Here is a 57,671-nt window from a genome sequence, read left to right on the forward strand (position 1 = left end):
CAGATCTACGCAGATTATTATAAAAATCCTTTTAGATCTGCCTAAATCTGCAGAATCTGCGTGAAACAAACTTTGCGACTTCGTGACTTTGCGAGCATTTCAGCCAGCTTTACCCAAAGCTTTGCGAACTTAAAATGTGTTCATAGTATATAAAAAAAACCTTCGCGCTCTTTGCGTTAAAAAAAAGCTTTGCGTTAAAACACACAATGCAGGCTACAGCCCAGCAATCAAAGCCTGCATCAAATCACTGGCTTTATGGTGTTTTAGCGTACTAGTATTTTGTCCCGACCATAAACAAATCAAATCGGTTCTTCCCTGTGCTAGAGCGGCGTTTTTTAAAGGTGCTATAAATTTGGTCTGAAGCGGAAAAGGAAGCACTTCGGTTTCAAAAGGAACAGCATCAGATATTTTATTGGTGATCATTCGTCCCATTCTGCCTGTCAGTGATTTGGAAACGGTTGTTGAAAGATTCGGATGATCAAAAATCATTTTTTTATGAACAGGAGTGGCACCAGATTCATCGGTTACCATAAAAGCGGTTCCTAATTGTACGGCATCGGCACCGAGAGCCATGGCGGAAGCAATTCCTTTTGCGTCAATAATTCCACCTGCGGCAATTATAGGTGTTTTGGTTTTCGCTTTTAATTGCTGAACCAGCGTGAATAAACCCGTAAAAGAATCTTGCGCTGGTTTTAAAAATGAAGGTCTATGTCCGCCCGCTTCAAATCCGGCAGCGATAATAGCATCAACTTCGGCATCTTCAAGAGCAAGTGCTTCTTCAAGAGTTGTTGCTGCACCAATGGTTTTTATACCTAATTTTCGACTTTCTTGCAGAATTTCTTTAGACGGAATTCCGAAAATAAAACTGAAAACAGCGGGTTTAAGTTCGAACAAAACTTCGACCTGTTTTTCAAATTTAGAAGCTATATCAGAAGATAAATCAGGAAGCGGAATCTTTAATTCATCAAAATAAGGTTTATAAAGCTGTTTTATTTTTTCCAGTTTTTCAGCAGGATAATTTACGAGGCTTTTATCGACATCATTCACCCATAAATTGATATTGTAAGGTTTAGAAGTCGCCAGTTTAATTTCTTTTCCTGCTTCGCGAATTTCATCAGGAGTTAGCGTATAAGCTCCATAACTCCCTAATCCGCCTGCGTTGCTAACAGCAGCCAAGAGAGCGGCAGTCGAAAAACCACCTCCCATGGGGCCTTGTAATATTGGGTATTCAATACCTAGTAATTGTGTTATTTTAGTTTTCATGCCTGAACTTGTTTGTAGTAGAAAAGTAAAATTACTAAATATTTAAAGAGATTATCTTTTAATTATTTGTATCGTTTTTAAAGTAAGAAACAAAAAAAGAAAGCCTGTTTTTTCAGGAATGAAATTTTACGGTTGAGTCGTAAAAAATGATTATTCGGTTATATAAAAAAAGATAGAAGCCTTTATTTAAAGAATTTTGCATAAAGCTTAATTACTATTTTATGAATTCACCTCTTACTATAATCGCCGCAACTAATTTTTCTGCCATTGCCAATAATGCCGTTGCTTATGCTGCCGGACTTGCAAAAGCTACGGGTGCAAAATTGGTTTTATTTAATTCATTTTCGCTGAGTGTGCACAGTGCCAACTCACATATTACCGCAGATGCAATGCAGAAACAAATTGACAAAGCAATTTCTAGACTGGAAAATTTAGCCAAAGAATTGGCAGATTTGTTTCAAATTGAAACGTCAGCAATCTGCACGTATTCTTTTTTAGAAGATGAGCTTCCGAGAATTATAAAAGAAACAAATGCTGATGTTGTGGTTATGGGAATGGCAGAACGTTCTTTTGAGCAGGAATTATTAGGAAATTCGACTACTTCTGCAATTAAAAACCTTCATATTCCAGTTTTGGCGGTTCCAGAAAATGCTCGTTTCCTGAATATAAAAAAGGTTTTATACGCTTGCGACAGTCTAAGTTTTTCGGCTATCAAAAAATTCAGCTGGATTAAAAATACATTAGGAGATTTTGATGCTGAGATTGAGTTTTTCAGCGTAGACGACAAGCTAGACGATTTGAAAGAAGAACAGCATAGAGTTTTAATGAATTCTAATATTGAAAAAGAATTTGAAGATGTTAAATATTTGTATAAAACAGTAAGATCGAATGCTGTAATTAACGAAATTAGGAAAGAAATCAAAAATTATGAAGCTGATCTATTAATTATGGTGCCTCAAAAATATGGTTTTTGGGATTCTCTAGTACACAGAAGCAAGACTAGGATTTTAGCAACAGGTCTAGATATCCCTTTATTGTCGTTTCCGAATTATTAAAGATTAATTTGATTTAAAAAATAATCATATAAAAATTGGGTGCTTTTTTTGAATAAATAGTATCAAAATAAAGTTTAACAGATTTATTTTTGATTTTATCAATTCGATAATTTTTAGAGTCTATTGCCGAGTATCAAAATTATATCTTAATGTTTCTGTCATTTTTGTTAATTATTCTTAATTATCTACTTGTTTCAGATATTTTTAAATTAATTTTGTGGCACTCTAAAAACGAAATGCAGATCGCTTTTTATCAGTTAAACAAAAGCTATAATAGAAAATTTTGTACAGACTAAAACAGCATTATATAACTTTAAAAGTAGAATAAACTAAGATTTATACCGAGTAATACCGAGAGAACGCTTTGTGTAGGTTTTTGATTTATTTTAATTGGATTTTGTATAATATTTTTAGCCTGTTCAGTTTTTGAAAAAATAATATTTTCTCATAAAATTAATGATCAGTAGGATTTAATCCGCTTTTGAAGGAATGAAAATTTGCTTTTCCCACCAGATCTAAATGAACTGTAAAAAAGCAAAAAAATAAGTATTTAAGCATGAGGTTCTAAGAGTAGAAAGCTTAAAAAAAACAAAAACAAAATGGGAGCAGTAATTACAGCTATAGGTGGTTTCGTGCCATCATCAATCCTGACCAATAAAGAGATTTCAGAAACAGTTGATACATCTGAAGAATGGATCATAAAAAGAACTGGAATTAGAGAACGTAGAATTGCAGACGACGATACAGCAACATCTGATCTTGCCGCTGCTGCGATTGAAAATCTTGTCGAAAATTATAATGTAGATCGTGGCGAAATTGAAGCTTTGCTTGTAGCAACAGCAACTCCAGATCACATTTTAGCCCCAACAGCAAGTATTGTCTGCGATAAAAGCGGACTTACAAATGCTTTTGGAATTGACATGAATGCAGCTTGCAGCGGATTTTTGTATGCGCTGGAAATGGGAGCAAACATGATAGAAAGCGGACGCTACAAAAAATTAATTATCGTTGGAGCAGATAAAATGAGCTCTATCGTAGATTATGAAGACCGTAATACTTGTATTCTTTTCGGAGACGGAGCAGGAGCGGTTTTATTAGAAAAATCAGAATCTGACGCTGGTTTAATGAAAACGATTCTAAAAACTGACGGAAGTGGTGTTTCTTCTCTAGCTGTTCCAGCGGGAGGTTCTAGAAATCCAACGTCTATGCAGAGCCTTTTGCACAGAACACATTATTTAAAACAAGACGGAGCTTTTGTATTTAAAAAAGCAGTTTCTGCCATGAGCCAAGTTTCGCAAGATGCGTTGATAAAAAATGAATTAGAAGCTAGCGAAATTGACTGGGTAGTGCCACATCAGGCTAATTTAAGAATTATTAATGCTGTTGGCGAAAGTTTAAATATTGATTCTGATAAAGTTAAAGTAAATATCGACCGTTACGGAAACACAACTTCTGCAACAGTTCCGTTATGTTTATGGGACTTCAAGGACGATTTCAAAGAAGGACAGAATGTATTGATCACTACTTTTGGTGCCGGATTTTCTTGGGGTGCAACGTGCTTGAAATGGGGCGTTATGCGTGAGAAAAATCCAGTTGCCACAATAAAAGCAGACAACAAACAAGAAGGTGTTCTGGTAGAACATTAAAAATAGGATTTTTTAATTTTTACAGTCGAGGGAATTAATGGGTAGAAAGAACCAAAATAAAAAATCGGGCAAGAATTTTTTCTATAAATATTATAGAGTTATTGTAATTCCGGCTGTTTTTTTGGTGTATTTTTCTTCGTATTATTGGCTAAATCCTTATCGAACTTTTGATGAAAAGGATTTAATTGATATCGATCAGACCTTTGATATTTTCATCATTTTAGTGTATTGCGCCATCTTAACCGAGCTTACACTTTTTATAGGCAGAAAACTTAATTATTATATTAGTTGGGAGCAAAATCCGGTATTTAGAGCAATAGCGCAGTTTATTTGCCTAATTGCCGGAAACAGTCTCTTAAATCTTATCTTTTCTAGTGTTTGGGATTATTTTTATCCGTGTACAGCACTAGAAGAAAATGATTTGGTTACCATTTGGCAGTCTAAAATTATGGCTGCAATAATTTCTCTTTTAATGAGCGCCATTCATACTGGAATATTTTTATTGAACAGATGGCGAATTAATGCCGAGGAAACGGCAGAATTAAAAATAAAAGCCTCAGAACTTCAAGAATCCGTAACAAGATCAAAACTAGAGTCTTTAAAAATGCAGTTAGATCCGCATTTTGTATTCAATAATTTTAGTACGCTCACAGAACTGATTTATGAGGACCAGAAGGAAGCAGCTTCGTTTCTTGAAAATATAACGAGAGTATATCGTTATATGATTTCGAACTCCAATAAAGATACGATTACGGTAAAAGAAGAAATCGAATTCTTGAATGCGTATTTTTATTTATTGAAGAAAAGATTGGGCGATAAAATCGATTTGAAAATTGAGATCGATTCTCCTTCTTTAGCGCTTCATTTACCTCCATTAACGTTGCAGTTATTGGTAGAAAATGCCGTAAAACACAATATGGCAACTTTAGCCAATCCGCTTACGATTTCTGTTTTTTCAGATTCTGGAGATATTATTGTTCGAAATAACTTGCAGCGAACAGCTGGAAAAAGTCTGGTTTCTACCGGAATTGGAAATAAAAATATTGAATTTCGCTATAAAATTTTATCTGAAAGAATGCCGATTTTTAGTGAATCAAACGACTATTACGAAGTACGTCTGCCATTAATTTAAGAGTTATGAAAATTTTAATTGTAGAAGATGAAAGCATTAACGCCAGCCGATTAAAAAGGCTGTTAGAAGAGCTGGAACCCAATTGTGAAATCGTCGCGATTATTGATACTGTCGTAGATACAGTGGCTTGGCTGAACTCCAATCCGTGTCCTGATTTAATTACAATGGATATCCGTTTAGCGGACGGACTAAGCTTTTCTATTTTTGATGAAATAAATATCACTTGCCCTGTAATTTTTACTACCGCTTACGACGAATATGCCATTCGTGCTTTCAAAGTAAACAGCATCGATTATTTGATGAAACCCATCGAAAAAACCGAATTGGAGTTTGCTTTAACAAAATTCAAATCTTTAAACAAAAACGAAACTAGCGTTACCAATATTACTGGAATTCTAAAAGAACTTATTCAAAAACCAGTATTCAGAATGCGCTTTTTAGTAACGTATCGTGACGGCTATAAAAGTGTAGACGTTTCTGATATCGACTTTATTTATTCTGAATTTAAAACCAGTAATTTATTTTTGAAATCGGGTGTAATTATCTCGATTCCGCAAACCATGGAAGAATTGGAACAAGAACTCGATCCGAATATCTTTTTCCGTGCCAACCGCCAGTTTTTCATTCGTGCAGAAAGTATCAAATCTATTGCGAACTACTTCAACGCAAAACTAAAAATCCAATTAAAACTCGATCCCGAACGCGAGGTAATCATCAGTAGGGAAAAAACGCCTTTCTTTAAACAGTGGATGGATCGATAGTTTTTTAAGCTTCTAAGGTTCTGAGGTGCTAAGATGCTAAGTTTTTTTCGCCACGACTCGAACGATAGTGACAGGCGAAGCAATTCACGAATTTTATTTTGCACGCGAAGCTTTTTTGCCACAAATTCCACAAATTTTCGCTAATTTTTTCCTGTATTTACTCTCATTTTTGTCATTTCGACGGAGGAGAAATCTCTACAAGTAGCTCCGCAATCTATACCCAATCTTTGTAGAATTTCTAGCGGAGATTTCTCCTCCGTCGAAATGACAAACGTTGTGTTTTACCATTCTGACTGATAAAATTCGAGAAATTATTCGTCAGCAATTTTAACGCAAAGCATTAATTAGCGAAAATTCGTGAATTGCTTCGCCTGTCACTATCGTTCTAGTCGTGGCGAAAAAAAAACTTAGCGTTTTAGTGCCTTCGTGGCAAAAACAAAAACCTTAGCCCCTTAGCATCTCAGTACCTTAGAGCCTTAAAAAAAAACTCCGTTTCAGTATCAAAAAATGCCGTTTGGGTAACTTTCTCCCATAAAAATGCCGTTTTACGCTGTTATTTTGCTGCCAAATTCCACATATTCATTTAAAATGAAAAGTAAAATGACAAAACAATTTTTTAAAAATAATAAAGCAATTGGCAGAATTGCAATTTTATTGATAACCCTTTCCCTTTCTTCATGCGGAAAAAGTGGAGAAGGACAAATGGCTCCTCCAAAGCCAGAAGTAGACTTCTTGCAGACGAGTTCTGTAACAGGAGAAGTAGAAAAAAAATATCCAGGAACAGTAGAAGGTACCGTAAACGTTGATATAAAAGCTCAAGTATCTGGTTACTTAGAAGCGATATATGTAAAAGAAGGAGATTATGTTACCAAAGGACAATCTCTTTTTAAAATTAAAGGCGATGTCTACGCCGAACAAGTAAACAACAGCCGTGCAGCTTATAAAAGCGCTTTGGCGAATCAGGCAAATGCTAAATTGGAAGTAGAGAAAATCAAGCCTTTGGTTGAAGGAAAAGTATTTTCGGACATGCAGTTAAAAACCGCACAAGCCAATTACGAAGCAGCAACTGCACAAGTAGCACAGGCTAAAGCCGCTTTGGGATCATCTCAGATTAATGCCGATTTCTCTTTGATTAAAGCTCCTGTAAGCGGCTACATTAGCCGTATTCCAAACCGTATCGGAAATTTAGTTACGCCAACAGACGCTGTTCCGTTGACGGTTTTATCTGAAATCAATAATGTGTTTGTTTATTTTTCATTGACAGAAGCAGATTATTTAGCTTTTTCTAAAGATGCCAAAAACAATCAGACCGTAAGTTTAATTATGGCTGATGACAGCGAGTACGAGCACAAAGGAAAACTAGAAGTTGCCAGTGGAAATATTGATCGCGCTACAGGAACAATCGCATTAAAAGCCATTTTCCCAAATCCGAAAAAGCAATTGCGTGCGGGAGGTTCTGCAAGAATTGTATTGAACAAAAGTTTATCGTCTGTTATTACAGTTCCGATGGCGAGCGTAAAAGATATCCAAGATAAATTCTTTGTTTTTGTTTTAAAAGGAAACAAAGTAGCTATGGTGCCAATCGAAATCGCGGGTAGTGCTGGAGTAGATTATTTTGTAAAATCTGGATTGAAACCGGGCGATAAAGTTGCGCTAAATTCTATCGATGTACTTTACGATGGTATGGAAGTAGTTCCAAAAACCGCTGCTAAAAACACAAGCAGCAAATAATTTTTCATTAAATAAAATAACATTTCCATGTTAAAGAAAATAATAGACAGGCCAGTATTGGCCACAGTTATCTCTATTGTACTGGTGATACTGGGGATTATAGGTCTTACCCGATTATCTGTAACGCGATTCCCAGATATTTCGCCGCCAACAGTTATGGTAAGCGGTTCGTATCCTGGAGGAAACAGTGAAACTGTAATTCGTTCGGTAGTAACGCCTTTAGAAGAGCAGATTAACGGAGTGGAGAACATGCAGTACATTAAATCGACTGCGAGTAACGACGGAACATTTTCGATCAACGTCATTTTTAAACAAGGAGTAGATCCAGATCAAGCTGCGGTAAACGTTCAGAACAGAGTACAGCAAGCCACTCCAAAACTGCCACAAGAAGTAATCCGTATGGGATTAACGACTTCTAAACAGCAAAACAGTATGATTGTTATTTTCAACTTATATACAGATGATAATAGCAAATACGATGAATTGTTCTTGCAGAATTATGCGAATATCAACTTAGTTCCCCAAATGAAACGTGTTCCAGGAGTTGGACAGGTTCAGATTTTCGGACAAAAAGATTATTCGATGCGTGTCTGGTTAGATCCGCGTAAAATGGCGAATGCAGGTTTAGTGCCTTCAGATGTTACTCAGGCTATTGCAGAACAAAGTTTAGAATCGGCTCCAGGTAAATTGGGAGAAGAATCTACTGCGGCTTTAGAATATGTAATTCGTTACAAAGGAAAAAAGAACAAACCAGAGCAATATGAAAATATTGTCGTTAAAAACGTTGGTAGCAATGTTCTAAGATTGAAAGATGTTGCACGAGTAGAATTTGGTTCTATTTCGTACAGTGGAGATAACAAATCGAATAGTAAAAATGCCGTTACAATGGCTATTTTACAGACATCGGGTTCAAACGCCAACGACATCGAAATCGGAATCAACAAAGAAGTAGAACGATTGTCTAAATCTTTTCCTCCAGGTATTAAATACGTAAACGTAATGAGTACCAAAGATAGATTGGACGAAGCGACAGGACAAGTAAAATCGACTTTGCTTGAAGCTTTTATTCTGGTATTTATTGTAGTATTTATTTTCCTTCAGGACATTCGCTCGACGATAATTCCGGCTATTGCGGTTCCGGTAGCGATTGTAGGAACGTTTTTCTTCCTTTTGGTTTTCGGATTTACGATTAATATCCTAACGCTTTTTGCTTTGGTATTAGCGATCGGAATTGTCGTCGATGACGCGATTGTCGTTGTCGAAGCCGTTCACAGTAAAATGGAAGAAGATTCAGAGATTTCAGCAAAAGATGCGACACACGGCGCAATGGCAGAAATTACAGGAGCAGTAATTTCGATTACTCTGGTGATGTCGGCGGTATTTATTCCTATCGGATTCATGACGGGATCTTCGGGAATTTTCTATAAACAATTTGCTTATACATTGGCCATTGCGATTATCATTTCTGCTGTAAATGCCTTGACGCTTACGCCTGCATTATGTGCGCTTTTGCTAAAGAATCACGGAGCAAAACATGGTGATCAAGAACATAAAACGAGTTTTAAAGAGCGTTTCTTCGTTGGTTTCAATAGCAGTTTTGACAACTTAACAGGAAGGTATATTAAAGGCGTTCGTTTCTTAATTGGAAGAAAATGGATTGCTGCCGGATTAGTTGCAGGAATTACGGCAATTGCAGTTTACATGATGATGTCTACACCAAAAAGTTTCGTTCCTCTAGAAGATGATGGTTTCATGGTATACAGTTTATCGATGCCACCAGGAACAGCTCTTGATCGAACTACTGCTGTAATTTCGAAATTAGAAAAAGAATTGGCTCCTATAGAAGCTATCGATGTAAATACCAGTATTACGGGATTCAACATCTTGAGCAACAGTGCCAGTCCTGCTTACGGATTAGGTTTTATAAAACTGAAGCCTAAAAAAGACAGAGGAGCTGTAAAAGATATTGAAGAAATCATGAACATCGTAAACGGAAAACTGGCTAAAATTAAAGAAGGTCAGATTATGGTTTTCAGAATGCCTCCAGTTGAAGGATTTGGGGTAACGAGTGGTGCTGAAATTGTATTGCAAGACAGAATGGCAAGAAGTCCGGAAACGTTAAAAGCAATGTCTGATAAAGTTATTGGTCAGATTATGCAGCAGCCAGGAGTGCAATATGCGTATACAACTTTTAGAGCCGATTATCCACAATTGGAATTGGAAGTTGATGAAGATAAAGCGCGCCAAATGGGTGTAAACATCAAAGAACTGTTAGGAAATATTCAAACCTATTTTGCAGGAGATCAATCAGCTGACTTTTCAAGATTTGGTAAGTTTTACCGTGTAAACGTAAAAGCGGATGGAATTTTTAGAATGGATGAAGATGCATTTAACGAAATTTTCGTGCGAAATGCAGATATGCAGATGGTTCCAGTAAAATCAATCGTGAAATTCCACAAAGTTTACGGTCCAGAATCGGTGAATCGTTATAACCTTTATAATTCGGTAAGTATTACAGCAATGGCATTGCCAGGCTATAGTAACGGTCAGATTATGGATAATCTGGAGCAAGTTTTAGACAAACTTCCGTCTGATTACAGTTACGAATGGACAGGTTTAAGTTTGGAAGAAAAAGCAGGAGGTAGCCAAACCGTTGCCATTTTCGGATTGTGTTTATTGTTTGTATTCTTCTTATTGGCAGCACAATACGAAAGTTATTTACTGCCGCTTGCCGTATTGCTTTCTATTCCAACAGGAATTTTAGGCGCTTTTGCCGGAATCAAAGCGGTTGGTTTAGACAACAATATTTATGTTCAGGTCGGATTAATCATGCTGGTCGGACTTCTAGCGAAAAATGCCATTTTGATCGTAGAATTTGCTCTACAAAGACGTCTTGCCGGATTAACGATTATGGAAGCAGCAATTGAAGGATCGAGATCAAGGTTGCGACCAATTATCATGACCTCGCTGGCTTTTATTGTAGGTATGATTCCGCTGATGTTTGCTTCTGGAGGAACAGCCGTTGGAAACCGATCTATCAGTGTAAGTGCCGCAGTAGGAATGTTTAGCGGTGTTATTCTAGGAATTTTTGTGATTCCGTTGCTTTTCATTGTATTCCAATATTTACAGGAAAAAGTATCCAGAAAAAAGATTCCAGCTCAAGTTCAAACGATAAAAGAATAAGAATGAAAAGTATATATAAAATCGGAATGGTTTTACTTACGGGCGCGATTATGACATCGTGCGTGGTAGGGAAAAAATATTCTCGTGAAGATTTAAATGCTCCAGAAAAATACCGCGAAGAAGTCGCGGTTACTGGAGACACGGTTTTGCTTCCGTGGAAAAACTATTATAAAGATCCTTTACTGGTTGCTTTGATAGAAAAAGCTTTAGTCAAAAACAATGAAGTGATCATTGCCATGAAAAGCATGGAACAGCTCGATCTCAGCTATAAACAAGCCAAATTATCGTTATTACCCACACTAGATTTCGATGCTGGAGCGAGCCGTTCTTATCCATCTAAAAATTCCCTAAACGGGTCTTTGAGCCAGCAGTTTATTGGTAAAGATTATATGGACGATTACAGTGCCAATCTTCGACTTTCTTGGGAAGTTGACATTTGGGGAAAAGCAGCGATGCAGAAAAGAGACGCTAAAGCAGCTTATTTTGCTCAAAAAGAAAATCTTTCGGCATTGAAAACCCGAATTATTGTGCAAGTGGCGCAAGCGTATTACAATCTTTTAGGTTTAGATGAACAGCTGAAAATTGCTGAGAAAAACATCGAATTAAGTACAAATACTTTGAATATGATGCAATTGCAATACAATTCGGGTTCAATTAGTTCTTTGGCTGTAAACCAGACAGAAGCGCAGAAAAAAACAGCTGAATTGCTAGTGCCTTTAGCGAAAGCTAATATTGCGGTTCAAGAAAATGCTTTGCAGATTTTATGCGGAGAATATCCAGATAAGATCGAAAGAGCTGGGAATATAGATGCTGCAGAAGTTTCAGTTGTTTTACCATCTGGAATTCCAGTTTCACTTTTAAGTCGAAGACCAGATGTTAAAGCTAGCGAATATGCGGTTATGTCTGCTGCTGCGAAAACGGGATTGGCAAAAGCGACCATGTATCCGACACTAAGCTTGAGTCCTTCAGTTGGGTTAAACTCATTTGAATTTGAAAAGTGGTTTGATTTTCCAGGATCGATAACCAAAACGATTGCTGCCAATTTAGCACAGCCAATCTTTAGAAAAAAAGCGTTGCGAACGGCTTATGAAGTTGCTGTTTTAGAACAGGAAAAAGCGGCTGTACAGTTTAAACAGTCTTTTATCACCGCAGTTGGAGAAGTAAACGATGCCATGTCTCGATTAAAATATGCTGACGAACGTATCATTTTAGCAAAAGATAAAGCTGCATCGTTGGACAAAGCAACTTCAGATGCTGGTTTGCTTTACAAAAGCGGAATGGCAAATTATCTGGAAGTAATTGCGGCTCAGAACAGTTCGCTGCAAAACGAATTGGATTTGGTAACCATAAAACTCGAAAAACTGAATGCAGCAATTAACCTGTATCGTGCTTTAGGAGGCGGAGTAGAGTAGTCTTTATTTTTTTTATAATTCACCGTTTCTGTAAGCAATTATGGAAATGGTGAATTTTCTTTTGATTTGAATTGACTGATTTATGGACAAAATTATTTTTACCCGATCAGAACTTTATAACTTGGTTTGGAAATTTCCAATTCCGCAAATTGCAAAACATTATGAAATTTCCAGTATGGGAATCAAAAATGCGTGCGAAAGAATGAATATTCCGCTTCCTAAAAGCAGACATTGGATTGGTCCAGTATACAAAAGAAAAAGTGTTCCGCAGTTACCACTTGATTTTAAGGGGAATAATGAAATCGCTATTTTGAAAAAGGCGTACGAAATGCAGCTGCGAGTTCCTGCTAAATCTACACCTTTGTTGGATTTAGCGCAAAGTATAAAAAACGATAAAAATGCGCCCTTAGTCGTTAGCGAAAAGCTTGAAAATCCGCATTCAATTATTGCAGCAACACAGAAATATTGGGAAAGAAAAGTTTCCAATGCAAATATGGAAGAAGACAAATTTCAGATTTTGGATTTAAATGTTTCTAAAGAAAACGTAGATCGTGCTTTGCGGTTTATGAATGCTTTTATTCAGCTGATTGAATATCGCGGACATGAATTCAAAAAAGATCTTGACGGTTTGGAAACAGTTATTTGTAAAAACGGAATCGAAATTAAAGTTGATTTAAGAGAAGCCCAGAAACGACTAACTAAAAATGGTTTAAGAGAAACTTATGGCTACGTTTTTACAGGCGATTTTATTTTTAGAATTTCAAGCGGATCGAATAAAAAAGAATGGCGCGACGGAAAGATTATTCTAGAAAATAATCTCGCGTTAATCATGGCGAAAATAGAATTAATGGCCGAAGAAGATTAATTCGTGAATGAAATTATTAATAGAAGCCGTAGTAGGATAATCCACAAAAGGAGCACAATATAAATTATAATTTGGGGTTCATTATAAAGAATCCGAAGGATTCAAATGTCTATAGCGTATAATTTGAAGTTTGCTATAAAGAATCCGGAGGATTCAAATATTTATAGCACATAATTCTTGCCGCCTATATGTGACCCCGAAGGGGTCATACTCACGCTCTAGAATGAAATTCTATAAACATTTGAATCCTTCGGATTCTTTACTTTAGAAAAAAAACTTTAGGATTATTCTTAAATTTAATTACACATTAGCCAACTATGTGAAAGAAATATTTTCTCTTTGACATCCTCAGATAAACATAAAATCTATGTTTCTATGTGTTTAAATTTCTATCTAAAATCCTTTTTAAAAGTCAACTGAAAACTTACGCCATTTTCGTTTGTAATAGACAAATCTCCTTCAAGCGTATTGCTTAAACCGTTTATAAGCGTCATTCCGAACGAATCGCTATTTTGCAATGCTTCGATATCCTGTATTCCAATTCCGTTATCAGAAATATGAAGCCTATAATAATCTTGCGAAATCTCAGATAATGCCAGACTGATTCTGGAATTTTCGGTATTTTTAAAAGCGTATTTTATCGAATTGGTAATGACTTCGTTAATAATTAATCCTAAAGCGATAGCCTGAGAAATATCTAATTCTATCGAGTCAACTTGAACTTTAAAATCGATATATTCGGCATTAAAAGACTCTTTTAAATATTCAACCAATTCATTGCAGTATTCCGGCATATCGATCATCGAAACATTATCTTCACGATACAATCTCTGATGAATCAGCGACATTGCATAAATTCTATTCTGGCTGTTTTTTATAGTAGAAATTGCCAAATCATCTTTTAAATAAGACGACTGTGAATTAAGCAGACTAATTACAGTTTGAAGATTGTTTTTTACACGATGATGAATTTCTTTCAAAAGCCATTCTTTTTCTTCTACCAAGCGTTCCAGCTTTATATTCTTTAGCTTAATTTCCTTTTCTTTTACTTGTAAACGGCTGGTATTGCGCTGTTTTATCTTCGCTCTATTGTATAATAAAATAATGATAATCAGCAGTAAAAATAAACTGCTGACAGAAATCATATTAAGAAGTCTGGACGATTGCAATTGACTTTTCTGAAGATTCGTTTGCTGTTTTAAAGATTTAATGTTTTGTATTTTGGCCGATGTTTCAAACTTAAATTTTAAATTTTCATAATCCCGATGCTTGGCAATATCATCAATCGAATCCTGAATTCGAGTATAATTTTTCATGTGATCGATCGCAGAAAGATAATTTCCGTTGATCGAATCAATTTTAAATAAAGAAAGTTCCAATTGCTGCGGATTAAAACCCTCTGTTTTTGGTTTTGTAATAGCAATAATTCGATCTGTAATCTCTTTTGCCTTTTGAGGTTTATTAATTTTGAGATAAAACAAAGCCATGATCGAAGAACAAGTCGCCACATCTTTGACAGCTTCTTTGTTTTTCAATTTCTTGGCATAAAAATCGACTTTTTCATAATTGTTTTCTGCCTCTTTAAATCTTGCTAATTCTTCGTAACAGCGCGCTTTAAGCTGATAAAAAATCATAAAATCGATGTCGTTTTTGGGTGGATATTTTTTGGAATTTGTTTCCAGATATTTTAAAGCTTCGGCATATTTAGAATTGTCCATTAAAGATCGTAAAGCTCCAAAAAAGCTTTTGTACCAAGTTCCTGCGTTTAATTCTTTCTGGTTGTACTCAATTCCTTTCTGATAAAATTTAAGCGCATCTTCATAGTAGCCCGTGCTAGTGTAAATGTTGCCCAAACGTATATAAAAACTGTCTGCAAAAGCGTAGTCTTTTGTTTTTTCCATTGAGCTAACGCTTTTCAAAGCATAATACAGGGAATTTCGTAAATTGTTATTCAGCAATTCGATATACGAAATGGTAGTCTCTGTATATTGCGTATGTAGAAAACCTATTTTTTTCTGAAGATGAAGACTAGTAAGAAGCTCTTTTTTGGCCAATTCCATTTTTCCAGTCCAGAAATGCACCGGAATTATTTTCATTAAGGTTTCAATTTCCTTTTCTTTATTTTCTGTTTTTTTGTAAATCTCACGAGCTTCGGCTAAAACAACTGCTTTTTCAGGATTATCATCTGGCATGTAAGTGCCTTGATTGTCTATCGCTTCGGCTAATAATTGATCGTTTTTTGTTTTTCTTGCTACGTTGACCAGCTGTGAAAAAATGGTACTGCTCAACTTCGTGTTTCCTGCTTGATAATAGTATTTAGCAAGAAGAAATTGAGATTGGAAAATCCATTTTTGAATATGGTTTTTTTCAGCCAGTTTTTGCGCCTTATGAATATACAAAAGCGCATTTTTCAAATCATTTTTTTTAGCGCCAGTTTTAAACAGATAAAAACTCCCAATCTGCAATGCCAGCTTGATCTGGTTAATGCTACTAAGTCTTGGCAGAAGCATTTCTGCACCGCGAACATAATTGTTGGTGATTAAATTATTTCCAGGAAAATCAGATCCGTCATTAAAACCTTCATCATTGGCAAGCGTGTAGGGCAAATTATGCGATTTGCAAGCCAAAATCATGGCGCTGTCAATATCTATAGAACCTTGATTAACGTTACGAAGATAAATCGCAACATTATGAAGCATCAATCTATCTTTCTGAAGCTTAAGTTTATCGGTTTTGTTTTGGCAAAAAGAGGGTGTGGTAAAGAAAGTTAGTAAAAGTAAGAAAATTACTTTTTTCATGTTTAGGAGTGTTTGGAAACGTAAAACTAAGCGTTTTAAAAGTGTTTAGAAAACATTTTTAACCATATTTTTTGCTTGAAAAAAGAATTTATGTGATGAAACAATTTCAAAAAAAAGCTGTCTAAAATCTAGACAGCTTTTTTTAAAATGTGATGTATTCTCAATAAGTGAGTTTCAGTTTTTTATTGCTCTGAAATTTCTTTTAATTTGTCCATAGCTTTTGGATACGTACTGTTGAAATAATCCAAATATTCCTCAATAGTATCCATTTCGACAGTTACCGTTGTAATACCGTTATTTTCTTCAAAAGTATAATTTTCATGTCCGCCGGCCCATTTTTCAACTTGTTCGCCAGTGGTTACTTCGGTATCTCCATCTAAAAAACCGTAATGGCGAATGGAAACAAATTGAGCAGGATTGTTTTCCTCAATTTCCGAAACCATTCCGGCTTTTTTACCGTTTTCATCTGTTCCAACAAAACGGATTTTACTTCCTTTGTCCCAACTGCCTTCATAAGTAGAAGTAGGGTTAAAAGTTTTGACCCAATATTCATAAGTGGCTTTGTCCTTTAAGCCGAGCATCGTTTCATATACCTTTTGAGCAGATGCATTTATTTCTTTTTTAAATTGTAATTTTTGCATGGCTTCTTTGTTTTTTTTCTATACTTTAAAGATATGTATTATTTTGATTATAAATGCCAAAACATTCTGATAATGATGTTGATAGCGCGCTATTGGGTTATTTATTTTCAATTCGTTTATAATGAAAAGCAGAATTATATGAAAACCCATCTCCGATTATAATTAGTAAAGCACCAGAAACATCAAAGGCATAATTTACTAAAAGGCCATTGTCTTTTGCTAAGCCAATTCTTGTCTTGTTACTAGTGAAACCGCCAAAAATAAAAGGAATTCCATTGCGTTTTACATACTTATTATCAAGATGAAAAAGTCCATTGTTTTTTAGTTTTCCACCGATTTCTGTGCTATCAATTTTTACGTCCTCTTTTTTAAATAAGAACTTGATTTTTTTATTATTTATAAATTTTAATTCAACGGAATATGTAGCTAAACTATCAAATTCAGTTTTATTTTTACTAACAAAATAATAGAAACTTCTCAATACAGCTTTGGATTTTATTATTTCAGGGTTACCGCTATGAGTATAACTTGTATCAGGAAAAAGTTCAAAACTACCTTCAAGCTTATTTAAATTTTTTTCGGTTATTTTGGTCTTATTTTTTTTTACTATTCTACTAGAAAAACTTGCGCAACTTGATAAAATCAGGGCTGAAATTAAAATAAGAATTATTGATTTCATTTGGTCTTTTTCTACAGTTTGAGTTTCTTTCGTTTTTGCTTGGTATAATGATGTCGACACTATATAGAGGTTTGTAACTAAATTAAGTTCATTGTTAAAATTTGCAAAATATCAAATATAAAAACATTTTTCTATAAGGTCTCTTGTCCTCAACAAGCCAGTACTACAATTTTTTAAAATTTTTTTAAAAAAAAATCTTACAAAAGTATGTTTCTTTTTAATCACAAACAAAAAAAGCCGTCCCAATAAGGACAGCTTTTTCAAAATAGTTGTGTTGTTTGGGTTAAACCAGTTTGGAAATTAATTAATTTTAACCAAATGCGCTTCAATAGCAGCTCTTTGAGACTCATATTGAGCTGGAAGTTTTAAGTTTTGACCTAATTCTTCTAAGCTTTCGTCTACAGTAAATCCAGGATTATCTGTTGCGATTTCAAATAAAACTCCTCCTGGTTCTCTGAAATATAGAGAGTGGAAATATTGTCTGTCAATTTGCGGCGTAATCTGTAATCCGTATTCTTCGATTTTTTCTCTGAATTTCATTAAAACTTCGTCATTCGGTACGCGGAAAGCCACGTGGTGAACAGTTCCGTTTGCGTTGAAACCGCGTTTTTCTTCTGGTAATTCTACCAAATCAACAATTGCAGCATTTTCTACAGCATCTGTTGCATAGCGGTAACGGTTTACATCCTGATCGATCAATTTATAACCAAATATTTCAGTTAAGATCGCAGCTGTTGGTTTAATATTGTTTAAAGTCAAAGTAATGTTGTGGAAACCTTTTGTAGCCACGTCTGCTTTTACTTCGTCAGTTTCCCAAGCTTTTCTTTTATCGTCTGTTTTAGATTCGATTAACTCTAATTTCAATCCGTCTGGATCTAAGAAAGTCAAATATTTTTCTCCGAATTTTTCAGCTGGTTTATTGTAAATTACGTTGTATTGTTCAAAACGTTTTTGCCAAAAATCAAGGCTTCCTTTTGGAACAGAATATCCAATTTCAGTTGCCATTCCCGAACCTTTTCTTCCTTGCTGGATTCCTGCTCCCCAAGGGAAAAAAGTTAGAATTGTTCCTGCGCTTCCTACTTCGTCACCAAAGTAAAAATGGTAGGTTCCCGGATCGTCAAAGTTTACTGTTTTTTTGATAAATCTTAATCCTAAAACTTTTGAATAAAAGTCAAAATTGCGTTTAGCGTCACCTGCAATTGCAGTAATATGGTGTAAGCCTAAAATTTTATTTTCCATGGTATTTGTTATATTAAATTGTTATTGATTTTCTTTTACAAATTTACGCCCGTTATGCTTCTGGATCGATTAACCTAGATTAAGAAATAAAAAGGCATTGTTTTTGAAAAACGCTAGAGATTAACCAAATAACATTCCGATTTTAAAAAGGCTTTGAAAAACAAGACGTTTAGATTAATAATAAGTTTTAATAGATACGATATATCGTAATTTTATGAAATGGAAAAGGCATATTTAGAAAATGTTAGTTGCAGAGATGATTTTAACGCATAGAAACATTCCCGATAGCTATCGGGATTAAAATGTAAAAGGCGTTTCACTTATTTAAATGCACATAGCAAACTATGTGTGAGAAATGAATTTCTCTTTTGCCTCCTCTGATAGGCAAAAAAATCTATGTTTCTATGTGTTAAAATTATATCTCGTTCAATTTAGCGCAATCGATTAGCTATTTACTAAAGCCTATTTCTTAATTTTACGCTTTCAGTCCCAAAAAAATCCACAAGAAATACCTTATGCAAAAGCCGACAGATAACACTGCAATTACACAACGACTGCAGGAAAGAGAAAGAGAACAAATGCTGATTATGGATATTTGTACAGCGCTTTCTCAGGCTTTAAACAAAAATGAATTTGGCACTATTGTAAATACGTTGCTAAAAGAAAACCTTCAGTTTAATAATTTTGTTATAGCTTCTTCTTATGACAGCAAAGCCGAATATCGAATTTTCTATTCAACAGATAAAAGTACAGATTCAAAAAGCTATCCCGAAAAAGATTCTTTTTTCGATCGCTGTACAGATTCTGCCGATATTGTTTCTTTTGACTTAAAATCAGATTTGAAAAGTCCAGATTACATTCAGAATATTTGTGAAAAAGGTTTTAGAAACGGAATCGGAATTGGGCTTCCTTATATAAAAGGGAATCGAAATGTGCTTTTTCTTTTCTTCAAAAATGCCCAAACTTTCAGCAGAGAATCTAGCCGTATTTTAAAAGGAATTGCCACACAGTTATCTATTACGATTAGGAATATTGAATTGACAACTCAAAACGAAACTGTTTTTGCTGAACTGGAAATACTGAAAAAGAATATTTCAAAAAAAAGAGAGGAAAAAACTACGTCGCAAAATGAAGATTTTCAAGGAATTATAGGAAGCAGCGATGCGATGAAAGAAGTTTACGAATTGATTTCGCAAGTAGCCTTTTCTAATTCTACCGTTTTAATTTTGGGAGAAACGGGAACAGGAAAAGAACTTGTGGCAAACGCTATTCACAGTTTGTCTGAGGTTTCAAACCAAAAAATGATTAAAGTAAATTGTGCTTCTATCCCTGAAAGTCTAATTGAAAGCGAATTATTCGGACACGAAAAAGGTGCTTTTACAGGCGCAACAGAACAGCGAATCGGGAAGTTTGAACAAGCTGAAAACAGCACGATTTTTTTAGATGAAATAGGGGAGTTGCCTTTAGAATTGCAGGGAAAACTGCTTCGGGTTTTGCAGGAAAAAGAAATTGAAAGAGTTGGCGGAAACAAAAGCATTAAAGTAAATGCTAGAGTGATCGCCGCAACCAACAAAGTTTTAGAAAAAGAAGTTGCAGAAGAGCGTTTTAGAAGTGATTTGTATTACCGATTAAATGTTTATCCGATTTGTCTGCCTGCTTTGCGTGATCGTAAAGAAGATATTGTCGTTTTGGGAAATTTTTTCTTGAAAAAACATGCTGAAAAAATGGAAAAGAATATAAGAGGTTTTTCTAAAAAAGTCCAAAAAAGCATGATAGCTAATGCTTGGCTCGGAAATGTCCGCGAATTGGAAAACATGATAGAAAGAAGCATTTTGTTTGCCAAAGACGATAAGATCAAAGAAATGATTTTTCCAGAAATTGCAATTGCAAGTCCAGGTAATTTAGTAAATGAATTTTATACCAAAACACTTCAAGAAGTAGAAAAAGAACACATTCTAAAAGTCCTAAAAAAATGCAACGGACGAATTTCTGGTCCGCAGGGCGCGGCTGTTTTGCTTGGTTTGCCTTCTACAACACTAGCTTCTAGAATGCGAAAGCTAGGAATTAAAAAAGAGCACTTTCTGAATTGATTTTTTTTGGAGCGGATTTTTAAACACATAGAGACATTCCCGATAGCTATCGGGATTGAAACGTATAAAAGGCGTTTCACTTTCAATAATACACAAAACACTACTTGCCAACTTTATTAAAGTTCTAAATTAGACAAAGTTCTCACAAAGAAATACGCAAACTACTATGTGTTAGAAACTAGTTTCTTTCTTTATCCTTTTAGAAGCAAAGAAAATCTATATTTCTATGTGTTTAAAAAACATTTTTCAACTTTGTTATAGTTTAAAACTTTGACAAAGTTCGAGCAGAAACTTGAAACTTGAAACTTGAAACTTGAAACAAAGTCTTTAAACCAACTTTATAAATATCGATTTTCGCAATTTTGGCTCAAGGTTTTTGGTCTTGTGTCCTTTTCCAGTGGTATCTTCCACCAATAAAATTGAACCAGTCGGAAAGGTTCTTTTTTCTCCTAAAGAAGTTTCGATTTCTACACCGCCTTCCAGTAAAACAATATATTGGCGGTCTGGCGCATTGTGAAAATCGTAATCATAAGAGGGACTCACTTCTCTAAAAACAATAGATTTTACCGGTTGATCATCAGATAAAAAACCGATGTCGCCATTGTTTTTCAACGGAACTTCAAAGTCTTCAAAATGACTTTCTCCGTTGGCATCGCTGTAAACACGAGTTATCGTAATCATTATTTTTTATTGAAAATTAATGCATTAGCACAATTAATTTCATCTTGACTGATGGTGTGTCCCATGTTCGGGTAGATTTTTTTAGTAACATCAGCACCCATTTTTTCCATAAGCGTTTCAGTATCATTGACCCTTTCTACAGGAACGTGAAAATCTGGATCGCTTGTTCCTATAAAAACAGGCGTGTTTTCGAAATTACCAGCATAATGGTTTTCATATACTTTATCGCCAATTAATCCGCCTGTGAAAGCTACAATTCCGCCATATTTTGCTGCATTTCTCGTAGTGAATTCCAAAGCAAGACAAGCCCCTTGAGAAAACCCTAAGAAATAAATATTTTCTTTTTCGATTCCGTTTTGCTGTATTGCCACTACAACTTGATGTATTGCTTCTAATGATTTTGAAAACGAAGGTTCATTTTCGTCCAGTGGAGCTAAAAACGAATACGGATACCAAGTGCTGTTTTCGGCCTGAGGCGCGACCAAAGCAAAATCATCAACTTTAAGATGTCTCGCAAGCGAAAGTATATCATGAGCGTTGGCACCGCGTCCGTGTATCATAACCAACGCTTTTTTAGCTTCATTTAATGGAATACCGTCTGTTAAAATTTCTGTATTCATAGTATATTTTTTTTATTTTTTTAGTGAATTTGGTTTTACGCAGATTTTTATTCTTTGCGTATAATTTGTTTCACGCAGATTTTTAAAGATTCTAGCAGATTAGAATAGATTTTATTTTAAGAAATCTGCGCAAATCTTTTAGACAATCAAAATCTGCATTATCTGCTAAATCTGCGTGAAAAAAAACTTTGCGCATAGATTTGTTTCACGCAGATTTTAAAAGATTCTAGCAGATTAAAATAGATTTTATTTTAAGAAATCTGCTAGATCTTTTTTCGATAAAGGAAATCTCAAATATCTGCTAATCCCGATAGCTATCGGGAGCGTGAAATAAACTGCCAATCTTGGTCGATTTACTAGTGCGATCCTTCCTTCGTCAGGATGACAAACTTTGAGTATATTATTTCTTCCAAATATCCTCGTATTCGTCTGGATGTCTTTTAAATTGCGCGTGAACGTAAGGACAAAGCGGTAAAACTTTTAAATTATTAGCACGTACATAAGAAACCATTTCTTCTAAAAGCTTTTTAGCATAACCTTTTCCTTCTGCTTCTGGCTCAACACCTGTATGGTAAACCGTCAGTAAATCTGGTTTGATGCTTACCGTCATTTCTCCCAGTTTTTTATCGTCGACATAAAGATTAAAAGCTCCATGTTTTTTCTCGTCTAATTCTAGTTTTATTGTTTCCATCTTTTTGGCTTTAGTTGTTTTATAAGGACAAAGTTCGATAAGTAGTCGGTTAAGTCTTCTTAATGTAGATTAATTTCTTTTGGTTGCTTTTGCCCGTGCAGAATTTACGCAAAGCTCGCTAAGATTTTTTATTAAAAGCTTAAGCGGAATCTAGATATTAAGTTCGCAAAGCTTTGTGCAGACAAAGCTTTGCGAACTTTTAATTCTTAATTAAACCTTTAAAAACTTAGCGTTCTCTGCGAAAATCCTTTGCGCACTTTGCGTAAACCTTTGCGGTTAAATCAATAAGCAATTTAATTATATCCCTGCTTAATTCCTAATTTTTTCATTTTAGAATACAAAGTCTGCGGCTGCATTTTTAAAAGTTCGGCTGCACCGCCATTACCAGAAACCTTGCCGTTACAGAGCTGAAGCGCATTCATTATATGTTCTTTCTCCATTTCTTCCATTGACTTTAATTTGTCAGAGCCAATTTGCGAGGAGAAAGCCGAAGTGCTAGAAGGAAGCTCAAAATTTTCAATTTCGTTTGTTTTGGCGAGAAGCACATTTCGTTCAATCAAATGTTCTAATTCTCGCACATTTCCAGGCCAATTGTATTTTTTTAATTGTTCTAAAGCTTTTGCACTTATGCTATTGACATTTTTTCTAGAATTTGCTGCATACTTTTTAAGAAAGTATTGTGCCAGTATTTCAATATCTTCTTTTCGTTCTCTTAAAGACGGCAACTGTATCGGAAATACATTTAAACGGTAATACAAATCAAGCCTAAAGCGCCCTTCGGCAACTTCTTTTTCTAGCGATCTGTTGGTGGCTGCTACAATACGAACATTGATTTTTATCGTTTTATTTCCTCCCAAACGCTGAATTTCTTTTTCCTGTAAAACACGCAATAATTTCACTTGAGAATCGAGTGGCAGTTCTCCAATTTCATCCAGAAAAATGGTTCCATTATTGGCTTGTTCAAACTTTCCAATTCGTAACGCATTCGCGCCCGTAAAAGCACCTTTTTCATGTCCGAAAAGTTCCGATTCTATTAAAGACTGCGGTAAAGCGGCGCAGTTTACCACCACAATCGGGTTCGATTTATGTGCTGAAAGTTCATGTATGGCGTGTGCTGCTCTTTCTTTTCCTGTACCGCTTTCGCCTAAAATAAGCACAGAAGTTTCGGCTGGAGCCACAATTTTTATTTTTTCTATAACATCATTCAAAAGCGGACTTTGACCAATAATTCCTTTGATTTCTTGGGCTTCAGTATGGAATTGGTTTACAGCCAAATCTGCTTTTTCCTGATCAAAGCGATAACGGGCAATGTCAAGCATTACAATAAGATCTTTTTCTCTAAAAGGTTTTACCATAAAACCATACGGATGCGTAGCTTTTACGGCTTCTAAAGTGCTTTGATTGGTATTGGCAGAAATGTACAGAAAAGGCAGATTTTTTTCGCGAAGTTCATTTGCGAGATCAATTCCGGTTAATTCTCCTTTTAAAATAATATCCAATAAAATCCAATCCGGACTTTTATCTTCGATTAATTTTCTAGCTTGAGCCACAGAAGCGGCAATTCCAACCACTTGATAACCTGCTTTGTGCAGCATGATTTTCAAATCATTTGCAACTATAAATTCATCTTCAACAATTAGTATTTTCTCCTTCATCTATAATGATATCATTTAAGAGTTTTCTATCGTTTCTTCAAACTCCGTTTTTCTTGTAAAGGTAATAGTGATTTTTAATCCTTGATCATTTTTTATATCAAAAATGCCGTCAATCTGGTCGGTTAATCCTATTATTAAATTCATGCCGAGTGAATTCCTTTCGATATTTTCAAACTTTTTCGAAAGCCCAATTCCATTATCAGAAATCTGAAGTTTATAGTTTTTTTCGCCGATGTTTTTAAGAACAATGCTTATTTTTCCTTTTCGATCGTCGGGAAAAGCATATTTTATGGCATTGCTTACGGCTTCATTTATAATCAATCCGATGGGAATAGCTTGAGCAACATCGAGATAGGTTTTTTCTACTTCTAAAATAAAATTAATTTTTTCGGCTGTTCGAAAACAATCTTTCATGCAATTGATTAATTCGTGCACATACCAATCCATATTAATATTCGCCAGATTATCAGATTGATATAATTTCTGATGAATGAGTGACATTGCATGCATTCTGTGCTGGCTGTTTTTTATGGCCATTAATGCATCTTCGTTATGCAAATAAGCCGATTGCGCATTTAATAAACTTATGACAATCTGAAGGTTGTTTTTTACTCGATGATGAATTTCTCTGAGAAGCCATTCTTTTTCTGTGAGCAGTTTTTTGTTAAGTTCGTTTAACTCCAGAATCTGATGGCGCTGAATGTCTATTTCTTCGTTTTTCTTCTTTTTTAATCTAAAAGCGCTGTACAAAAGCAATAGAAAGAGAAATCCAACTAAAATATTTTGGTACAGCGCTGTTTGTTGAGCGTCATTTTCTGAAGCCGTTATTTTTGGAGAAAGCAGATTTTGATTTTTCTGACCCATACCCGTATTTCCAAGCAAAAGCAAACCCATTATGCATAAGGCACGAAAGTATTTTTTGATGGATAGAATAGGGATGAAGGTCATTTTTTTAAGATTTTATAGTATCATAAATCTGCAATCCAAAAATGAGCATTTTTCTAGCTTTCTCTGTGATATAAGTAGCAAATAATCATGGCGGCTCCAGGCACGATTAAAGTTCCTAATCCGAAGAACTTTCCGGCAACAGCTCCAAGAAAACATCCTGCCAAAAATCCGATTAAGGTAACCAGCTGTTTTTTAAAACTTAAAAATACTTCAGCATCTTTAAGTCCGTTTTTTAGCAGATTGCCCAAATCTAGAGAAGCCTGAGTTACATTTCCTGTCATCATCGTTGTTGGGCCGTGGGTTTCTTTAGCGTAAAGCTTTCCAAAAGCATTCTGAAGTCCCATTGCAAAAACCGTTGTCATGGCAACAGTATACATTGTCCATTCTTCGAAGTTTTGTAAATAACCAAAAACGTATGATGCAATACCGCTTAAAACCAATAAAACACCTTCCCAAAACAAAATGGTATAACGATTAGTAGCCTTTTGCGCTATTCTTCCTCCTGTAATTACCGCGATGATAAAAATGGGAAAAGTAAGCAGTTTTACCCACGCATGTATATCTGAACCTTTGACAATTTGATAAGCAAATACGATAAAGTTACCCGTTACGTGTGCCGAAAATATCGAATCAGCAGCGACAAAAGTGACGGTATCGCAATACCCTGCGATCATGGTTAGAAGCAGGGTTACGTACCAAATATTTTTTTGTTGAATTTCCATAATTTGTTTTTAGTTTAAATGTGCGCGAAGCATCCACGCCATTTTTTCATGATTTTCTACTAATCCTGTAATAAAATCGCTTGTTCCTGCATCTTGCAAGTCGTTGGCAATAAGATTGATATTTTCTCTCAAATAAATAATGATGCTTTCGTGATCTATAAGCAATTCTTTGATAAAGCCATTGCTGTCGTTTTTCTCTTGTAATTCTTCTGTAAGATGTGTCAGAGCAAGAAAATCTTTTAACGTTGCTGGCGTGTAATGACCTAAAGATCTGATTCTTTCTGCAACAGTATCTACAATCTCGTCAATGGCGTCGTATTGCTGTTCAAAGAAAAGGTGTTTGTTATAAAAATCTGGGCCTTCAACGTTCCAGTGCGCTCTTTTTGTTTTGGTATAAAGTACAAATTCGTCTGCAAGAACTTTAGCCAAAATAGCGGCAATTTTTGAGATGTTTTCTTGTTTGATTCCGATGTTTGTTTTCATTTTTAATTTGGGTTTAATATTTAATTTTTTATGGTAATTTTAAATAAATGAAACACATAGAAACAGAGATTTCTTTGCTTTTAAAAAAGGATACAAAAAGAAACTAGTTTCTAACACATAGTCCTTTGTGTAGTTCTTTGCGAAAACTTTGTCAAACTTTTAAACTTTGACAAAGTGGCAATCTCTATTTGTATTTATGCAAGTGAAACGCCTTTTATGCGTTTTTAATCCCGATAGCTATCGGGAATGTTTCTATGTGTTTAAAAAATTAATTGTTTAATAATTCTAGCAAATAATAATCGAGCGAATATGTTCCTGCGCCAAGCGCAAGAAGTAATAACAGCGATAAAGTGTACATATAAGGTATGTCGCGCACTTCGAGCGAATCGTTTCTGTGAACCACAAAATAGCCAACTGCCGTTACACCAATTGTTGGGAGAACCGCAAGTCTTGTCCCGATTCCGAGAATAATGAAAAACGGAATTACAGTATCTGAAAATGTTGCTACCAGACCGTTTAGTTTTTCAGGCAAGTGCAACGGATTCGGAACGTGTTCTTTCTGTCCGTTTTCGACTCTGAATTTTTTCATTCCATGAACTCTGAAAAGTTCGACAGCCAGTAGCACTCTAAAGACTAAAAGCGCTGCATTGTTGAATGCTGTTCCTAAATCAGAATGGAGGATTTGTTTTATAATTTCGATCATTTTTTTGAAATTTAGAAAGCAAAGCAAGAACAGCCTAAAGCGCCCCAGAATGCATTATAATTGTTTACTGGAACATTGCTCATTCGCGCCGCATCGTGATTGTGTAAGTGAACATCACAACTTCCGCTGCAACTGTGAATCTGCGAAGTCAGTTTAGGTTTTGCATCTGCTTTTGCATTTTTTTCAATCGCGCTCTGCAAACCGCTTCTTACTGGATATCCGTTGTAAATATTGGTTGGCGACCAATCTGGTAAAATCGGAATATGAGGAGGTGAGAACGAAGAAAAATCTCCATTAGCATACACAATTTTTCCGTCGACAATAGTTAAATCAGCTTCAATTTTTTTGATGTCTTCGTCATCGATTGTAAAATAATCGCGGTCTAAAACTACTAAATCAGCAAACATTCCAACTTTAATATCTCCTTTTTTATTCTGCTCTTGCGAAAACCAAGCGCTTCCTCTAGTGTACAATTCTAAAGCAGTTTGTCTGTTCAATCTCGTCTCATTATACAATTGCAAACCTCCAACGGTTTTTCCAGCGGTCATCCAATACATAGAAACCCATGGATTGTAACTGCTCACACGTGTGGCATCAGAACCCGCACCAACTGGAACTTCCATTTCAATCATTTTCTTGATTGGCGGTGTATTTTCAGCTGCTTTTGCTCCGTAACGATCGGTGAAATATTCACCTTGATACGCCATTCTGCTTTGTACAGCGATTCCGCCACCTAGCGCTTTTACGCGTTCAATATTTCTTTCGTCTATTGTTTCAGCATGATCAAAAATCCACGGCAATCCGTTGAACGGAACGTCTTGATTGATTTTTTCGAAAACATTCAAAAATCTTGTAATACTTTCGTTATAAGTGGCATGAAGTCTGAAAGGCCAACGATTTTCTACTAAAAGGCGAACGACTTTTTCTAGTTCGGCTTCCATATTTTCAGGAAGATCTGGTCTTGGCTGAAGGAAATCTTCAAAATCGGCAGCAGAGAAAACAAGCATTTCACCCGCTCCGTTATGACGGTACATATCATTTCCCTGATATAATTTTACTGTATCAATCCAATCCGAGAAATCTTCAAACTCGTGTTTTGGTTTCTGAGTAAAAAGATTGTAGGCAATTCTTACCGTCAATTGCTTCTTTTCATTCAGTTCATTCACGACTTTATAATCGTCTGGAAAATTCTGAAATCCGCCTCCCGCATCAATAACACTTGTGATTCCGAAACGGTTCAATTCTTTCATAAAATGTCGAGTCGAATTAATCTGATGTTCGTAAGAAAGCGTTGGACCTTTTGCTAAAGTCGAATACAAAATCATCGCATTTGGAGTCGCAATAATCAATCCTGTTGGTTCTCCATTTGAATCGCGTTCGATATGTCCTCCTGGAGGCGCAGGCGTATTTTTGTTGTAACCAACTGCTCTTAAAGCTGCTCTGTTCATAAGTGCTCTGTCGTACAAGTGCAAAATAAAAACAGGAGTATCAGGCGCAATGGCATTGATTTCTTCTAGAGTTGGCATTCTGCGTTCGGCAAACTGAAATTCTGTCCAGCCGCCCACGACACGAACCCATTGCGGATTTGGAGTGCGATCAACTTGCTCTTTTAGCATTCGAAGTGCATCTGCCAGAGAAGGAACACCATCCCAACGCAATTCTAAGTTATAGTTTAATCCGCCTCGAATAAGGTGAATATGCGAATCATTAATCCCCGGAACAACTCTTTTATTTTGAAGATCAATGATTTTGGTTTCTTCAGCAGCAAAAGTCATGATGTCGCTGTCGTTTCCAACTGCAATAAATTTCCCGTCTTTAATTGCAACTGCTGTCACATTTGGCGTTTCTGCATTGAAACTATGGATTTTTCCATTAAATAAAATTAAATCTGCTTTCATAATTCCATTGTTTATTTAGTATTCAACTTTGCAATTGCTTGCTTAATTCCTTCTCCTGCAACCGTATAATAAGCAGGGCCAGCCAATAAGATTATTTTCTTTAAAGGTTTGTGTGTGGCTAATTTTTTATCTTGTAGATATGTTTCCGTTCTATACGCTTCAAAAGAACCTAAAACCACATTTTCGGCAACCAAAGCTGTTGGAGAATCAATTCCTGCATCTTTAATATCGCTTGCAAAAGAATAATTGGAAACGTCTAAACGTAGAGCTTCGCGCATGGCTGTGCTTCCAACACTGATCATTAAATCAGGAGAAAATTTGGTACGATCTCCCAATCCGATTAATAATAATTTTTTGGATGCTAAAGTGCCTTTTGGAGGCGTAATCAATAAAGTTTCAAGTGAATGACCTGTAAATTTGCCGCTTTTGCGCAGTTCAGTAATAATGCCTTTTAGCGCGTCGTCTAAATGTACCATTCCGTTAAGGTTGGCAGGCTGGGCAGGAGGGTTGGTAATGTCACCTTCTGTATATTCAAAAACGCAGGCAACTTGTAAGTCAGCTTCTGCTGCAGATGGTCCCTGAACCAATCCGTTTACTGCAATTCCGTCTACTTTCCCCCAAGTTGTAGTCGAACCAATTGAAGCTGTTTGTGCAAAAGCATTGTTACTAAGCGAGCCTGCAAATGTTATAATTAAAAGCATCAGATACGAATATCTCAATCTGTATTTTGATGTGTTTGTTTTCATTGCTAAGGGTTTAGTTGTATTATTTTGAATTTTATTTAAACACATAGAAACATAGATTTTCTTTATTTTGATAAAGGATAAAGAAAGAAACTAGTTTCTAACACATAGTCCTATCTGAAAAGTTTTGCGAGAACTTTGTCAAAGTTTTAAACTTTGACAAAGTTGATTACTGTTGATACTATGTGTATTATTACAAGAGAAACGCCTTTTATTCACTCCTAAAAGCTATGTTTCTATGTGTTAAAAATTAATTTTTTTGTTTTAAAATTTGAACCCGAGTTGGACATTAAAGAAAATACCGTCTTTAGCATTCGGAGTAATATCGTTGATAAAGGCGCCAGTTTTGAAATACTGAAACCCGTTTGAAATGGATATATATTTATTGATATTGTAGGATAAACTAGCCAAATAAGCTGTTCCAATGTATCGTTTGTCTGACATGCTTCCTAAACGATTTAGGCTTCCGCCTGGCCTGTAAACACCGTCTTGGAGTGAATAACGCCAATTGAAAACTACATCAAGCTGCAGCTGTAAGTTCGAAAGCAGATCCATCGTGGCATAAGGATGAATATCAATCAAGTTGACTGGCCCAATTTGTGGATTAAACCCAAAATAACCTCCTTTAGGAAAAAGCGGATTAAAGGTCTGCAAATCGCCGTCGCTTTGAGTCTTATCTCCCGAGATATAATCGTTTCTAAGATTTATCGTAGGTTTAAATTTGGTATTTTCAAACATATATCCAACGTCTATAGAACCTGTCCAAGCATTTATATTTCCCGAACCAAAAGTGCCAAATTGGTAGGCTGCTTCTAGATTGTAAATAAAACCGCCTCCGTATTTCCAGAATCTTGTGCCAATAGTATGTCTTCTTTCCGGAGCAATTCCTTCTTCAAAAACAGATCGATCTCTTCGTATTCCGAGATAATACAAATCAAGATTTCCTGCTTTTGGAATAATTATTTTAGAATAACCTCCCCAGAGATTCAGCTGTTTGGACATTTTATTATCAAAAACACCCGAATTCACAACATCCTGCATCATAGCAAAAGCATCGATGTAAAGCCTTTCAGACGCATACATTATTTTTCCTCCAGTAAAATACAATCGGTCATTTCGCCCTTCCTGTACAGAAATTAATCGTCCAGAACCGTAGTCAAGTTCTTGTCTTCCAGCTCTGATGATTATTTTTTTATCTTCTTTTTGATATACATTCAGATCCAAAAAAAGATTTTGCACATTCAGCTGATCTTGATCTGTACCTATCGTTCCGTTGAATATTCCATCTTGCAATGCGCTTCTAAGCTGTGCAAAGACTCTGAAATTTTTTCCGAGATGAATATCAGCATGAAGATCATAGCGCTGCAATATAAAATTGTTGCTGCCAGTATCAAATCTTCCCCAGTCTTCATTATTGAAATAAACATATTCATATCGAGCTTCGCCGCCAACTGACATGTAAAAATCTTTTTCTTGATTTAACGGAATGAATTTTAATCGTCCGTAAAAGTTTCTATTCGAGTCTTTTAAAAATTCATAATTTTCATCATAACGCATCAGCTTAAAATTTTGAGCCGACGCAAAGGTTCCAAAAAAGAGGAAAAGAAAAAGTATTTTGGCGTTTGATATGGATTTTGTTGATTCCAAAATAATGAAGGCTTAGAAGATTTTTGTTTTATTTGTTTCAAGTTTCAGGTTTCAAGTTTCAAGTTTGAGGTTTGACATTGAAATTGAAATTGAAATTGAATTTTGAAATTGATTTAGTGTTTCAACATGTTGTGCGCATAGTGAATTCCTAGACCATAAGAACCACCATATTTCTTCATTAAAGAAGTTACAGGACCGTAAGTTGCTTCGCGTGCCCAATCTCTCTGAAGTTCTAATAAATATTGAATAGAAGTAATTGGAATTGCTCCGGCTTGAATCATTCTTTGTACAGAACGTTCGTGAGCTTCAACGCTTACATCACCGCATGCATCTGTAATAATGTAAACTTCGTAACCTTCTTCGATTGCCGATAAAGCTGGGCCAACAATACATACACCAGTCCAAAGTCCAGCAAGAACAATTTTTTTCTTATTTTTTGCTACAATTGCTTTATAAGCATTTTCATCTTCCCAAGTATTCATTGAAGTTCTGTCAATATATCCAGAAGTAGCGATTGGATAAAATTCTTCAACTTCAGGAAAAACTGGTCCAGAGAAGCTTTCTTCAGCCACAGTAGTTACAACTGTTGCTACATCAAAGATTTTTGATGCTCCAGCTACAATTGCCACATTGGTACGTAATTCGCTTAATGGAATGTTGTGTGTTGCAAAGGCCATTTGTCCTTCAAAATCGATTAATACTAATGCGTGATTATCTGGTGATAATAAATTTGCTGATGGTTTCATATTATTTGTTTTTAAAATTTATAAATTGGTTTTTGGCTAATAAAATGCCATATTTTTAATTTGCTGCAGAACACTATTTTAGGTTCTAGGGAACGAAAAATTACTAACGATATATCGTAATTTTATTAAGGAGTTTGAAATTAATGGGTAGAAAGTTTCTTAATCATTTCGGCAGAAACAGTGTCGGCATAAATTCCGAAAGCGCTTGTTAAAACACCTTTTAGATTGTAGATTTCAGATTTAATTCCGTAAACAATATCTTCATCTCCAGGATTCGTATCGCCTTCAAATCGGAATAAATATTCAATCTTGAATTCTTCTGGTGACATGCTCTGCGTGTTGTTGTTGTAACGAATGCAGTTGCTGTCCAGATTAAAGTTTTCTGTAAAACCTTGTGTGCTCAGCCATTGCAAAGCTTCTACAACGGTATCAAAAGAGGGTTGCTGAAAATAACTCATAATTGAAGAGGATTAAAACTGCCTGTAAACAACCTTTACAGGCAGTGATTATTGATTATTTTATGAAATCTAAAATATCGTTGTTGATCGTTTCAGCATTAATTGTCGGCATACCGTGAGAGAATCCTGGGTACGAAATCAATTTTCCGTTTTTAAGTAATGCAGCTGATTTTGGTGCTTGATTGTAAGGAACAATTTGGTCGTCTTCTCCATGTAAAACCAAAACGGGAATATCTAAACTCTTTAAATCTTCTCTAAAATCGGTTTCAGAGAATGCTTTAATTCCTTCATAGTGCGATAATACAGAACCCATCATTCCTTGACGCCACCAATTTTGTTTGATCCCTTCTTGAACTTCTTGTCCTTCACGGTTCCATCCGTAGAATGCAATAGGGAAATCGTAGAAAAATTGCGCTCTGTTAGCAGCAGTTCCTTTTCTGATTTCGTCAAAAACTGACAACGGCACACCTTCAGGATTAGATTCGTTTTGAACCATTATTGGCGGTACAGCGCTAATGATAACCGCTTTTGCAACGCGTCCTTTTCCGTATTTTGCAGCGTAACGAATTACTTCACCGCCCCCAGTGGAGTGCCCTACGTGAATCGCATTTTTTAAATCTAAAGCCTCTGCTAATTCAGCGATATCAGATGCGTAAGTTTCCATGTTATTGCCTTCAGAAGCTTGGCTAGAACGTCCATGTCCGCGACGGTCGTGTGCGATAACTCTGTAGCCTTTTTGAAGGAAAAACATCATTTGTGCATCCCAATCGTCACTTGATAAAGGCCATCCGTGGTGAAAAACAATTGGCTGTCCTGTTCCCCAATCTTTGTAATAAATTTGTGTTCCGTCTTTTACTGTAAATGTGCTCATGATTTTTTGATTTTAGGATTAATTTTATATTGAAATATTTGAATAATGTGTAATTATGTTTAAACTTTTAACAGATAAATTATTGTTTACTTATCGTTGTTAGGTTTCTGATGCAAACTTATTACGGAAATAAACTTCTGTCGATTAATCTAGGTTAAGAAGTGATAATCGACTTAAAATTTTTGTTTATCAAAGTCTTTCTATAGAAGTTTGTTTTTTCTTGTGCCCAGTTGATTGCTGGATCTCGACTCGAAAATGACTGTTTTATTGTTTTCATATTTTAGCATTCTTTATATGGTTATTTGAATGCCATAACTATTGCCAATTAGCATGCCTTATTTGCAGTGTCTTTATTTTAAAGGCATTGTTGAAAAACGCGTTAATTTTACTTACGATATTTCGTTAATTTATGAGTAATTCGCTTTTTGCTCCTAAAATTGGATTTGGCTTTTTATTAAATAAAAATGAAGTTTAGTTAAAATAAATACAAAATAGTATGTACTTTTGCCAGCAAACTATTTGAACAAGCATTGAAAAGGTTAATCATTATAGCACTTTCTATTTTAATACTGTCGCCATCTTTTGGCAGCTTGTTCGTTTATGCTTCTTTTAAAATCAATCAGAAAGAAATTGCTCAAACCATTTGCGTTCAGCGTAAACAGGCTTTTAATAGCTGTAATGGCCGATGTGAACTTCAAAAAAGCATTAAAAAATATTCTGATAACGAAAGAAAAATGCAGGACAGCTTAAAAGATAAAATAGAGCTTGTTTATGTGCAAAACACTGCAGAAATTAATCTTAACGTAATTCCAGTTATCGAATCAAAAGATAACGATTCTATTTTGTTCGAAAAGAAACCAATCGGGGCTTCTTCTCTTACTTTTCATCCTCCGCTCTATACTGTTTAGGGATCAACTTTAGCTTTTAAATTCCAAAATTAAATTCCAAATTCCAATTTTGAATTTGAATCTGAATTTCGAATGTTCTATTTGCTTGCTCAGATTTAAAATCTTGGCTTAGTATCGATATGAAGTAAATTATTTTTTGGAACTGATTTTGATCTTCTTTTTGTAAGTGAAGAAAATTGCTTTATGCAATCTTCATTTACGTTGCCATTTCTTGGCTAATTTTAACAGCATTTGGCCTTTTTGCTATTCAAAAAATTATGGCTTAATGTCATATTGTAAACGTTTTTTTATAACATTCATCAAATGAAATCTTTTAATTTTTGGATAATCGCACTGTTATTCGCGGTTACTTCCTGTACAATTGATAAAACAGATTACGAAGCAGAAACGGGTTCTGAAGTTCCTGAAAGCTACGAATTTAAAGAAGCAACTTCGCTTACAAGCGGAAATTATAAAATTAGTATAGAAGCTTTAAACGGAGCATTTTATAAAGGCTACAATGAGCTTCGTCTGAAAATTACTAATACTCAAAACAATCAAGAATTAACGACAGCTTCTGTAACTTTTTTGCCAATATTAAGCAATGCAGACGGAAGCAAAAGTTCCTGTCCGCATGAGTATAATGTTGCTTATGATGCTACAAATAAATACTATAGCGGCTACTCTGTTTTTACAGGAGAAAGCACCACTACAGCGAGCTGGAAATTGTACATTAGCTTTACGGCTGATAATCAGAAATATGAGATCAATAAAGATGTTACTGTCGAAAAACAAAGCAATAAAAACCTCAATATGACTGCTTTTGCAGGAAATGATGGAGAACAATACGTAATTGCATTGGTTTCGCCTCAAAAACCTACCGTTTCAGAAAATGCGCTGGTTGCTGGCATTTACAAGTACAATAAGCCAACAACTCCTGCTGGAACTTTTCCAGATCCGTCGCAGTTTTCTTATTCGGAAGTTGCGGGCTATACATTAAAATTAGATCCGAGAATGCCTGAGCCTTCAATGGGAAATCACTCTTCACCAAATAATAAAGATTTGACTCAGGAAACTGACGGCTTGTATCATGGTGTTGTGAATTATACGATGACCGGAAACTGGACATTGAACTTCATTATGATGAACCAAAACGGTTTGATCGTAAAAGGAACCATAGTTCCGACGGATCATACGCCTGGTGTAGAAGGTGTGAAAAGTGAACTGTATATTGATACTTTATTCTAAAAACATGAAATATATTATAATGCTGCTTTTCTTGGGAATTTCAGTTACAGCTCAAAATCAGCACGCACATCACGATAGCATAAAAAAATTAGAAGAAGTAACGGTAAAAAGTGCCACTAAAAAGAAAATTGAAACCGAGATGAAAATGGCAGTTTCGGTTGATGAATTTTTGTCTTCGTCAGACAATATCAGTTTTATAAAACGTGGTGCTTATGCTTGGGAACCTTTATTGAATAATATGAGTACCGAACGTTCGACAGTTACAATTGACGGAATGCATGTTTTTGGCGCTTGTACCGATAAAATGGATCCGATTACGTCTTATGTGGAAAGCAATAATTTGGCTTCAATTGATATTAAATCAGGTCAGGAGGGAAGTTTGCATGGATCAACCATTGCAGGAAGCATCGATTTAAAAAGAAAAAGCACACAGTTCGGACTTCAAAAAAGATGGAATGGCGCTTACCAAACGGGATTTGAGTTTAATAATAAGCAGTTTTTCAATTTAGGAAATGTCTCTTATTCAGGAACTAAATTTGTTGCTGACGGAAGCATTTCATACCGAACAGCCGATAATTATTCTGATGGAAATAACGACGAAGTAAAACATTCGCAATACAATAAATTCAATACTTCCTTGGGATTGGCGTATAAAACCAGTGAATTGTCTTCGTTAAGATTAGATGCGATTTTTGATATGGCAAAAAATGTGGGATATCCTGCCTTGCCAATGGATTTGTGGCTTTCTCGCGCATTAATTACTTCAGCGGCTTACAAGCAATTGTTTGAAGAAGGATTGGTAAGAGTGGTTGATACCAAAGTGTATTTCAATACTATTGAGCATTATATGGACGATACCACTCGTCCAGAAAACTTGGTTCACATGGATATGCCGGGCTGGAGCACCACTTATGGTTTGGTTTCGAAAGCGAATTTGAAAAAGAATGATTACTCTTCTGAAATTCAGTTAAATGCTTACGATAATCTTTCTATTGCAGAAATGCGCATGTATCCGCAAGATCGAAGCGAAAGAACCATGTTTGCCTATAGCTGGCCTTGGGTTACAACACGTTTTGCGGGACTTTCTATGAATAATTCTTGGGATATTTCAGAAAGAAGTCAGATCAATTTGGGCGGTTCTTTGGGAGTCAATTACAATTATTCTAAATATGTAGAATTCAACTGGATTTTTCATCCAGGCGCGCCTCAAGAAAAAACGAGATTTCTGCCAAGTCTTAATGCGGCTTACAACCTAAATATCGATCAATTTAATTTTTCTGTTGGAACTGGTTACGGCCATAGAGCGCCTTCTGTTTCTGAGGGTTACGGTTATTACATCTATAATAGTTTTGACCGTTACGATTATATCGGAGATCCGAATTTAAAAAATGAAATTTCGTATGAAGGAAATGCAAGTGCTGGGTTTAAAAACGAAAGATTAAGCATTCAAGGAAAAATAAACTATTTCTACATTCAGAATTATATTATTGGTAAAATCTTAAGTCTGGGAAGTCCGATGAATTATCAGTCGGTTGGGGTAAAAGGCTATACATCTTTAGATTACGCCACGCTTTTAAATATGTCTGCCAATGTAAGTTACGATATTTTGGAGCATCTGCATTGGAAAGGAACGCTGACGTATGCGCGCGGAATGGATGATAAAGGAGGAAATCTGCCATTCATCCGTCCGTTAAGTTATCTGACTTCATTGCATTATATGTATAAAAATTTCGGAATCCAGACTTCTGTTAATGGCGATTTCGAACAAATTAATTACAGTCCAGAATATGGAGAAGATTTAACTGGAGCTTATACAATCTGGAATATTTCTGCTGATTATTCTTTTAAAATCAATAAAGTAAAAAGCACGATACAAATTGGAGCTGAGAATTTATTAAATGAATATTACAGCACGTATGCCGATTGGGGAAATATCCCGAGAATGGGACGTAATATTTTCACGTCGTTAAAAGTGAATTTTTAATAGAGGATAGATTATAGAAAATAGAAAATAGAAAATAGAAAATAGGGATTAGAGAATAGAGAATAGAGAATAGAAAAAAACTAGTTTCTAAGACATAGACCTCTGTGGTTTATTACAAGTGAAACGCTTTTTGTAGACTTCAATAAGCTATGTTTCTATGTGTTTAAAAAAATAAGCTCAAAGAGCAAACGAAAATGAAAAAAGTTTTTAGTATCACAATGACGATTTTGTTCCTGCTGGTTTCTTTCCAGCAGGCGCTTATCATTGTGCACTTTAAACTGAATCAGAACGCAATCGAAAAAGAATTTTGTGAAAACAAAGCCAAGCCAGAACTGCAATGTCATGGTAAATGCCATTTAAAGAAAGAACTTCAGGACACAGAACAAAATAACGATCTGGAATTGAGAAGTATCAGTAAACAGATAGATATTGCTTTAATTTCTAATATTGAATTTACTGTTTTAACTCCGAAAGATATAAACGCAAAAAAGGTTTTTCTTTATAAAGAATATGGTCAGACAGAGCCTTGCCTTGAAATTTTTGTACCACCGCCTATTTTAAACTAAAAAATTAAACACATAGAAACATAGATTTTTTTTAGAAAATAGAAAAAAGGAAATGGAAAGAAACTAGTTTCTAACACATAGTTTGCTATGTGAATTTAAATTAGTGAAACGCCTTTAGCAAATTCCAAAAAGCTATGTCTCTATGTGTTTAAAATAATTTCAATGTTTTAAAATACAGTACAAAAATTAAAATCATAAAAATGCAAAATTTAAAAAAATACCTTTTATTAGCTGTTGCCGCTTTGGCATTTGTTTCTTGTTCAAGCGATGATGATACCAAAGCTGCAAACAATGTAACGCTAGAATTCAACAATACGTTTAAAGATAAAACTATTGTTTTAGGAGACGCCACTTCAACATCTGCAACAACAAATACTTCAGCAGCAGGACAGATTCATCATTTTTCTGAGGTGAAATATGTAATCAGTAATATTCGTCTAATAAAAGATGACGGAAGCGAAGTGCCTTATAATGTAAACGATTTGGATAAAGGTGCAACGGTAATTGATCAGGCAAAAGCGGCTTCTTTAAGCTATGTCTTGAGCAATGTTCCGTCTGCAAATTACAAGCAGATTAAATTTGGTTTGGGTATCAAAACAGAGCAAAACACTTTAGATCAGACAAGATTTCCTAAGTTTTACGGAGCAGCTGGAGCTAATGATACCGAAATGATGTGGGAATGGGGAACAGGATATCGTTTTACAAAAGTGGAAGGCTTTTATGATACCGATAATAAAGTAATGTCGATTCATTCTGGAAGCACTGTAGCAGGAAAAGAAGGTGCTTATACTCAAGGTGTAAATGCGTATAGAGATATTATACTAAATCTAACTGCAAATGCAGTTGTGGGAAGCAGCGCTCCGAAAATCAAAATTAAAGCTGATTTTGATAAATTATTGAGCGGAAAAATCAACACAATTACCTTATCAACAGGAACAGGAATGGGTGATAACGCAACTCCAAATATTCATACTGCAGCTCAAATGGTAAAATTTGTAGATAACCTTGGAGGAAACGGAACAAGTGATGTTTCTGGAATGTTTTCTGTGACTAGCGTAGAAAACTAAATTAACGCATTGTGTCAAGATTTCGAATAGGTTTAAAAATAAATTGCCTCCATCTTTAGATGGAGGTGTATGAATTGGCAAAAAAGAGGCTTTAGCCTAAATGTAATAGTTTGGCTAAAGCCTGGATTATTTGCTATTTCTAAATCCCCTAGTTAAAACTAGGGGCTATTGCTATAAACCTTTAATTTATCTTAATCAATATAGTTTCAGCAAATCAAATCAAATTTAATTTGCTGAAATCTTCACAAATCTGCGTGAAACTTTTTGATCTGCAGGTTTAAAAAAATCTATTGTGAGCCGTCTGACTCTCAAAGACGGCTCTATTTTAAATTCATACTAAATGAAAAAAATATTTGGCTTCATAGTAATTGCATCCTTTTTCGCTTCTTGTAACAGCGACGATTCAGATATGATTTCTTATGATAATCCTGAACTTTCATTGCAAATTCCTGCCGATTTTCCAGAAGTAAATCCTTATGTGAGTTTAAATAAACCCACAAAATATGGTACTGAATTAGGAAAAAAACTTTTCTCTGACAAAAGATTAAGCGCAGACAATACAATTTCGTGTTCTAGCTGTCATATTCAGGCGAGTGCTTTTGCCGATCACAATCCAAGGGCTATTGGAATCGAAGGAAGAATCGGACTTAGGAATGCGCCTCCAATTCAAAATCTGATGTTTTTAAAGTTTTTTAATTGGGATGGAAGCAGGCTCCAGTTAGAAAACCAGCCTCTGGTTCCGATTATTACACATGAAGAAATGGATTCTTCTATTTTGGAAGTTATCGGAAAAATTAAAGATGATGCTTCTTACAAGGAGTTATGTAAAAAAGCATTTGGAGATCAGGAAATTACTCCTGATAGAATTTATCAAAGTATAGCTCAGTTTGAGTACACTTTAATTTCTGCGAATAGCAAATATGATAAAGTAAAACGCACAGAAGGCCAGTCGTTTACAGAAAGTGAAGCGGCCGGTTATGCTACTTTTCAGCAGAAATGCGCCAGCTGTCATAGTACCGAATTGTTTACCGATCAAAGTTTCAGAAATATTGGTTTTCCTTTAAATACAGATTCTAATGAAGCAGGACGCGGAAGAGTTACAGGCATTGCTGCCGATTTTATGAGTTTTAGAGTTCCGTCTTTAAGAAATATTGAATACACAGCGCCTTACGGAAGTTTTGGCCAGTTCGCAACTTTAAAATCGGTTTTAGATTATTTTGATAATGGTGTTTTAGAAGCTGATAATTTAGATCCTATTTTTAAGAATAACGGAAACAGAATTCCGCTTACAGAATTGGAAAAAGAAAATCTTATTGCGTTTATGAAAACGCTGAGCGACAAAGAGTTTACTGGGAAATAGGCTGTTTATTGTTTGTTGTTTTGGAATTATCATTCAATGTGGACTTTCGGGAGCTTATACTTGTGTCGGGATTATATACTATAATATTTGAATCCTTTGGATCTTTCAGTTTATAAAAAGCTTTAGGGTTTTGTTAATACATTTTATTTCTTTCGCTTTAGTGAATGAGTTTCGATTTAAAAAGACTTGATTTTATTGGTGTTTTTTATCTTTTTACAATAAAAAGAAAATGTTTATAATGTGTTGATAAATAATGCGTTGCGTATGGTGTTAAAATCTGATTTCGATAGATTAAATGTTTTAAATTTAGTAACTGAATGATAGTTAATTATTTAAAAATGTTTGAATATGGAAAGAGCTATAAAATTACAGGTTCGTAAAGAACTTGATGGAAAACAAGAAGTAAATATAATTAAGCTGAAAGGCAGTTTAATAACTAAAGGCTACACAGAAATTATCCATATTAGTGATAAGGACGATGAATTTTATATTAATTCATTTGCAACCACAACTGCAAGCAATGAAGTAAAAGAATTTATTTTAGATTTTATAAACAAAGAAAATTTAAGCAATACAATTAGCGTTCTAGCTTAACAGCAGAATCGCATAATTGCATTGCTTAATGTATTTTTTGTTAGTTACACTTTGCTAGTTTACACTGCGCTTGTAAAACTTGTGTTTTGATCCAGATAAAGATGATCTTTTGATCTGTCTTCTGGTTTCTCGTCCCAATCTCCCCAATCTCCTACATAAGTTTTACGAAAGATTAATTCGTTATTATCACCAATACAAACCAAAGTTCGGTCTGTACAGGTTTTATTCTTTGGACTGAAATTTATTTGTATATTTTCCATGACGTGATAATTTTTAATTGTTTTATGAGATTGTAAAATTAGAAATTACGTCTGGCACTTTGTTATAAAATAAAATTGAATTGTTGTTTAATTCACATGTATAAGGCTGAAAAATAGTGATATATAAAAAAAGCTAAACATTTTTTTGTCTAGCTTTTTTACTAAAAAATAACTCTGTCCATTTTTATCTCTTGCATCTTCCACGGGGTTCATCACCTTCGCGAAGTATAATTTCAGAATGTAAAAATTGTGCAGCATCGGCTGAGCCTTTTACTTTTTCTGCACTGCGTTCCAACATTTCTGATTCAAATTCTTTTAAGATGCTTTTTCTAAGTCCGTTTTTTCTCCATTGCGATTTTGCATTGCAGCCTTTGGTTATTTTTCTGGCCAATTTTAAAGCATCCAATAAAGCCTGATTGGCACCTTGTCCTTTAAACGGACTCATGGGGTGTGCGGCATCGCCAATTAAAGTAGTATTTTTATTTTTTTCTAATAATTCTGAATTCAGTAATTCGCGATCGTAAACAGGATATCCAGAAATTAAACTTGCTTGTGTAGCTTCCAAAATTTGCGGAATAGGAGCGTGCCATTGTGTTCTGAGAATCGCTTCTTCTTTAAGAGCTTGAGGGCCTTTTGCGCTTAGTTCTTTGGCATCTTCTTCGGACATGGGGAAACTCAATTGCCACATAACAGAATCGGCTGTATAAGGCATAATATAGATGCGTTCATTGCCGTTGGCCGTTTGAAAAACGGTTGCCGAATCTAGCAACGGACTCGAAACATCTGCAAGTGAATTTAATGGACAAATGCCTAAAATCACAATACAGTCTAAATAACGGAGCGGTGTTGCATCTTCGCCGATTATTAGTTTTCGTACAGCGCTTCGAATACCATCTGCGCCAACAACAAGATCGGCTTTAGATTTTTTGATCGCTCCATTTACATCAAAATTTAACTCAACACCATTTTCACATTCCTTAAAATCGATCAATTGATGTCCCCAATTAATCTTTTTATCGCCAAGCTGTTCGAGTAAAGCCAATCGAAGAGACTGTCTTGCAATATGGATATTGGTACGTTTTATAGGTGTTTTTATTTCAGTTTCCAACCATTTTCGGGTTCCCCATTCGCCTAAAACTTTTCCTTCAGTATTATGAACTATGTGTTTTGTCGAAATCACACCATCTAAAGAAGTAATTCCTAAACCTTTCATGGCTTTGCTAGCTTGCTGCAACGTCAATCCGTAACCTTGAGATCTAGCGTCAAAGTCATTGTCTCTTTCGTAAATAGTAAAAGGAATTCCACGATGCAGACACGCAACCGCCAAAGCAACACCGCCAATTCCTGCGCCAATTATGGCAACATGTGGAAAATCGGTATTAATTGCTGCAAAATGATCGGATTGAATTAGTCCAGAACCAGAGCAATTGGTGCATAAATGCAGATGGGCTTTTGGTTTAACAGGAGGAGAATCGGTACTTTTTGTTCTCTCATATTCAGCCAATTCAGTCTTATAAATACGTTGTGCTTTCTTAGTGAGCCCACGATTTATTTTGCCCTGTCCTTGGCATTCCTGACATATAATCCACATATTCTGCTAACTTACTTTAGTATGAAGTTGCAAAGTTACATCAACTATAACATTTAAACTACTGATTTTCAAAACTGAAAGATATTCAATATTCAAAATTTAGAGTTTTGAAAATCAGTTAGTTGTGTTTGCTGGTTTGCTTTTTTAATTTGATTCTATAAAGTTGTCAATATAACGGGCAATCATTTCCGGATATTGGTGTTGCGGTCCATGTCCTGTTTGAGCTATCGTGATAAGTGTTGCGGTTGGCAATTTTTGGTTAAGTTCGAACCAGTTTTCTGGAGGAAAGCAAACTTCATGATTAGCAGAGATTATTAAAATTGGAACATTGGTCTTCATTAATTTTTCTCTAGTATTATAAGGATCGTTTATATAATCGTCATGAGATTTACTGTAATGTTCCCAAAGTTCAGCTCTCACTTTTGGATCTTTATTTTCTCTTTCCTGTATTCTTTTATGACTTTCTACCGCTGCATTTCGGCTTATTTCAGAAGTTGGCTCAAAGAATAATATAGTTTCATGTTCGAGCGTGTAATCTGGAATATAGGCTGTTTTAATAAAAATTTCTTCTAGGTTATGATTTACTTTTCCTGGAGGTTTGGTTCCAATTAAAATGGTGTGCGTAATTCGGTTCGGAAATTCAGTTGTTATTACCTGTGCCGCCCAGCCTCCGAGCGACCATCCGCCTAGTATAAATTTGTCAATTTTTAATGCATCGGCCAGATCAATAGCATCTTTTCCAAAACCTAAAATCGTTTCATGCGGTGTTCCTGTAGAAGAAGCAAGTCCTTTATGATTAAAAGTTATCACTCTGTATTTTTTCGCCAATGAATCCAAAAATGCTGGATCCCAATCGTCGAGATTCCCACGAAATCTGTTGCAAAGAATAATCGGTAATCCGTCGCCAATCGATCTATAAGCTATTTTGTAATCTTGAACAGAGGCAAATTTAGTTTCTGACTGGCTTGCCTTACTTAAAGTTTTTTCTTTTTCCATGTTGCTAAAAATTTATTTGTTATAATTTAAATTAAGTTTTTGTAAACTAATAATATGCCATTGGGGAATTAATGCGGTTAGTGAATGTTTTGTGAAATTTCAGAAAATGAAAACTGCGATATTTAACAAATATTCGAAATACAGTAAATGGAAAGGAAGTGTAGGCAGTTATATTTTATAATTTTTGAAAAGGATTATATAAGCCAGACTATTGTATTTGTTCTAATTTTATTAATCATTTAAAATAGAAGAAATTATGGAAAAGAATAATCAAACCCAGAAAAACCCGAACCCAAAACAGGGCGGGGCAGATCATCGTACTGATACTAGAAAACATCAATATAAAGAGCATGACGAAGTTTTGACCAATGATGAAAATTATGATGCTGACACTAAGAAATTTAAAGGAGAAGCGCCAGAACTTGATGATAAGCTCAATAATGAAGAAAAAAAATAATTCGAAAACGTCTTAAATTAGTTTGAGACGTTTTTTTTATATTTTTTTTAAGAGATAGGTGTGAAGATGTAAAAAGTATGAGTTGATTTTTATAGATTTGTAAAAATCTAATACAACCTCTCAAAATAATAATTGAGATACAATATATAATACAAGGCATGAAATCGATTACTTCAGTTTTTTTTCTTTTAATGTTTGTCTGTTCCAATTCATACTCGCAATTGAGTTCTGAAAAAATATTCGAAAGTTTTAAGCAAGGTGAGCGTACCAATTGTTCTTCTATAGCTTTTATTAAAGCTTCTTTAAACGTATACGGTCTGGACAATCTCTTTGAGAGCGAAAAATTAAACAACAATTCTTATAAGATTACGCTAAAAAATAATGCAACCTTTCATCTGGACAGCAGCGAAGTAAATAAAGCGACTAAATCTGCTGGTTTTGTTTATATAAAAGATAATTGTGATAGCGAAAAAATAAGAGATTATGCTATTCTGACTTATGCTGTGATGGCAAAATACATGCAAATTATAGACAATGAGCCTACTTTTGACAAGGCGTTGGAAGAATTGGAAGAAGGTACAGTCTATACGCCAACCATCTATAAGTATTTAGGATTCAAATTAGGCAAACAGATTCAGAAGTTAAAAAGACAATCTGGAAGCGAATATTGTGGCGTTGTAGCATGGTCAAAAGCGCATGCCGTGTTTGTCTGCGAAGATTTTATGGATTATTATGGCAACAAAAAAAGCATTTGGATAAAGTATCCAGGTCGTTTTAGAATTATTAAGTCTTAAGATAATACGTAGTTTTACTGGCGAAAAATCCTTAATTTCTGAGGATTTGGTGTACTATTTTACTTATCGCAACGTAACAATTATAATTTTATTGTGAAAAAGGAAATATAAAAATTGCGTTTTAACATAATTTATATATTTTTGTTTTATTCAAGAACCAAATCTATTAAGAAAATGAAGAGTAAGATTATTTTATTATGTGTCCTTTTCTTCTTGACAACTGCTGCTGTTTCTGCGCAGGCAAAAAATGCACCAAGAAGTATCATTAGTACAACAGCTTTAATTCGTAAATACCATGATCAAAAAGAATTAAGTGGTATGCAAAAAGGAGAACTTTTAGAATTGTACATTGAGCGTATTAAAGTTTTGGTAAAAACACTTCCTTACATCGCTTTGGTTACTAAACCAGGTGTTACAATGGCAGATTTGGGAATTCCTGATACAGCAGACAATAAAAAAATATTAGACGGACAAGCAGTAGGCACAACTACTTTCTTAGATACTACAGTAGAGTTTCAGAGAAAAATGATGCCTTACTCAGATAAAGGAAATCTTATCGCTGCAATTTTGTTTTATGAAACTACATTGAAATCTTTACACGAATTCAACGAGCTATAATAAATTAGAAAATAAAAAATAGAAACTCCAAGGTCTTATGATCTTGGAGTTTTTTTTTTGTTTTCATCTTTTTAAAATGGATTTTAAAAGATTAAAAGGCTTTTAATTTTTTATTCTTTTACTATAATTCTTATAAAAAAACAAAATCAAATGTACTTTGTAACTATTTTGTTTTTAATTACTTATAATATCTGAAACGTTTTCGTTAACAATTTTTTTGTAGAAAGTTTAATTAAAATTTGGGAAATCATATTTTTAATTTACTTTTGTTCTATCAAATTAGTAGAGTTTAAAAATAACGAAGAAACGCAGTGATTACAATCCACACACTTCCATTTCAAACAAGCAAAACCATTTGGCAATCTGGCCGAATGCGTTGCAGCAGTTAAAATTCCTCTTTTTTATTCATTATAAATTAATACCAAAACCCTAAATGGGTTTAAAATTTTATAGGCCAATTTCAAATAATAGTAATCCAAAAAAAAGTAAAAATGAAAAAACGAATGTGCTGCAGATAAAAGAGAAAACCATTTCTGTAGTAGCAGAAATGGCAGAAGCTTAAAAGAAATAGTCATCTCTAAAGGGAAGCAGGAATATAAAATTATCCTGGGCTTACCTTATTTTAAACTAAAATAAAGTAATGAAAATAAAATTAAAAAGATATGCTTACTTATGTGTGTTCTTAATTTCAATTGGAGTTAAAGCACAAGATAACAATCCGTTAATTCAATCTAAACTAGAAGGAAAAGTAATTGATGCCGTTACAAAAGAGCCTATTATTGGGGCTTCTATCACTATTAAAGGGACTACGCATGGCGTTCAAACAGATTTTGACGGAAAGTTTTTCTTCCAAACGGGACAAAAACTGCCTTACACATTATTAGTAAGTTATCTAGGATATAAAAAAGCTGAAGTTGTGGTGAATGAAAATCCAGTAACGATCAGTCTTACAGAAGAACAAAATCAATTATCAGAAGTTGTAGTTACGGCTTTGGGTATTTCTAAAGAAAAGAAATCTTTAGGGTATAGTACGCAAGCGCTTAAGACTAAAGATATTGCAGAAACAAAAGAAACTAACTTTTTGAACAGTCTTAGCGGAAAACTAGCGGGTGTTCGTATTACCAATTCACAAGGAGATATGGGATCGTCTCGTATTATTATTCGTGGAGAAACCTCTATTGCAGGAAACAATCAGCCATTATTTGTGGTAGATGGAGTTCCGGTAGATAACTCGCAGTTAGGAAGCGTTGGAGGAGCAACTCGTGACTTTAAAAATGCCATTGCCGATTTGAATCCTAATGATATTGAGACCTTAACCGTATTAAAAGGTCCAAATGCTGCCGCGCTTTACGGATCACGTGCTGCACATGGTGTTGTGTTGATTACTACAAAATCTGGAAAAAGCCAAAAAGGATTAGGAATTACGTTGAATTCTGGAATTACGATTTCGCAAGTCGCAACTTTACCAAGTTTTCAAAACTCTTATGGTCAAGGGTCTAACGGAAGATTTAGTTTTGTAGACGGAAAAGGCGGCGGTGTAAATGATGGTGTTGATGAAAGTTGGGGCCCAAGAATGGACGGACGTCTAATTCCGCAATTTTATTCAAATGGAGAGGCTGTACCTTTTGTGGCGCATCCTAATAATGTGAAAGACTTTTTTAATACTGGTATTACTTATGACAACAGTATTTCTGTAGCCAGATCGGATGAAAAATCAGATTTCCGATTAGGTGTAAACAATCAAAAACAATTGGGAACCGTTCCTAATAGTGAAGTGAATAAAACCAACTTTACACTTAATACAAATTACCAAATTTCAAAAGGTATAAAAGTAGGGGTAACGGCAAATTATATTACAACCAATGCTCCAGCTTTGCCAGGAGGTCCTTCAGGAAACCGTGCTGCGGGTGTAATGCTGCAGTTCCTTTGGTTCGGTCGTCAAGTTGATATTAACGAACTTCAGAGAAACAGAGAAGTGAACTGGAACAACAGCTATTATAGCAATCCGTATTGGAATGCCTATTATAATACTACAAGCCAGCAGCGTAACCGTATAATTGGAGACGTTCATTTGGACGCAAAATTGGCTGAAGGACTTAATTTTAAATTCCGTACAGGAGTTGATTATTATAATGACAGAAGAAAATATGAGATCAGATATGGAACAAACGGAACGCCTTTCGGATCGTATGCTGAAGATGCTTACACGGTAAATGAGCAAAATACAGAAGGTATTTTTACGTATACTAAAAAAATAAATGACGATTTTACTGTAGACGCTCTTGCCGGATTTAATATTCGTAATCACAGCGATGCCAACAATTATCAAAAAGCACCACGTTTGGCTGTACCAGATTTGTACACTTTAACCAATTCGCGTGACCCATTAACATCATCAAACAACTTATCAAGATTAAGAGTTTATAGTGCCTATGCTTCTGCGCAATTTGGTTATAAAAACTATGCTTTTTTAAACGTTACAGGGCGTAATGACTGGTCGTCTACATTACCAAGCAACAATCGTTCTTATTTTTATCCTTCTATTAATGGTAGTTTAGTTTTATCTGAAGCTTTCAATTTGAAAAGCAATACGCTTGATTTCTTAAAAATACGTGGAGGATGGTCTGAAGTGGGTAACGATGCCGATCCGTATCAGTTGGCTACGGTTTATAATTTCCAGACGGCATTTGACGGAAATCCAATTCAAACATCATCACAAAGAAAATTGAATGAGAATCTGAAACCAGAAACAACGCGTTCTACCGAAGTTGGTTTAGAAGCTACTTTCTTTAAAAACAGACTTCATTTTGATGTGGCTTATTACAATACAAACAGTTTTGACCAGATTTTGGAGATTAAAACAACCACTTCAAGCGGTTATAACTCTCAGTTAATCAATGCGGGTAAAATAAACAACCGCGGTATAGAAATTCAATTGGACGGAAGCCCTATTCAAACCGAAAACTTTAAATGGAATATTGGAGCAAATTATTCTAAAAACACAAGTAAAGTTGAAATTCTGGATTATGCCAAACAGATTCAAAACTATACCATTGGTACTTCTGGAGGTGTAGATGTATTAGCATCTGTAGGCCAAGCTTATGGGGCGCTATACGGAACTGCTTATTTGCGTGATGCGAGCGGAAACATTGTGGTAGGAGCAAACGGACTTCCTAAAGCAGATCCGACGAAAAGAGTGTTAGGAAATTATACGCCAGATTATTTGGCAGGCGTAACCAATACATTAACCTACAAAAATCTTGAATTATCATTCTTAGTTGATGCAAGCGTAGGTGGAGAAATTTTTTCAGGAACCAACAGAACGGGTACGTATACAGGAGTATTGGCATCAACTCTTCCGGGACGTGGAGCTGAAAATGGAGGTTTAAGTTATTATTTGGACGGAACTACAAAAACATTGGTAAACGGAACTGCGCCATCTGGTGTAACAGTATATGATGATGGTATGATTTTTAATGGAGTATACGAAAACGGATCTCCAAATACAACGGTGTTAAGTGCACAGGAATATTACAAAGCATCTTACAACATCAGCGAAGCATATATTTATAGCTCAACTTTTGTAAAAATGAGAGAAATAAAATTGGCTTACAATTTAAATAAATCATTTGCTAAAAAACTTGGATTAGAGGGGGCTAGTATTACTGCTGTTGGTCGAAACCTGTTTTTTATCTACAAAGACGCACCAAATATTGATCCTGAAACTGCTTTCAATACTGGAAATGCACAAGGTTTGGAAAGTTTATCCTTGCCAACAACCAGAAATTTCAGTCTTAATGTTAATCTTAAATTCTAAAACATCATGTTAAAAAAAATAGCATATATAACTCTCTTTGCCTTAACGTTTAGTTCTTGCAGCGACACGTTGGATGACATTAATAAAAATCCAAATGCAACCGAAACACCTTTAGCGCCTTATTTGTTAACAGGAACGCTAAAACAAGGAGCCGACTTATATTGGGGTTCTACGAATAACTTTGACTCCTCTTTATTATTTGTGCAGCATTGGGCAAAAATCCAATATACAGAGCCAGATAGATTCGATGTTTCCAATGCTTCATTTGTTACTTTATGGAATACAGGTTATGCAACCTTAATTACAGATTTGAATACCATCATCAATTTTCCAGATGCGCAGGCCAATTCAAATTATAAAGGAATTGCGTTAACACTTCGTTCTTGGACATTTTTATTGTTGACAGATGCTTACGGAAATATTCCGTACAAAGAAGCGGGTCAAAGTATAACACCTGCATATAGCACTCAAAAAGAAGTGTATACAGGATTGCTTGAAGATTTGAAAAAAGCTCAGTCTTTATTGGGTACCGCAAATGGAGCAGTAACAGGAGATTTAGTTTATAAAGGAGATATTGCAAAATGGAAACGTTACGTAAACTCGCTTCGTTTGCGTATAGCGTTAAAAATTGCTGACAGAGAACCTGCTTTGGCTAAACAAGCTGCAATTGATGCTACTAGTGATGCCGCAGGAGTTTTAAGCAGCAATAACGATACTTTTAAATTTACATATATCAGTTCACCGCAGCAAAATCCAGCTTCAGCTTGGTTTGAAACTCGTGATGACTACCGTATTTCTAAAACGATGGTTGACAAACTCAAAGAATTTTCAGATCCTCGTTTGCCAGTTTATGCCCAATTGCCATCTGATGCAAGTGTCAGTACCTACGTTGGAGGAGGAAATGGATTATCAAACAGTGATGCGAATAGTCAAGGTTTTGCTAAAACATCAAAACCGGGAACTTATTTCCTCACATCAACATCGCCTGCTGTAATTTATTCGTATTCTGAGGTATTGTTCAATCTTGCAGAAGCAGCTGCGCGTGGTTATATAGGCGGAGATGCGGAACAGCTTTATAAAAATGCTATTACAGCATCATTCAATCAATTTGGGATTAATGACGCGACGGTTATTGCGAATTATTTGAACCAAGCAAGCGTAAAATACGATGCAACAAATTATGCTAAATCTATTGGAACACAAAAATGGATTGCCTTTTTTGGTCAAGGTTTAGATGCTTTTGCAGAATGGAGAAGATTGGATTATCCTGTATTGACAGCTGGTCCAGCAACAGTTTTGGACGGAAAAATACCATCACGCTTTTTCTATCCTGGTACAGAACAGTCTTTAAATGGAACAAGCTATCAGGCTGCTATTACCGATCAAGGAAAAGATTTATTGACAACCAAATTATGGTTTGATGTAAAATAATCAATTTTGTTTTAATGAATATAAAAATGGCGTCAACTGAATAGTTACGCCATTTTATTTTTAAACTAAGCAACGATAGCGCAGATTTGCAATCTGTGCCCACAAAGTAATTCCTTCAATATCTTAAAAAATAAAATTATAGTTTTACACTTTACTTTTTAATTTAGTTCAGCGAGAAATTATGCAGACTTAGAAAATGATTTAGATGTTGTTTTTATTATACTTATTTTGAGGTGCTCAACTTTTGCGTATACTCATCTTTGCGGGCACGGATTGCAAATCCGCGCCATCGGGTATCTAGGATATCTCTCTAAAATGAGATCTTTATGGACTGCAGAATCTGTCGTGGCATCTGATGTTGTTTTAAGCTGGAAAGCAATAAGCGGAGTTGTAAATGCTTTTGAATTTTCAGCCATTAATGCCATAGCTTTAAATAATTATGTAATCCACACTACTAATGATTCCATAACAAAAGAAATTGCTGAAAAAGCAAATACTTATCTTATGTGGGCAACCATTGGATCCCTTTTTGCAAAACCCTACATCCAAACAAAAGTTATTGATTCTGCTTTTGAATTAAATGGTGTAGTAAAACAATTTAATGATGATGGTATTTCTATTTATAACCCTGGGATGACATCCTCCCAAATTTCTGAATTTGATCAAGCTCTTGTTGTCGTGAAAAAAGTAGCTGGTGACAGGGAATTAGGTGTAAACAGTGTAATACATACATTAACAGAACAAGGATCTGAATATGAAAACTTTTTACAAAAATTTAATCAAATAGAAAGCGAAGCAGAAAAATATGCTTTTTACCTCGATTATGGAACATTAAAAGATTCTAAAATAAGACAACTATTAAACGCAAATAACAGTAAAGCTTTTGATAATTGGAGGTTTTTTTATTCCAACAATGTAATTGTTGATAGAAAACATATTGAGATCTTAACTGATCAGACTTACATAAATGATCTATTTCGATATTATAATGAAGGCTCTTTAAGAAAAATTATAGAACCATCAAGTTTTAATGTCAGATTAAAATTTATACGAAAATTTGGAAAATTAGATCCTATTGCGTTTGATAATTTGATACAAACTCCAAACGGTGTTATTTTATTACATGAATCTCCTTCTCTTAGAAGTATGCCCGATCTATTAACTTCTGATGATGTTGTAGAATTTTTGAAAACAGGTCCAACCAAAAATGATATTGGAGTTAGAATTGAAACGCAAAGATTGAATTGGAGTACTTCAATGAAAATGTATCAAGAAAACATTTCATTTAAAGGAATGTCTATTCAAGAACTTTCAGATTTTCATAGTATTTTTAAAGATGATTTTAGATTTGACAAAGAGAAACTTGATACTTACCTTAACAGTAATCGAGCAAGAATTAAAATTAAATGTTATAATAATTCCGAATTAGTTGAACCAACAATTGAAGAGTTTTATATTTCGGGAACTCATGAAACATTTATAAAATTATTCAAAGATATCCCTGATGAGATCGTTGAAAAATTCATTCAAACTTCAAATACAGAAGGTTACGATGCTTTTGCTAAAAATGCCTTTGATTTCCATGGAAGAGCTAGGTCTAACGATACCGAAGTAAAATTTTTATATAATTTTTTTCAAAATCATTTTCATAAAGGTAATAAATTTGTGATTGAAATAGAATCGACATTATACACTTGTACATCTTGCCAAAAATATTTACAGGCAGCACAAAATTATGCAAAGACTGAAGGGAAAATACTAGAAATTCAATTTATTGCCCATCCAAAAGCTGATAATTCAGTAGAAGTATTCAAATTAGTAAAGTCATTAAAAAAGTAAATCATGGACATAAAATTTTTAGAACAATTGAAGAATTATCCCTCTAAATATCCAAATGATATAGATTATCAAGGAACAATTGAACCCATTTCTTTACAAGAAATAGAAACTTTAGAACAATTATATAATAATGGTAATACTTTTCCAAAGGCATTACGCGAATTACTCTTTTTAGCAGGTAACTATTGTTATGTTTTGGATTATGGTTGGAATGAAACAGAGGAAGAAATACAGAATGAATTGCAAATTTCTGCTAGGAAATGGCTAGTAAAATATAATAAAAACATATCCAGGCCTTTCTTTGTCATTGATGTTTATAATGGCCCTGAACAATTTCTATATGTTTATTTAGATGAAGGGAATAACCCTTTTGTTTATCAGGCTTTTCTTCCTGAACAAAATAATATTAAACATTTCGCAAGTTTAAATAAAAGCCTCTCTGAATATATAAACAGCCTTGTTGATATAGTAAAACAAGGATATAATCCATTTTAATTTACTCTGTCTCTTCTGAAAAAAGTTTACACAAAAAATAAAAACAACTCAAAGGCAAAAATCTTTGAGTTGTTTTAAAATCTTCTCTCAAGAAAACCTAAAAACATACTTTAAGCCCCAATCCGGAAACTTAAAATTATAAGTTTCCCCTACCCGCTATTACCTTTATTTTAAGACAATACACAAACCCTATTTCTCTGTTTTACAATTATATCCCGATCGCGCAGATTTGCAATCTGTGCCCGCAAAGTAATTCCTTCAAAAATCTTAAAAAAGAGCGTGTCCTTATTTCTTATTCTACAAGTCTATTCTTGTAGAATGAACTCCGATCGCGCAGATATATCTCCGCAACGATAGCGCAGATTTGCAATCTGTGCCCGCAAAGTATTTCTTGAATATCTTAAAAAATAAAAAGTACAGTTTTACACTTTACTTTTTATTTTTGTAGGAAAAAAGATTGTGTCAACAAAATACAAAGCAACAACAACTGAAGAAGCCTATTTTATAACAATAACCGCTGTAGGTTGGATAGATATCTTTACAAGGCTAAACCAGAAAAACGTTTTAATAAATGCTTTAAAATATTGTCAGGAAAATAAAGGTTTAGAAATTTATGCTTATTGTATTATGAGCAGCCATATTCATCTGCTCTGCAAAGGAACTAATGGTTTTGTGTTATCTGACATTATTAGAGATTTTAAAAAATTTACGTCCAAAAAAATAGTCCAGACCATATTAGACGAACCCGAAAGCAGAAGAGAATGGATGCTGGAATATTTTCAAAAAGCATGTGAACATTTAAAAAAGGATCAGACTTATAAAGTTTGGCAGAATGGTTATCATGCAGAACTTATTTACAGCAGTAAGTTTATAAAGCAAAAAATAGATTATATTCATAATAATCCTGTCAAAGATAAAACTGTAAGCTCAGCTGAAGATTATTATTTTAGTTCGGCAAGGAATTATGCAGACTTAGAAAATGATTTAGATGTTGTTTTATTATATTTATTTTGAAGTTCTAAACTTTTGCGTATGCTCATCTTTGCGGGCACGGATTGCAAATCCGCGCTATCGGGTGATTCAAGAGAATGGATTGAAACTGCATATACTAGTCAATTATTAGATGGTTCAATAGTAAAAATTAAACATGTTAACCATCATAGATATAATCTACAACCAATATTTGAAAATCATTATACATATTTTGAAATCCAATAAATTATAAAGAATATGAAAAAATCGGAAGAATATAATCTACACTTTAGTACTTATGAATTTAATAGCACAATAATACCCCATGTAGGATGTAGTTTAGTAAATGGGTCTAGTAAAAATAATGAAATAGCGAATTTTTTAGAACCAAATGGGATTCGTTTAACACAGCAAATAATAGATGATATTACCTCTTTAAATTTAGACTTAAATATACCTTTTGAGGGTTACAATATTTGGGGAGGAAATCAAGATGAAAGTGTTGAGATAAAATCTCCTCCCTTTAGAGCTGTTTTCAATACGACTGGAAAACCAGTAGAAGTGCCTATTTCAGATTTTTTACAAATTTTACAAGAATGGAAAATCTTTTTAGAAGGCATACCTAAACCACATTGGCTCTCTAACAGATAAATATGAAATAACCCGATCGCGCAGATATATCACCCGATCGCGCAGATCTATTTTCCTCAACAATAGCCACAGATATGCAAAAACCCGATCGCGCAGATATATCTACGCAACGATAGCGCAGATTTGCAATCATAAGTGTTCGAAACCTTAAAAATAATTATTTTTGAATTAAAAACTATGAGCGTTTTGCATGTCTTAAATTACATTCCCAAAGCTGAATTAGAAAAATTATCATTAGAGTATAAGGTAGATTATCAAGTAAAGAAATTAGATGGACAGACAATGTTTCAGTTACTGCTTTTCTCAATGCTCAATGTTAAGCAAAACAGTCTGCGCGTTATGGAAGAATTTTACCCGATCGCGCAGATCTATCCCCGCACCCGCAACGTTAGCGCAGATTTGCAATCTGTGCCCGCAAAGTAATTCCTCAATATCTTAAAAAAATAAAAAGTACAGTTTTACACTTTACTTTTTATTTTTGTAGGAAAAAAGATCGTGTCGACAAAATACAAAGCAACAACAACTGAAGAAGCCTATTTTATAACAATAACTGCTGTAGGCTGGATAGATATTTTTACAAGGCTAAACCAGAAAAATGTTCTAATAAATGCTTTAAAATATTGTCAGGAAAATAAAGGTTTAGAAATTTATGCTTATTGTATTATGAGCAGCCATATTCATATGCTTTGTAAAGGAATTATGCAGACTTAGAAAATGATTTGGATGTTATTTTTGTTATATTTATTTTGAAGTGCTCAACTTTTGCGTATGTTCATCTTTGCGGGCACGGATTGCAAATCCGCGCTAACGAATATTTTGACGCGAATAAAACAAATTTACTTCGTAAAAACGCTGATTTCCATGGATTTTTTAAATTTATATTTAAAGTAGATTTTGGCTTGACTTTTTTAGATAAAAATAAAAAATCCGTTTTTATCCGCGTCTTCGTGAAACGAATCCGTTTCATCCGCGTCAACTATGCATATCTAATGATTTTAAAAATTACAATTTTTCATACCAATTTAAAATATAATCGGCAACACTTTCCCAGCCTGGTTCTCCGCAGATAAAGTGACTTTTTCCGTCGAATATTTTAAGATCAACACGTCCTGCATTTCCGTTATATCTGCTCGCAATTGTTTCTGTTAAGCTAGGAGGAAAGATATGATCGTTACTGCCACCAATAAATAAAATTGGTTCATGCGGTTTTTTGAAATTGATATTCGAAAACGAACTTAAAACCAATTCTCGGCTTACTTTATAACTTTCTGGCACTGCAAACTTTTCAAAAGCAATACTTTTTTGCGATTCTGGAATAGTATTAAAAAAAGCATAATCGTACCATTTTCTGCTTCCCATGAAATATTTATTGAAAGAGAAAAAACCAAAAGCAGGAATTACCGTTTTTAAAGTCTGAAATGGCGGAAACACATTTTTTGGAGGCGCTCCATCAATGCTTACTCCAGCAGCAGCTTTACCTAATTCGACTAATTTTAAAGCAGCCATTCCAGCCATCGAATGTCCTATTACCAAAGGTTTTTCTGGTAAAGTATCTATCAATCGGCTAATATTATTAACAACATCTATAAAACCTGTTTTGGTAAGGTTAGGATGAACTTTTGCTCTCAATTCGGCAGGATTTCCTTCGTGTCCGGGATTGGCCGGCGTATAAACGGTATATCCTTTTTGTTCATAGTACTGTTTCCATTCTGCCCAAGTTTTGTCGTTAACAAAATTTCCATGAATAAGCACAATTGTTTTGGATTTTGACATGATTCTTTTATTTGATTAATGTTAGAATTTCTTTGAAAATTTCTCGTCTCGAGTCTTTAACCAATTCATAAAGACACATTTCAACATTGGTTAATGATGCGCCTTTATGCTGCAGTTTTTGCAAAGCGATTAAAATACTTTCTTCTGCTCGAGAAGAAACACAATCTGCTATAATTTCGACTTCAAAGTTTTTTGACAATAGCCCTAAAGCAGTTTGATATACAAAGATATGAGCTTCTATACCGCAGATGATCCATTGCTTTCTGCCAGAATTGATAATTGCTTTTTTAAAAACTTCATTATCCAGAGCGTTGAAAGAAAATTTTTCAATTGGTTGCTGTTCGTGCAATAACTTTTCTAATTCGGGAATTGTTGCACCAAGTCCTTTCGGATTTTGTTCTGCCCATATTATCGGAATTGAAAGTATTTGACAGCCTCGAATGAGTTTTTCTAGATTGGACACCAGTTCTTCGCTATTGTGTACAATCCGTGCCAATTTTCCTTGAACATCAATTACAATCAATCCCGTTTTTTCTTGTACAAGCATAACGATCTATTTAATTTGGAAACTAAATTTACAAATTTTATGTATGTAAATTATTGAATTGTAAAATGTTATGTTTGTTTTTGTTGAATATTACTTCAGGTATTTTTTAAGTTCTGCGGCAGCCTGAAGAAACAGCGCTTTTGTCTGCGGAATTTCAGCCAACCCATTCAATAATCCGAAATCATGAATGACGTCGTTATATCGAACGGTTGTTACTACAACTCCTGCATCACTTAATTTACGTCCGTAAGCTTCTCCTTCGTCTCTTAAAATATCATTTTCTGCCACTTGAATTAAAGTTGGAGGAAGACCTTTCAGCTGAGACAGACTTGCCTGCAATGGCGAAGCGTAAATTTCTTTCCT

Annotated in this window: 53 protein-coding genes and 1 pseudogene (1 of these 54 running past the window's edge); 28 read left to right on the forward strand and 26 right to left on the reverse strand. The window is 34.7% G+C overall.

All coding sequences use genetic code 11. The annotated features are described in order from the left end of the window. Positions 1–213: 213 nt before the first annotated feature. The gene (locus EG814_RS19355; RefSeq protein WP_125723525.1) at positions 214–1,263 is read right to left on the reverse strand and encodes an NAD(P)H-dependent flavin oxidoreductase; all 1,050 of its coding nucleotides are present in this window, start codon (positions 1,261–1,263) and stop codon (positions 214–216) included. A 221-nt stretch (positions 1,264–1,484) separates the two neighbouring features. Here EG814_RS19355 and EG814_RS19360 point away from each other — a divergent pair, with 221 nt between their 5' ends. From EG814_RS19360 to EG814_RS19395, 8 genes are all read left to right on the forward strand, one after another. Beyond that, positions 1,485–2,318: a universal stress protein gene (locus EG814_RS19360; RefSeq protein WP_125723526.1), complete on the forward strand. Its 834-nt coding sequence runs from the start codon at positions 1,485–1,487 to the stop codon at positions 2,316–2,318. A 599-nt stretch (positions 2,319–2,917) separates the two neighbouring features. After that, positions 2,918–3,964 carry a beta-ketoacyl-ACP synthase III gene (locus tag EG814_RS19365; protein ID WP_125723527.1) on the forward strand — a complete coding sequence of 349 codons (1,047 nt, stop codon included), beginning with the start codon at positions 2,918–2,920 and terminating at the stop codon, positions 3,962–3,964. A 37-nt stretch (positions 3,965–4,001) separates the two neighbouring features. Further along, positions 4,002–5,096: a sensor histidine kinase gene (locus EG814_RS19370; protein ID WP_125723528.1), complete on the forward strand. Its 1,095-nt coding sequence runs from the start codon at positions 4,002–4,004 to the stop codon at positions 5,094–5,096. A 5-nt stretch (positions 5,097–5,101) separates the two neighbouring features. Then, positions 5,102–5,857: a LytR/AlgR family response regulator transcription factor gene (locus EG814_RS19375; RefSeq protein ID WP_125723529.1), complete on the forward strand. Its 756-nt coding sequence runs from the start codon at positions 5,102–5,104 to the stop codon at positions 5,855–5,857. A 600-nt stretch (positions 5,858–6,457) separates the two neighbouring features. Next, positions 6,458–7,588, forward strand: a complete 1,131-nt coding sequence (locus EG814_RS19380; RefSeq protein WP_125723530.1) for an efflux RND transporter periplasmic adaptor subunit — start codon at positions 6,458–6,460, stop codon at positions 7,586–7,588. A gap of 27 nt (positions 7,589–7,615) precedes the next feature. Beyond that, entirely contained in the window at positions 7,616–10,771 is a 3,156-nt protein-coding gene (locus EG814_RS19385; RefSeq protein WP_125723531.1) for an efflux RND transporter permease subunit, read from the forward strand. Positions 10,772–10,773: 2 nt separating this feature from the next. Beyond that, positions 10,774–12,183, forward strand: coding sequence for an efflux transporter outer membrane subunit (locus tag EG814_RS19390; protein WP_125723532.1), 1,410 nt, complete (start codon positions 10,774–10,776; stop codon positions 12,181–12,183). A gap of 82 nt (positions 12,184–12,265) precedes the next feature. Beyond that, complete coding sequence (locus tag EG814_RS19395; protein WP_125723533.1) at positions 12,266–13,048, forward strand: hypothetical protein; 783 nt, start codon at positions 12,266–12,268, stop codon at positions 13,046–13,048. 389 nt (positions 13,049–13,437) lie between these two features. On the opposite strand, the gene EG814_RS19400 is transcribed toward EG814_RS19395, so the two are convergent. The 4 genes from EG814_RS19400 to EG814_RS19415 form a co-directional block, all read right to left on the reverse strand. Next, a complete protein-coding gene (locus tag EG814_RS19400; RefSeq protein ID WP_125723534.1) occupies positions 13,438–15,846 on the reverse strand; it encodes a sensor histidine kinase in 2,409 nt (802 codons plus the stop codon). 182 nt (positions 15,847–16,028) lie between these two features. Next, a complete protein-coding gene (locus EG814_RS19405; RefSeq protein WP_125723535.1) occupies positions 16,029–16,487 on the reverse strand; it encodes an SRPBCC family protein in 459 nt (152 codons plus the stop codon). Between the two features lie 97 nt (positions 16,488–16,584). Continuing rightward, on the reverse strand, positions 16,585–17,226 hold the full coding sequence (locus tag EG814_RS19410) for a hypothetical protein (RefSeq protein WP_125723536.1): 642 nt from the start codon (positions 17,224–17,226) through the stop codon (positions 16,585–16,587). Positions 17,227–17,466: 240 nt separating this feature from the next. After that, on the reverse strand, positions 17,467–18,405 hold the full coding sequence (locus EG814_RS19415; RefSeq protein WP_125723537.1) for a ring-cleaving dioxygenase: 939 nt from the start codon (positions 18,403–18,405) through the stop codon (positions 17,467–17,469). Between the two features lie 515 nt (positions 18,406–18,920). Between EG814_RS19415 and EG814_RS19420 the strand changes: the two genes are divergently transcribed. Then, a complete protein-coding gene (locus EG814_RS19420) occupies positions 18,921–20,495 on the forward strand; it encodes a sigma 54-interacting transcriptional regulator (RefSeq protein WP_125723538.1) in 1,575 nt (524 codons plus the stop codon). Positions 20,496–20,822: 327 nt separating this feature from the next. Here EG814_RS19420 and EG814_RS19425 read toward each other — a convergent pair whose 3' ends face one another. From EG814_RS19425 to EG814_RS21285, 15 genes are all read right to left on the reverse strand, one after another. Further along, on the reverse strand, positions 20,823–21,176 hold the full coding sequence (locus tag EG814_RS19425) for a cupin domain-containing protein (RefSeq protein WP_125723539.1): 354 nt from the start codon (positions 21,174–21,176) through the stop codon (positions 20,823–20,825). Beyond that, positions 21,176–21,796 (reverse strand): alpha/beta hydrolase, encoded by a 621-nt coding sequence (locus tag EG814_RS19430; RefSeq protein WP_125723540.1) that lies wholly within the window; start codon positions 21,794–21,796, stop codon positions 21,176–21,178. The genes EG814_RS19425 and EG814_RS19430 overlap by 1 nt, the downstream gene beginning before the upstream one ends. A 400-nt stretch (positions 21,797–22,196) precedes the next feature. After that, positions 22,197–22,487, reverse strand: coding sequence for a GNAT family N-acetyltransferase (locus EG814_RS19435; RefSeq protein ID WP_095929144.1), 291 nt, complete (start codon positions 22,485–22,487; stop codon positions 22,197–22,199). Between the two features lie 293 nt (positions 22,488–22,780). Further along, entirely contained in the window at positions 22,781–24,142 is a 1,362-nt protein-coding gene (locus EG814_RS19440; protein ID WP_125723541.1) for a sigma-54-dependent transcriptional regulator, read from the reverse strand. 15 nt (positions 24,143–24,157) lie between these two features. Beyond that, positions 24,158–25,090 (reverse strand): sensor histidine kinase, encoded by a 933-nt coding sequence (locus EG814_RS19445; RefSeq protein ID WP_125723542.1) that lies wholly within the window; start codon positions 25,088–25,090, stop codon positions 24,158–24,160. A 53-nt stretch (positions 25,091–25,143) separates the two neighbouring features. Next, positions 25,144–25,812 carry a YoaK family protein gene (locus EG814_RS19450; protein WP_125723543.1) on the reverse strand — a complete coding sequence of 223 codons (669 nt, stop codon included), beginning with the start codon at positions 25,810–25,812 and terminating at the stop codon, positions 25,144–25,146. A gap of 9 nt (positions 25,813–25,821) precedes the next feature. Beyond that, positions 25,822–26,295, reverse strand: a complete 474-nt coding sequence (locus EG814_RS19455) for a Dps family protein (protein WP_125723544.1) — start codon at positions 26,293–26,295, stop codon at positions 25,822–25,824. A 268-nt stretch (positions 26,296–26,563) separates the two neighbouring features. After that, the gene (locus EG814_RS19460; RefSeq protein ID WP_125723545.1) at positions 26,564–26,998 is read right to left on the reverse strand and encodes a DoxX family protein; all 435 of its coding nucleotides are present in this window, start codon (positions 26,996–26,998) and stop codon (positions 26,564–26,566) included. 11 nt (positions 26,999–27,009) lie between these two features. Then, positions 27,010–28,896 (reverse strand): amidohydrolase, encoded by a 1,887-nt coding sequence (locus EG814_RS19465; RefSeq protein ID WP_125723546.1) that lies wholly within the window; start codon positions 28,894–28,896, stop codon positions 27,010–27,012. Between the two features lie 11 nt (positions 28,897–28,907). After that, positions 28,908–29,642: a M17 family peptidase N-terminal domain-containing protein gene (locus EG814_RS19470; protein WP_125723547.1), complete on the reverse strand. Its 735-nt coding sequence runs from the start codon at positions 29,640–29,642 to the stop codon at positions 28,908–28,910. Positions 29,643–29,903: 261 nt separating this feature from the next. Beyond that, positions 29,904–31,196: an alginate export family protein gene (locus EG814_RS19475; protein ID WP_125723548.1), complete on the reverse strand. Its 1,293-nt coding sequence runs from the start codon at positions 31,194–31,196 to the stop codon at positions 29,904–29,906. 203 nt (positions 31,197–31,399) lie between these two features. Continuing rightward, positions 31,400–32,032, reverse strand: a complete 633-nt coding sequence (locus tag EG814_RS19480) for a hydrolase (protein WP_125723549.1) — start codon at positions 32,030–32,032, stop codon at positions 31,400–31,402. Between the two features lie 140 nt (positions 32,033–32,172). Then, entirely contained in the window at positions 32,173–32,490 is a 318-nt protein-coding gene (locus EG814_RS19485) for a phosphoribosylpyrophosphate synthetase (protein WP_125723550.1), read from the reverse strand. Between the two features lie 55 nt (positions 32,491–32,545). Continuing rightward, a complete protein-coding gene (locus EG814_RS19490; protein ID WP_125723551.1) occupies positions 32,546–33,361 on the reverse strand; it encodes an alpha/beta fold hydrolase in 816 nt (271 codons plus the stop codon). A gap of 154 nt (positions 33,362–33,515) precedes the next feature. Continuing rightward, complete coding sequence (locus EG814_RS21285; protein WP_262700916.1) at positions 33,516–33,638, reverse strand: hypothetical protein; 123 nt, start codon at positions 33,636–33,638, stop codon at positions 33,516–33,518. A gap of 253 nt (positions 33,639–33,891) precedes the next feature. Between EG814_RS21285 and EG814_RS19495 the strand changes: the two genes are divergently transcribed. The 7 genes from EG814_RS19495 to EG814_RS19525 all read left to right on the forward strand — a co-directional run bounded on the left by EG814_RS19495 (position 33,892) and on the right by EG814_RS19525 (position 41,067). Then, positions 33,892–34,269, forward strand: coding sequence for a hypothetical protein (locus EG814_RS19495; RefSeq protein WP_164515350.1), 378 nt, complete (start codon positions 33,892–33,894; stop codon positions 34,267–34,269). A gap of 303 nt (positions 34,270–34,572) precedes the next feature. Then, complete coding sequence (locus EG814_RS19500; protein ID WP_125723553.1) at positions 34,573–35,496, forward strand: hypothetical protein; 924 nt, start codon at positions 34,573–34,575, stop codon at positions 35,494–35,496. A 4-nt stretch (positions 35,497–35,500) separates the two neighbouring features. Beyond that, complete coding sequence (locus tag EG814_RS19505; protein WP_125723554.1) at positions 35,501–37,480, forward strand: TonB-dependent receptor plug domain-containing protein; 1,980 nt, start codon at positions 35,501–35,503, stop codon at positions 37,478–37,480. A gap of 194 nt (positions 37,481–37,674) precedes the next feature. Continuing rightward, positions 37,675–38,046, forward strand: a complete 372-nt coding sequence (locus EG814_RS19510; RefSeq protein ID WP_125723555.1) for a hypothetical protein — start codon at positions 37,675–37,677, stop codon at positions 38,044–38,046. Between the two features lie 200 nt (positions 38,047–38,246). Further along, positions 38,247–39,113: an MbnP family protein gene (locus EG814_RS19515; RefSeq protein ID WP_125723556.1), complete on the forward strand. Its 867-nt coding sequence runs from the start codon at positions 38,247–38,249 to the stop codon at positions 39,111–39,113. A 340-nt stretch (positions 39,114–39,453) separates the two neighbouring features. Further along, positions 39,454–40,473, forward strand: a complete 1,020-nt coding sequence (locus EG814_RS19520) for a cytochrome-c peroxidase (RefSeq protein WP_125723557.1) — start codon at positions 39,454–39,456, stop codon at positions 40,471–40,473. A gap of 348 nt (positions 40,474–40,821) precedes the next feature. Beyond that, entirely contained in the window at positions 40,822–41,067 is a 246-nt protein-coding gene (locus tag EG814_RS19525) for a hypothetical protein (RefSeq protein WP_125723558.1), read from the forward strand. A gap of 59 nt (positions 41,068–41,126) precedes the next feature. Here the strand turns inward: EG814_RS19525 and EG814_RS19530 are convergent, their stop codons facing one another. From EG814_RS19530 to EG814_RS19540, 3 genes are all read right to left on the reverse strand, one after another. Beyond that, the gene (locus tag EG814_RS19530; RefSeq protein ID WP_125723559.1) at positions 41,127–41,327 is read right to left on the reverse strand and encodes a hypothetical protein; all 201 of its coding nucleotides are present in this window, start codon (positions 41,325–41,327) and stop codon (positions 41,127–41,129) included. Positions 41,328–41,511: 184 nt separating this feature from the next. Beyond that, a complete protein-coding gene (locus tag EG814_RS19535) occupies positions 41,512–42,918 on the reverse strand; it encodes an FAD-dependent oxidoreductase (RefSeq protein ID WP_125723560.1) in 1,407 nt (468 codons plus the stop codon). A gap of 144 nt (positions 42,919–43,062) precedes the next feature. Further along, the gene (locus EG814_RS19540; RefSeq protein ID WP_125723561.1) at positions 43,063–43,914 is read right to left on the reverse strand and encodes an alpha/beta fold hydrolase; all 852 of its coding nucleotides are present in this window, start codon (positions 43,912–43,914) and stop codon (positions 43,063–43,065) included. A 256-nt stretch (positions 43,915–44,170) separates the two neighbouring features. Between EG814_RS19540 and EG814_RS19545 the strand changes: the two genes are divergently transcribed. From EG814_RS19545 to EG814_RS19595, 12 genes and pseudogenes are all read left to right on the forward strand, one after another. Continuing rightward, positions 44,171–44,371, forward strand: coding sequence for a hypothetical protein (locus EG814_RS19545; protein WP_125723562.1), 201 nt, complete (start codon positions 44,171–44,173; stop codon positions 44,369–44,371). Positions 44,372–44,529: 158 nt separating this feature from the next. Then, positions 44,530–45,165: a hypothetical protein gene (locus EG814_RS19550; RefSeq protein ID WP_125723563.1), complete on the forward strand. Its 636-nt coding sequence runs from the start codon at positions 44,530–44,532 to the stop codon at positions 45,163–45,165. A 174-nt stretch (positions 45,166–45,339) separates the two neighbouring features. Continuing rightward, positions 45,340–45,783 carry a hypothetical protein gene (locus tag EG814_RS19555; RefSeq protein ID WP_125723564.1) on the forward strand — a complete coding sequence of 148 codons (444 nt, stop codon included), beginning with the start codon at positions 45,340–45,342 and terminating at the stop codon, positions 45,781–45,783. A gap of 433 nt (positions 45,784–46,216) precedes the next feature. After that, positions 46,217–46,345 (forward strand): hypothetical protein, encoded by a 129-nt coding sequence (locus EG814_RS21290; protein ID WP_262700921.1) that lies wholly within the window; start codon positions 46,217–46,219, stop codon positions 46,343–46,345. A 78-nt stretch (positions 46,346–46,423) separates the two neighbouring features. Continuing rightward, positions 46,424–49,600: a SusC/RagA family TonB-linked outer membrane protein gene (locus EG814_RS19560; protein ID WP_125723565.1), complete on the forward strand. Its 3,177-nt coding sequence runs from the start codon at positions 46,424–46,426 to the stop codon at positions 49,598–49,600. A gap of 6 nt (positions 49,601–49,606) precedes the next feature. Further along, complete coding sequence (locus tag EG814_RS19565) at positions 49,607–51,031, forward strand: SusD/RagB family nutrient-binding outer membrane lipoprotein (RefSeq protein WP_125723566.1); 1,425 nt, start codon at positions 49,607–49,609, stop codon at positions 51,029–51,031. A 315-nt stretch (positions 51,032–51,346) separates the two neighbouring features. Further along, entirely contained in the window at positions 51,347–52,870 is a 1,524-nt protein-coding gene (locus EG814_RS19570) for a hypothetical protein (RefSeq protein ID WP_125723567.1), read from the forward strand. A gap of 3 nt (positions 52,871–52,873) precedes the next feature. Continuing rightward, positions 52,874–53,365 (forward strand): SMI1/KNR4 family protein, encoded by a 492-nt coding sequence (locus EG814_RS19575; protein ID WP_125723568.1) that lies wholly within the window; start codon positions 52,874–52,876, stop codon positions 53,363–53,365. Positions 53,366–53,824: 459 nt separating this feature from the next. Next, positions 53,825–54,379 carry an REP-associated tyrosine transposase gene (locus EG814_RS19580; protein WP_125723569.1) on the forward strand — a complete coding sequence of 185 codons (555 nt, stop codon included), beginning with the start codon at positions 53,825–53,827 and terminating at the stop codon, positions 54,377–54,379. Positions 54,380–54,595: 216 nt separating this feature from the next. After that, positions 54,596–54,988 carry a hypothetical protein gene (locus EG814_RS19585; protein WP_125723570.1) on the forward strand — a complete coding sequence of 131 codons (393 nt, stop codon included), beginning with the start codon at positions 54,596–54,598 and terminating at the stop codon, positions 54,986–54,988. A 177-nt stretch (positions 54,989–55,165) separates the two neighbouring features. After that, positions 55,166–55,411 carry a DUF4372 domain-containing protein gene (locus EG814_RS19590; RefSeq protein WP_125723571.1) on the forward strand — a complete coding sequence of 82 codons (246 nt, stop codon included), beginning with the start codon at positions 55,166–55,168 and terminating at the stop codon, positions 55,409–55,411. A 72-nt stretch (positions 55,412–55,483) separates the two neighbouring features. Then, positions 55,484–55,684, forward strand: a pseudogene (locus EG814_RS19595) (transposase); the annotation flags it as partial. Between the two features lie 306 nt (positions 55,685–55,990). On the opposite strand, the gene EG814_RS19600 reads toward EG814_RS19595, so the two are convergent. The 3 genes from EG814_RS19600 to EG814_RS19610 form a co-directional block, all read right to left on the reverse strand. Next, entirely contained in the window at positions 55,991–56,761 is a 771-nt protein-coding gene (locus EG814_RS19600; RefSeq protein WP_125723572.1) for an alpha/beta hydrolase, read from the reverse strand. A 7-nt stretch (positions 56,762–56,768) separates the two neighbouring features. Beyond that, the gene (locus EG814_RS19605; RefSeq protein ID WP_125723573.1) at positions 56,769–57,308 is read right to left on the reverse strand and encodes a hydrolase; all 540 of its coding nucleotides are present in this window, start codon (positions 57,306–57,308) and stop codon (positions 56,769–56,771) included. 90 nt (positions 57,309–57,398) lie between these two features. Beyond that, on the reverse strand, positions 57,399–57,671 hold the 3' end of the coding sequence (locus EG814_RS19610) for an alpha/beta hydrolase (protein ID WP_125723574.1). The gene runs 759 nt beyond the window's last position; the window shows 273 of its 1,032 coding nt (coding positions 760–1,032); its start codon lies off the right edge, out of view; its stop codon occupies positions 57,399–57,401.

It is taken from the genome of Flavobacterium ustbae (assembly GCF_003946915.1).
GTDB lineage: Bacteria > Bacteroidota > Bacteroidia > Flavobacteriales > Flavobacteriaceae > Flavobacterium > Flavobacterium ustbae.

Coding starts and splice junctions, on each gene's coding strand:
- EG814_RS19355 (WP_125723525.1), bottom strand. CDS start 1,263: ATGAAAACTAAAATAACACAATTACTAGGTATTGAATACCCAATATTA.
- EG814_RS19360 (WP_125723526.1), top strand. CDS start 1,485: ATGAATTCACCTCTTACTATAATCGCCGCAACTAATTTTTCTGCCATT.
- EG814_RS19365 (WP_125723527.1), top strand. CDS start 2,918: ATGGGAGCAGTAATTACAGCTATAGGTGGTTTCGTGCCATCATCAATC.
- EG814_RS19370 (WP_125723528.1), top strand. CDS start 4,002: ATGGGTAGAAAGAACCAAAATAAAAAATCGGGCAAGAATTTTTTCTAT.
- EG814_RS19375 (WP_125723529.1), top strand. CDS start 5,102: ATGAAAATTTTAATTGTAGAAGATGAAAGCATTAACGCCAGCCGATTA.
- EG814_RS19380 (WP_125723530.1), top strand. CDS start 6,458: ATGACAAAACAATTTTTTAAAAATAATAAAGCAATTGGCAGAATTGCA.
- EG814_RS19385 (WP_125723531.1), top strand. CDS start 7,616: ATGTTAAAGAAAATAATAGACAGGCCAGTATTGGCCACAGTTATCTCT.
- EG814_RS19390 (WP_125723532.1), top strand. CDS start 10,774: ATGAAAAGTATATATAAAATCGGAATGGTTTTACTTACGGGCGCGATT.
- EG814_RS19395 (WP_125723533.1), top strand. CDS start 12,266: ATGGACAAAATTATTTTTACCCGATCAGAACTTTATAACTTGGTTTGG.
- EG814_RS19400 (WP_125723534.1), bottom strand. CDS start 15,846: ATGAAAAAAGTAATTTTCTTACTTTTACTAACTTTCTTTACCACACCC.
- EG814_RS19405 (WP_125723535.1), bottom strand. CDS start 16,487: ATGCAAAAATTACAATTTAAAAAAGAAATAAATGCATCTGCTCAAAAG.
- EG814_RS19415 (WP_125723537.1), bottom strand. CDS start 18,405: ATGGAAAATAAAATTTTAGGCTTACACCATATTACTGCAATTGCAGGT.
- EG814_RS19420 (WP_125723538.1), top strand. CDS start 18,921: ATGCAAAAGCCGACAGATAACACTGCAATTACACAACGACTGCAGGAA.
- EG814_RS19425 (WP_125723539.1), bottom strand. CDS start 21,176: ATGATTACGATAACTCGTGTTTACAGCGATGCCAACGGAGAAAGTCAT.
- EG814_RS19430 (WP_125723540.1), bottom strand. CDS start 21,796: ATGAATACAGAAATTTTAACAGACGGTATTCCATTAAATGAAGCTAAA.
- EG814_RS19435 (WP_095929144.1), bottom strand. CDS start 22,487: ATGGAAACAATAAAACTAGAATTAGACGAGAAAAAACATGGAGCTTTT.
- EG814_RS19440 (WP_125723541.1), bottom strand. CDS start 24,142: ATGAAGGAGAAAATACTAATTGTTGAAGATGAATTTATAGTTGCAAAT.
- EG814_RS19445 (WP_125723542.1), bottom strand. CDS start 25,090: ATGACCTTCATCCCTATTCTATCCATCAAAAAATACTTTCGTGCCTTA.
- EG814_RS19450 (WP_125723543.1), bottom strand. CDS start 25,812: ATGGAAATTCAACAAAAAAATATTTGGTACGTAACCCTGCTTCTAACC.
- EG814_RS19455 (WP_125723544.1), bottom strand. CDS start 26,295: ATGAAAACAAACATCGGAATCAAACAAGAAAACATCTCAAAAATTGCC.
- EG814_RS19460 (WP_125723545.1), bottom strand. CDS start 26,998: ATGATCGAAATTATAAAACAAATCCTCCATTCTGATTTAGGAACAGCA.
- EG814_RS19465 (WP_125723546.1), bottom strand. CDS start 28,896: ATGAAAGCAGATTTAATTTTATTTAATGGAAAAATCCATAGTTTCAAT.
- EG814_RS19470 (WP_125723547.1), bottom strand. CDS start 29,642: ATGAAAACAAACACATCAAAATACAGATTGAGATATTCGTATCTGATG.
- EG814_RS19475 (WP_125723548.1), bottom strand. CDS start 31,196: ATGCGTTATGATGAAAATTATGAATTTTTAAAAGACTCGAATAGAAAC.
- EG814_RS19480 (WP_125723549.1), bottom strand. CDS start 32,032: ATGAAACCATCAGCAAATTTATTATCACCAGATAATCACGCATTAGTA.
- EG814_RS19485 (WP_125723550.1), bottom strand. CDS start 32,490: ATGAGTTATTTTCAGCAACCCTCTTTTGATACCGTTGTAGAAGCTTTG.
- EG814_RS19490 (WP_125723551.1), bottom strand. CDS start 33,361: ATGAGCACATTTACAGTAAAAGACGGAACACAAATTTATTACAAAGAT.
- EG814_RS21285 (WP_262700916.1), bottom strand. CDS start 33,638: ATGAAAACAATAAAACAGTCATTTTCGAGTCGAGATCCAGCAATCAAC.
- EG814_RS19500 (WP_125723553.1), top strand. CDS start 34,573: ATGAAATCTTTTAATTTTTGGATAATCGCACTGTTATTCGCGGTTACT.
- EG814_RS19505 (WP_125723554.1), top strand. CDS start 35,501: ATGAAATATATTATAATGCTGCTTTTCTTGGGAATTTCAGTTACAGCT.
- EG814_RS19510 (WP_125723555.1), top strand. CDS start 37,675: ATGAAAAAAGTTTTTAGTATCACAATGACGATTTTGTTCCTGCTGGTT.
- EG814_RS19515 (WP_125723556.1), top strand. CDS start 38,247: ATGCAAAATTTAAAAAAATACCTTTTATTAGCTGTTGCCGCTTTGGCA.
- EG814_RS19520 (WP_125723557.1), top strand. CDS start 39,454: ATGAAAAAAATATTTGGCTTCATAGTAATTGCATCCTTTTTCGCTTCT.
- EG814_RS19525 (WP_125723558.1), top strand. CDS start 40,822: ATGGAAAGAGCTATAAAATTACAGGTTCGTAAAGAACTTGATGGAAAA.
- EG814_RS19530 (WP_125723559.1), bottom strand. CDS start 41,327: ATGGAAAATATACAAATAAATTTCAGTCCAAAGAATAAAACCTGTACA.
- EG814_RS19535 (WP_125723560.1), bottom strand. CDS start 42,918: ATGTGGATTATATGTCAGGAATGCCAAGGACAGGGCAAAATAAATCGT.
- EG814_RS19540 (WP_125723561.1), bottom strand. CDS start 43,914: ATGGAAAAAGAAAAAACTTTAAGTAAGGCAAGCCAGTCAGAAACTAAA.
- EG814_RS19545 (WP_125723562.1), top strand. CDS start 44,171: ATGGAAAAGAATAATCAAACCCAGAAAAACCCGAACCCAAAACAGGGC.
- EG814_RS19550 (WP_125723563.1), top strand. CDS start 44,530: ATGAAATCGATTACTTCAGTTTTTTTTCTTTTAATGTTTGTCTGTTCC.
- EG814_RS19555 (WP_125723564.1), top strand. CDS start 45,340: ATGAAGAGTAAGATTATTTTATTATGTGTCCTTTTCTTCTTGACAACT.
- EG814_RS21290 (WP_262700921.1), top strand. CDS start 46,217: ATGGGTTTAAAATTTTATAGGCCAATTTCAAATAATAGTAATCCAAAA.
- EG814_RS19560 (WP_125723565.1), top strand. CDS start 46,424: ATGAAAATAAAATTAAAAAGATATGCTTACTTATGTGTGTTCTTAATT.
- EG814_RS19565 (WP_125723566.1), top strand. CDS start 49,607: ATGTTAAAAAAAATAGCATATATAACTCTCTTTGCCTTAACGTTTAGT.
- EG814_RS19570 (WP_125723567.1), top strand. CDS start 51,347: ATGAGATCTTTATGGACTGCAGAATCTGTCGTGGCATCTGATGTTGTT.
- EG814_RS19575 (WP_125723568.1), top strand. CDS start 52,874: ATGGACATAAAATTTTTAGAACAATTGAAGAATTATCCCTCTAAATAT.
- EG814_RS19585 (WP_125723570.1), top strand. CDS start 54,596: ATGAAAAAATCGGAAGAATATAATCTACACTTTAGTACTTATGAATTT.
- EG814_RS19590 (WP_125723571.1), top strand. CDS start 55,166: ATGAGCGTTTTGCATGTCTTAAATTACATTCCCAAAGCTGAATTAGAA.
- EG814_RS19600 (WP_125723572.1), bottom strand. CDS start 56,761: ATGTCAAAATCCAAAACAATTGTGCTTATTCATGGAAATTTTGTTAAC.
- EG814_RS19605 (WP_125723573.1), bottom strand. CDS start 57,308: ATGCTTGTACAAGAAAAAACGGGATTGATTGTAATTGATGTTCAAGGA.